Genomic DNA, 49413 nt, shown 5'->3' on the forward strand with positions numbered 1-49413 from the left:
TCAAGTTGATTTGTAAATCATTAGGGAAGCATGTGAACTGCTTCCCTTTCATTTTTGGACAGTGAATCCGTCAGTTTTAGGACAATCAACACCGTCAAGTTCTGGACATTGGAGAACGTCATTAACAATCGAACAAAAAAGGTTGCTGTAGACCCACGGCATTTTGTTTTGGTAATATAAATTGGCTTGGTAAGGGAGGTATTTTTGTTAGAGAAAGAAAAATATAAAGACCTCAAACGTGGGGAATTTGGAGCAATTATTACTATTATTACTTATATTTTCTTATCAATAGTTAAAGTAGTAGTTGGCCTATGGTCTGGATCAGAAGCTTTAAGGGCAGATGGTCTTAATAATGGTACTGATATTGTCGCTTCTATAGCCGTTTTAATTGGGCTAAAATTTGCACAGAAGCCAGCAGATAAGAATCATCCGTACGGACATTGGAAAGCAGAAACAGTTGCTTCTATGGTAGCATCATTTATTATGGCTGCGGTGGGATTGAATGTTGTTTTTGAGGCTATTAATAAGTTTGTTATAGGTAGTCATGAGTCCCTCAATTTAGTCTCTGCATGGGTTGGTTTATTCTCTGCGATTGTTATGTATTTTGTTTATCGATACAACATTAATTTAGCAAGAGAAATAAAAAGTCAGTCTGTTAGGGCAGCTGCAAAAGATAACTTATCAGATGCTTTAGTAAGTATAGGAACTGTAATAGGAATTCTGGGAGCACAATTAAATCTTCCATGGTTAGATCCTTTAACTGCTGTTCTAGTAGGTTTAATAATATGTAAAACAGCATGGGAGATCTTTAGAGAGTCTTCTCATCACTTAACTGATGGATTTGATGACGAGGATATAATGATCTACAAAGAAACTATCCTTAAGACTGATGGAGTGAAAGAAGTTAAAGACATAAAGGCAAGAAATTACGGAAATAATCAAGTAGTTGATGCTGTAATACTAGTACACTCAGAACTAAGTTTACAGGAAGCCCATCATATCTCCACTAAGGTCGAAAGTGAGCTTAAGATAAAACATGAAGTATATAATGTGCATGTCCATGTTGAACCACTAGAATTAGAAACAGTAGTCTAATATATAAGTGGGAAGTGTTATTTTTAAAGGATAATCTACTTTTTTCATTTGTATGTTACTGTATAAAGTGGTCTTAAATATTATTAGCCTAATAAAAGTAGTGTTTAGTGATCCCTTTTTATTAAGGGATTTTTTGGTTGCATTTTCTATCCACGAGGAATACATTCCTGGATACTGATTTGTTAATACTTAATGAAAAAAGGATCACCCCAAAATATAACTTTCTTCCCTTTTAGTACGGATTATGCTTTTAGAAAAACTTTCTGGCTCTCATGAGAATAATAGGCATATGTCTTTAACGCTTATAGAGTATTTACATAATCTAAGATTGTCACTAATACTGGAAGGAGAAGATATAATGAATGAAAATAAACGTCTATATGGTGGATTTACGGCTACAATATGGACAGTATGAAATTAAGGATCCTGGATCAATTAGCTGTATTCTAGTTCATGAAACAGATGTTCAAAAGGTAACCCAATAATAAAGTCCACTTTCTTAGGAGGTGGCGCTTCTTAACTTAGTTTCTAATAGATTCTACTGATTCTTTAGGATTGAATAACGGAGTCTCGTACCACGTTCAGTTTGTATTATTAGGCAACCAGAAAATATTTCTGGATGACCATTTTTATTTATATATCTTTTTTAACAGTAACCAGGGTAGCGGGTACTTGTTAAAGAAAAGTACTATTTAGTAGAATTGCTACTATTTTCTTTTTCCCATTTCTGGCCCCAATCACGTATTTCTTCAAGGATGCTTTGGAAATCTTGACCTTTGTCAGTTAGGGAATATTCTACGGTAACAGGTACAGTTGGGAGTGCATGTCGGTAAATCATACCACTTTTCTCCAAATGTTTTAAAGTTTTAGTTAAAGACTGGGCGCTAATGGTGTTAATATTGCGTTGAAGTTGATTGAATCGTAATGCACCTTTATTCAAATGACCAATCACCAAAAATGCCCATTTTCCTCCTATGATAGTTAAAAATTCATCAATAACAGAACAGCAATCCTCATCTGAGATTTTGTTCATATCACCCCTCCTTTATATACTCTTGAAAATTGAGTAATCCAATTATTAATAATATCGTCATAACAGTTCGGCTATTTAAAATAGTAGATTTGGTTATTTATGTTGTCAATAAGCTAGAGCTTTATTCCACCTAAACTATTCGTACATCAGTTGTCCTCATGTACTCTTTTAACACTATTTGGTGATTTAAAAGAAAACGCCTCAACCTAATGCAAAGTGACCCCACCAGTGCGATCATATTTTAACTCACCCACCAATTTTTGTAATTGAGTGGCTAATGAGCTATCAGTCTTTTTGCTTCAAAAGCCCAAATTTATCCTTACAAGATATATCCAACCATAGTACCGAGCATTAACTCTATAATAACGTTCTATAAATTACTGAGAATACTGGAGAAAACGTGAGTTTTCACTTTGTTTATTGAGGGAGTTTAGCATTCCTGTAGATAGTTATTTTTGGGCTTTGATAAAAAGAGAGTCCCTCAGTAAGATATTAGTATAGACACCACTCTAACTCAAACCTTAAGGAGGAAGCTCAAATAGAAGTTTAAAATGCAAGACAAACAAAATCAACTAATAGAAAGAATTTCTGATAAACATCTGGTTGTTGGGGTGGATATTGCCCAACAATTCCATGTAGCTAGAGCTGTTAATTACCGAGGTATCGTAGTAGGAGATCCTCTTACTTTTGAAAACAGTGAAGTTGGCTTTTCATTCTTTATGGAGTGGATACAAAGGCTCCAAAAATTAAACCAACTAGATTCAATTATAGTAGGTATGGAACCTACGGGACACTACTGGATAAACCTCTCAAAGTGGCTAATTAAACAGAGTGTGGAGGTTGTAACGGTTAATCCCCACTTAGTAAAAAAGAATAAAGAAAACCGTGATAACACTCAATCAAAAAGCGGTAAAAAGGATGCTTTAGTTATTGCTGATATGGTGAAAAATGGTTATTACTCTTTTGTGCGTCACACATCAGAGTCATTTGAAAAACTAAGGGTTCTAATGTCTAATCGAGATATTGTGGTTAAACGACTAGTAATGTCAATTAATCAATTAAATCGTTGGGTGGATATGGTTTTTCCTGAACTAAGGCAAGTATTTAAGGATATATCGAAAAAAGGTGCTATTGCTACACTTCGTCTATTTCCTTCACCAACTGAACTGCGTTCTTTAAAACCCGAGGACGTTGTTACAGGGTGGAAATCTATTATGAAAAGGCAGCCTGGCCTAAAGAAAGCTCAATTAATAATTAATCTTGCCAAAAAGTCCATCGGGACTGGACAAGCTCTTGATGCTCATAAGTTTCATCTGGAACAATTATTAGAGGAATATGATCTTGCAGTTTGTCAACTCGAAAGAGTTGAACTAGCTGTTAAGGAAGTGTTAAAACAAATACCGTTTGCCAAGAAGTTGCTTACGATAAAGGGTATCAGTGAAATATCATTAGCTGGAATTCTTGGAGAATCAGGGGATTTAAGTGGCTTTTCTCACGGAAACTCACTACTTCGACATGCAGTCTTACACCTATCTGAAGCAAGTTCAGGTAAGTGGAGAGGGCAAATTATCATATCTAAACGGGGAAGGTCTAGATTACGAAGGTTTCTTTTCTTAGCTACAATGAGTTTAGTAGCGAATAACCCCGAATTTAAAGCAATTCATGCCAACAATGTGAATATGAAAAAAATGAAAAAGATGAAGTCCATTTTGAAATTAGTAGGTAAGCTTGCACGTATATTTGTCGGAATTGCACGTCGGAATGAGACATATTGTCCTGGTAAAGTTCACATTTTACTCGATCAAGCTGCTTAAAAATATTATGAAGTAGACGGATTTGTTCTCGAAGAGAACTTTATAGAATTACTATTATATACGAATGTTGGCTTATTTGCAGGATGAAAATATGTACGGAGTACCAGGTTTATTCAACAAAAGGGCACTGACCCATTAGTTTAGCACAACTGGCCTCCACCCCTTGGATAGGCGTAACGAAGGAATGATAGGGCATATGACCCGTTGAGACATGGGAGGGAAAGCCGCCAGGGGCCGCGTGGAGATGTACATTATATGGTAGAATATGGAGTTGAATGGAACTCCTCTATTTAAACATGTCTTCATGAAGCCTAAGCGTCTTATTTCACTCCATCTTTTTGCATATACAATCTTAAGGGTTATGAAATCCTGCGAATAAGCGAGCATTCGTGAGAAAATCGTATTAAACTGAGGGAGTTCAATAGGGGAAGTCAAAGAAAGTATTTCCCCTTTATTTATTAAATACTTGCAAAATGCAAGTTAAATGGTTTATATTTAATTTAGTAATAACTTGGTAAATGTTAGGGGGGTAAAATAGTGTTAATTAGGGAAGCAAACATAAAGGATTTAGAACCCATTATGAATATATACAACCAAGGAATTGAAGACAGAATAGCAACTCTAGAATCTGAGACAAAAGATCTTTCTTATATGAAGAACTGGTTTGACCAACACAAGGGCCGTTATAAAATAATTGTCGCCGAACAAGAAGGGCACGTATTAGGTTGGTCATCGATAAATCAGTATAGTGGCCGTTGCGCATATGCAGGTGTTGGTGACTTATCGATCTATATTGCTCGGGATTACAGGGGCAAGGGAGTAGGAAGCCTCTTACTAAAAGAAATTGAGAAAGTGGCAATTGAAAATGGGTTTTATAGGATCGTCCTTTTTACATTTCCTTATAATAAGATCGGGCAGGCTTTGTATAATAAGAATGGATTTCGAGAGGTTGGTACTTTTAAAAATCAGGGAATTCTGGATGGGAAGTTTGTTGATGTTATGGCAATGGAAAAGATGATTGTCCCAACTAATTAAAGGGGGAGAGAATATGACAGTGAATCATTCTAGCGTTCTCTCAATTGATTACTTCGTGTCCTATTTTAAACTAGTCATGTCATCCAGGAATTATGAAATTGAAGAGGCAAAAGAATTTATGATTCAACACTTTTTTAAAGGTAATGTAAAGTTATATGGGGAACAAACATTTCGAAGTTTTAACTCGGCATATTCGGGATTATGTTCAGAAAAGATTAAAGATTTATAGTTGCAATTTGCAATCTATTTTATATAATAGGGATGAGGTGGTAAAATTGGAAAATCTTCGAGAATTGTTTCAAGTGATGACAAGACGTTTTGGACTTTTAAATAAAAATTGTTGTAGTACTGGCGGATATGATATATCCCTCATTCAAAGTCATATCCTTTATGAGATCGACCACCATCATAAACCTTCTATCCAACAAATTGCCGATATACTCGGAACTGATATTACGACATTTAGTCGTCAAATACAATCATTAGTAAAAATGAACTTAGTAAAAAAAACACCTGACCCTGATGATAGAAGGATTAGTATTCTTTCCCTAACAACTGAAGGGAAATTTATTGCAACCACTATTGATCATGAGATGAATTCATATTTAAATGAAGTTTTTTCTCATATGAATGAGTTTGAAAAAGAAACGGTTATACGTTCAATTAAACTTTTAAATGATGCTATGGCTAAATCTAGTGTATGTTGTAGAAATATTTTGGGGTAACTCCCATTTTGTTATAAATTTGCAATTTAAAAGTAAAGTGGAGGCGTATATGGATAAAATTTGGGATGCTATTGTAATTGGTGGAGGTCAGGCAGGTTTAGCATCTGGGTATTATTTAAGAAAAAGTGGTCTTCAATTTTTAATTCTTGAATTGAGTAACTCTGCAGCAGGTTCTTGGCCTAATTATTATGACAGTCTTAGATTGTTTTCACCAGCATACTCGTCATCATTGCCAGGAATGAAATTTCCAGGACAGCGCGATTATTATCCTACCAAATCTGAAGTAATAAGTTACTTGAATGACTATATTCAACATTTCCAACTTCCAGTAGAAGTAAATAAGCAAGTAATATCTGTTGAGAAAAATAATGATATTTTTACGGTTGTTATTAAGACTAGTGAGAGGTATCATTCTAAAACAGTTATTAATGCTACAGGTTCGTTTCGAAATCCGTTTATACCTGTGGTAAAGGGAAGGGAATTATTTAAAGGTCGTATTTTTCATTCCTCTGAGTACCGTAATCCAGACACTTTTATTAACCAAAGAATAATTGTTGTTGGAAGTGGCAATTCTGTTGTCCAAATTGCCATTGAGCTTTCAAAGGTTAGTAAGGTAACTTTAGCAGTAAGAAATCAGGTTCATCTACTAAAACAAAAAGTATTAGGTCAAGACCTTCACTTTTGGCTAAAGATAACTGGATTTGATCATTTCCCTTTTTGGAGATTTGGTAAAACTGCACCCAAATCAAATTCAGTAATTGATCTTGGACAATATAAAGAACATCTTGAAATAGGTAAACCAGACCAACTTCAAATGTTTACTTCATTCTATAGTGACGGAGTCATTTGGCCAGATGGAAGTAAGGAGCCAGTGGATACTGTAATTTTTGCAACTGGATATAGAAATCATCTACCTCACTTAATAGGAATTGGAGCAATTGATTTAAATGGTGACCCCCTTCATGTAGCTGGTGTCAGTACCGCAGTCGAGGGATTGTATTATGTAGGGATAGAAGGTCAACGCTCCTTTGCTTCTGCTACTTTAAGAGGGGTCGGGCCTGATTCGAAGTTTGTCATTCGAAAGTTATTACGTTATTTAAAAACATAGATTCATTAAACAGAGATGTTAGTTGTAAATTGCAATTTTTTGATAACAATTTGAAGATTAGAAACTTATATAAAGGAAAGGGAGTAAATATATGAAAACGAATGTTGAAAAACTACCAATTGCAATCATTGGAACAGGTCCAGTAGGGCTAGCTGCGGCAGCCCACCTTATTTCAAAAGGAGAGCTCACTCTGTTGGTGCAAGTGTACTCGAATGGGGACATGTTAAGATGTTTTCCCCATGGCAATATAACCTTGATAAGGTAGCGAAATCCTTGCTCGAACAAACAGGATGGATTGCGCCTAATCTAAACGCTATTCCTACAGGTTCTGAACTTGTTCAAGACTATTTACTCCCTTTGAGTAATCTTCCTGAAATAAGTAATAATCTACATTTGAATACACAGGTTGTCGGAGTTGTAAGGAAGAGTATTGATAAATTAAAAACTTCGAAGAGACAAGAAGCTTCTATTGAAATTTATGTGGAAAAAGAAGAACAAACCAGTATTTATGAAGTTAGGGCAGTTATTGATGCCTCAGGGACATGGAGAACACCTAATCCAGTTCTATCAAATGGGTTATGGACCAAGGCCGAGAAAAACTTAAAAGGTAAAATAGAATATGGAATCCCTAATGTCCTTGGAGACCATAAAGAGAAATACGCTAACAAGACAGTAATGGTTGTTGGTAGTGGTCATTCAGCTATCAATGCATTACTTGACTTGTCACGTCTCAAAGAAGAATTTACGGAAACAAATATTATCTGGGTATTAAGAAAATCAAATATCTCTCAAGTTTATGGGGGACAAGAGAAGGATGGCTTGCCAGCACGTGGAGAGCTTGGTATCAGAATTCGAAAAATGGTTGAGTCTGGTGCTGTGAAAGTCTTTACTCCATTTCATATTAATACTGTTAAACAAGAAGAGAACCATGTAACAGTAAAAGGTATCTACAATAGTGAAGAAACTATTATAAATAGCATAGATCAATTGATTGTAAGTACTGGTTTTAGACCAGATACTTCGTTCCTAAATGAAGTTCGTATAAATCTAGATCCAGCAGTTGAGAGTGTAGAAGCCTTGGCACCACTCATTGATCCCAACGTTCACAGCTGTGGGACAGTGCGGCCACACGGTGAAGCAGAGCTTAGACAACCAGAAGCAGGGTTATACATTGTTGGTATGAAAAGTTACGGAAGAGCACCGACTTTCCTATTAGCGACAGGATACGAGCAAGTAAGATCGGTTGTAGCTTATCTTACAGGTGACCTTGAGGGGGCAAAGGAAGTTCATCTTGAATTACCTGAAACAGGCGTATGTAGTGTAGGAGTCTCAAGTTGTTGCGATGAACCTGCGATTTCAAACGTAAACACGTGTGATACAGAGAAGAAAGGTCAAGTGCTTGCTACAAGTTCATGTTGTGGACCCATAAAAATTGAAATAGAAAAAACATCTTGTTGTAAGTGAACTAAAGACCAGCCATTAAAAGGGCTGGTCTTTTGGCTAAATAGAACCTATAGAAAAGGATAGTAATAATGGGGAAAAAGAATAGACAGTCGATTGTTGCTTTGGCATTAATTACAGCCATTTGCCTAGCTGGTGATGCTATGCTTTACATTGTCTTACCTATTCATTGGAGTGGGGTTGGTTTAAACTCCTTGATTGAAGTAGGGGTTCTACTATCTATAAATCGGTTTGTGAGGCTTCCTTTGAATCCTGTAAGTAATAGGTTTTTTATACAAGAAGTTGTCTTTCCGAACTGGAATTACCCTGGCTGTTTTTCTATCGGGAATCACGACAATTGGTTACGGATTAGCAAGTGATTTTTCTATATGGATCATCCTTCGATGCTTATGGGGGCGTGGCATGGTCACTTTTCAAGTTGGGTGCTTTCCTTATTATCATGCATTTATCTACCGATGATAATCTTGGTGTAAACATGGGTACTTATAATGGTTTATATAGGCTAGCAAGTTTAGTAGGAATGTTAATTGGAGGTCTTTTAGTTGACCTAATAGGTTTAGAAGTAATCAGTTTCTTCCTAGGATTGGCTGTTTTTACAACGACTCCATTTATCTATGGATATATACCGAAAACATTAGGTGGAACAGAAGACAACCTGCAAATGGTGTATCTGTACTTAACGTACTAAGTTATGTGAATAACACACCATTAATATGGATGCTAGTTACAGCGTTTTTTTCAGTCATGATCCTCGAGGGAATGATGAATGCAACACTTAGTCATTTGATTGGTGTTAGATTTCAAAAAGAGGATTTTTCACGTGTACTTATAAGTCCAACGGCAGTCGCAGGAGGTTTACAGGCGATAAGATGGGGGATGCTACCTCTCATCTCACGAAAAGTTGGTCAGGTACTCGATAGAAGTGATAGGAAACATCTTGTATTAGTTCTTTTCATGGCCTTTAATTCGGTCATGCTTCTCATTATCCCATCTAATATTTCCTACATCATTTGGTTTACGGTGTTGTTGTTACACCTTGTAATTTCATCATGTACGACCAATATCATTGATACCCTTTACTCAAACTTATCATCTAGAGGCGAAAACAGAGTTCTCCTAAATAACTTTGTACACCATTGTCGTCGATTTAGGTGCCACACTTGGGCCATTTCTTGGATATGGGTTCGTGGATGTATTAGGTTTTATAAGTGTGTTTTTGATATGTTCTTTTATATGTCTATTACTTACTCTAAAATGGTTGGTTAATAACAATTCATATCTAGAAAATACTCAAGAATCTCTTAAATAAGTAGAAGTAAAGATATGTCCTTTAAGCACACAAGCTAACGAGCTTTCCTTTAAAAAACAGTCTACCAATCCTGAACAGCTTTTTTTAACCAAAGGGGAAGGTTAATTTAATAAGAAAATATAAAAAAATTCACACTTGACCCTGTACCATGGTACAGGGTTTATTCTATATTAGACGTAAAATTACTACAATTTCAATTGCAGATCATTAGAGGAGGCAAGGATATGAATCAAGATAATTTTAATCCATCGTTAAAGGACAAGGTGTTACAGTCACTCAACCTATCTGTAGGAGGATTTGAGAAAAAAATCGGTTTATTGTCTACTTCAGAGAATAATAGACGCATACAGATTCTTCTTTCCATGTCTGAGGGAAAAATCATCAACATCAATGATTTAACTGCAACAGAGGAACAAATTGATGACCAATCTGCACTTAGGCGTTTAAGGGAATTGGATTTAATTAACTGGGACCAAAACTCTGGGGATGTGACGGTGGCGTATCCTTTTTCCGGGGTTCCGACACCGCACCGGGTCACTGTGGCTGGAAAGTCGCCTGCTTATTCCATGTGTGTGATTGATGCTCTAGGCATTCCGTCGATGTATACAGATGCAGTGATTGAATCGGAATGTGCATTTTGCGGTGAAGAGATTACTATTGATGTTAAAAACAACTTACCTGTTGCACAACCTAATACCGTTATCGTAGGTTTGGGAACAACGGGTGCTGCCAATAGTAACTCTTGCTGTGATTCTTCTTGCGGACCGAATGAGCCAACATCTGTTGCAACTAGTTGTTGCCCAGCCATTCAATTTTATTGCTCCGAGGAACATTGGCAAAAAGCGAATGAAAAGAATGCAATGACCGCGAAGGACAAGTTGACTCTTGCGGAAGCCTTTGAGGTTGGAGCTGCTGTTTTTGGTAGCACGTTATCTAGCTCTAAGGGTGAGTAAAACCTCATGAATGAAGTAAACTATATATTTACCCTGTACTAAGGTACAAGGTATATGCAGTTAGTGAGGTGAGGTGAGACATATGCAGTTTCGTATCGGAGAACTGGCTGACAAGTGCGGTGTTAATAAAGAAACCATTCGGTATTATGAGCGTTTAGGCTTAATTCCAGAACCTGAACGTACCGAAAAAGGATACCGAATGTATTCCCAACAAACGGTCGATCGATTACATTTCATAAAACGGATGCAGGAATTGGGATTTACTTTAAATGAAATCGATAAATTGCTAGGGGTCGTTGATCGTGATGAAGTAAAGTGCCGTGATATGTATGATTTCACTGTTCTTAAGATAGAGGACATTCAGCGTAAAATTGAAGATTTGAAAAGAATTGAACAAATGTTGATAGATCTTAAAGAAAGATGTCCTGAAAACAAAGATATTTATGAATGCCCTATTATTGAAACACTGTTGAAAAAATAAGAGGTGAAACAGAATGAAAAACACAATAAAAAGTTCAGGTTGGTTTCTTGTCGCGCTCATTACATGCCCGTGTCATCTGTTTATACTACTTCCGTTGATTGCAGGAACAGCACTTGGGTCATACTTCACGGAATATAAAGATTTAATTTTCATCTTGATGGGTCTTTTGTTTGTCTTTGCTCTTTTAAAGGGTTGGAGGAAACTTGAACCTGAAATACAAAAGGAAACAAAGAAAGATACAACCACACATGATTGTTGCAGTATGGAAAGGTTCAAGTCATGAAGGGAAAAGTCTCGCAAGTAGCCACTATGTTTTCAGCTTTTGTTATGGCTGGTTGTTGTTTGGGTCCTTTAATCTTGATTCCCCTTGGACTTACCGGGTTTGCAGGCGCGTTCGCATTCTACTCTTTAAAATACCGGTTATTGTTTAGCATCGTTACCATTGTATTGCTTGCATACTCCTTTTATATGGTTTATGGGAGCAAGGGAAAAAGAAAAAGTTCTGTTATTGGATTATGGATCACGACGTTTTTTGTTTTTGGCATGTTTCTTTTTTTATTCATCGTTGAAGGGGGAATATAAAAAAATGGGGTGCTTTATATGAAAGTACAGATAATCACGTCCATGGTGGTATTATCCCTTTTGTTGGTAGTTATTGCGTGTAGTAACAAACAAGAAAAAGTATCGGTAACAAAGAGTGACTTGAATACAGTTGCTATGAATTTAGAGAAGGATGTAAAAACTATTACTGAAAACGATAAGACTGGGACTTTCTTGGTTATGGCAGGAATGGATTGCTGCCCTCCATCTGTTGTGGAAGATGCCGTTGCACAAGTAGATGGTGCTGGCACAACAGCTGTTAAAGTCAACGGAAGCACAGCAGAAGTAACGGTTTCTTTTGATGAAACTAAAACAAATTTAGATGCAATTAAGACGGCAGTTTTAGACTTAGGTCTTCCCGTCGAGTAAAAGGAGGTTTACCATGAAAAAATATCGATTAAATGTGCAAGGAATGACATGTACTGGTTGTGAACAGCATTTATCTGTTGCTCTTGAAAACTTGGGTGCAAAAGCGATTGAAGTTGATTTTCGCCGTGAAGAAGCTGTATTTCAACTTCCAGATCACGTGGAGGTTAAAGCTGCCAAAAAGGCGATTGCTGAAGCAAACTATCATCCAGGAGAAGCAGAAGAATTACAATCGGAACAAAAGACGAATTTATTGAAAAAATATCGGTTAAAAGTTGAAGGAATGACATGCACAGGATGTGAAGAACACGTTGCTGTTGCCCTTGAAAATATTGGTGCAAAGGGGATTAATGCCGATTTTCGACGTGGTGAAGCTGTATTTGAGCTTCCGAATGATATAGGGGTTGGATCAGCGAAACAAGCCATTGTTGATGCAAAATATCAACCGGGCGAAGCAGAAGAAATACAAGTGCAATCGGACAAAAGGATAGATATAAGTTTAAATGATGCAGGTAACTATGATTATGATTACATCATCATCGGTTCTGGTGGAGCTGCCTTTTCATCTGCCATTGAAGCCGTTGCTTTGAACGCAAAAGTGGCTATGATTGAGCGTGGAACGGTGGGTGGAACTTGCGTTAATGTCGGATGCGTTCCATCCAAGACCTTATTAAGAGCAGGGGAAATCAATCATCTAGCAAAAAATAATCCATTTGTGGGATTACACACTTCGGCTTCAAATGTTGATTTAGCGCCATTAATAAAACAAAAGAATGATTTAGTAACCGAGATGCGAAATGAAAAATATGTGAATTTAATTGATGATTATGGTTTTGAATTAATAAAAGGTGAAGCAAAATTCGTAAATGAAAATACAGTTGAAGTAAATGGCACTCAATTAACAGCCAAAAGATTTTTAATAGCTACAGGTGCTTCTCCAACTGTACCTGATATTCCTGGATTAGACGAAGTAGACTATTTAACAAACACTAACTTATTGGAATTAAAGAAGGTTCCAAATCGTCTTACCGTGATTGGTTCAGGATATATTGGTTTAGAATTAGGACAACTATTTCATAATCTCGGCTCAGAAGTTACCTTAATACTAAGAAGTGAGCGTTTATTAAAAGAATATGATCCAGAGATTTCTGAAGCTATTACGAAGGCCTTAATAGAACAGGGAATTAATTTAGTAACAGGTGCAACCTATGAACGAGTTGAGCAAGATGGAGATATTAAAAAAGTGTATGTTGAGATAAATGGTAAAAAGCGAATTATTGAAGCGGAACAATTACTAATTGCCACTGGAAGAAAACCGAATACAGAATCATTAAATTTACATGCTGCAGGCGTTGAGGTTGGCTCCCGTGGTGAAATTGTCATTAATGATTATCTTAAAACGACCAATTCACAGATTTATTCAGCTGGAGATGTCACTTTCGGTCCCCAATTTGTTTATGTAGCTGCTTATGAAGGTGGACTTGCTGCCCGTAATGCAATTGGCGAACTAAATCAAAAGGTGAATTTAGATGTAGTTCCGGGTGTTACGTTTACTTCACCATCGATTGCAACTGTTGGTTTAACAGAGCAACAGGCAAAAGAAAATGGATATGAAGTGAAAACATCAGTCTTGCCATTGGAGGCTGTTCCAAGAGCGCTCGTCAACCGGGAAACAACAGGTGTTTTCAAATTAGTGGCAGACGCGAAAACATTGAAAGTGTTAGGGGCGCATGTAGTGGCAGAAAACGCAGGAGACGTAATTTATGCAGCAACATTAGCTGTTAAATTCGGTTTAACTGTTGGAGATCTGAAAGAAACGATGGCTCCATATCTAACAATGGCAGAAGGATTGAAGCTGGCTGCCCTAACTTTTGATAAAGATGTTTCGAAATTATCTTGTTGTGCAGGTTAAAGCTCCTTTTCGGAGCTTTTATTTATTCATCGGGTGCATTAGTGGAACACACGGTATTTTTCTTCTTCAAGTAACGTAGGTTAAAAAGTGGTAATATGAGGATATAAAGCGACTAACTAATTACGGCTAAAAAGTAGTAGGTTACTCTATTAATATATCTGCAAATTGTTTCTTTAAAAAAATCACCAGAAGGAGTGGTATTTATGGGTTATTGTGAAGACTTAAGAGAAATGATCGGAAATTCTCCATTAATAATTATACGACCAAGTGTAGTTATCGTTAATAATTATGGAGAAGTTTTATTGAGTAGATATTCAGGTGCAACTTGGGGAGTTCCGGGTGGAATATTGCAGTTAAATGAGTCAGTGGAAGAATGTATTACACGAAATGTCTTAGAAGAAATAGGCATAAGGATAAAGTCGATAAAATTATTTGGTGTCTATTCAGGTAAGGCATTAATAAATCGTGTCGAGGAAAGTGGAGATGAGTATCAAACGGTTGTCATTGGTTATTTATGTACCGAGTACGAAGGAGAAATAAAACCTGATAGCAATCAAGAAATAGAAGCGAAATTTTATAAATTAAATCAGTTACCTGAAGAAATCGATCCTTTTATTAAAAACAAGATAGTCGATTTAGCTTTTCCAAAGGTTAATTCAAATGGCACTTGTTGTGGGAAAAAGTGAAGGAAGGGCGATAATATTTTGTTTAGTGTAGCATTGATTTTTTTATTAGCTGGTTTAGCTTAAATTGATGGCGAGGAATGTAATATCAATGAGGGGAGTTTGAACATAATTATTACTAGGGAAAAATTAGAAAATCAACAAATTTGGATATATGGTATTTCTCTTATATTTGGAGGAGTTCTAGGTATCACAAACGAGAATTTAGCTAATAGCTTAGACTGGACTATTTCGCCACTCATAGCTATTCTCATGTTTGGAATGTTTGCCCAAATTCCATTCTTGAAACTGCGTGAGGCAATTTCAAATCTCAGATTCATGGTGGCATTACTAACTGGAAATTTTATAGCTGTCCCCATAATTGTATGGATATTAACAACAATATTTCCTCAATCACCTCCAATTTTATTAGGTGTTTGTTTGGTTTTACTTACTCCTTGTATTGACTACGTAATAGTCTTTACTCAACTTGGGAAGGGGAATGAGAAATTGATGTTAGCTTCAACGCCTATTTTGTTTGTAGTACAAATGCTATTACTTCCTGTGTATTTATGGCTAATTATAGGTGAAGAGATGGTAGAAGTTGTTCATTTAGAACCATTCCTAGAAGCTTTTTTATTACTAATAGTTGCGCCTCTAATACTTGCCGTAATCACTCAATTATGGGCTAAAAAGAATACCATTGGTGAGAAGGCAATAGATCTTACAACATGGTTGCCCGTCCCATTTATGGCTTTGGTATTAATTGTGGTAGTAGCTTCGCAAATTGGCAAGGTATATAGTGATTTCGAGATAATTGTACGCGTAATTCCTATATATATTTTATTTTTAATTATTACACCAATTGTATCTCGTCTTATCGCATATGCGTTCAAATTAGATAACGGTTCAGGAAGAACATTAATCTTTAGTACTGGGACAAGGAACTCTCTTGTAGTTCTTCCATTAGCTTTAGCTTTACCTCAGTCATGGGCAACGTTAGCTTCAGCTGTGATTGTTACACAGACTATCGTGGAGTTAATAGGAGAATTATTCTATATCAAGGCTATACCAAATCTTATACTGAAAGATCATACTAATTCAAAAGCGGAAAATTAAGCATAGTAACTAACTTTTTTATGAGGAATATATCTTTTCCATCCTTCGGAAGTGTTTATGAACTTAAAAATGGGGAATTTGTGTTCTTTTTATAAATTATAAATCCAAGTGCCAAGGAATCCCTTAATATAGGGATTTTTTTGTTTCACCGAATCTCGTTCTTTACAAAACCTTTACAAAGTTACTATTGAAATTAATAAATAAGCATACTATTATATAAGCAAATGATTATATAGTGATTAGCATATTTGATAGTTTGAATTATGGAACAGAACATAACAAATACTACCCATTAAGGGATCAAATAAGTTGATTATTATATAAACACTAATTGATATAGGAGGTGTTTCTCATGCAAGTATCCACAACAGTGGAAATAGAAAAGGCAGCAACCATCTTAAAGCTTTTAGGTGATAAGACAAGATTAACTATGGTTAAGATACTTGACTCCAATGATTGCTGTGTATGTGAGTTTGTAGAAATTTTTAAAACTAGCCAACCTGCTATTAGTCAACATGTACGCAAGTTGAAGGATGCAGGGATTGTCCGAGAAACAAGAAGAGGTCAATGGATCATCTATTCCCTAAATAAAGACAGTGAGTTCTATGCCTTTGTTCAAAACTTGCTACAGCATCTTCCGAATCAAGATTTTAAGTTACAGGAATTAGAAGAGCAGGGATTACGTATCTCATGTGATTCGTAATAGGGGGTTATGTGGTGACAGAGGTAGTATTAGCATCATTGATTTTTTTAGTTACATTAGTATTAGTAATCTGGCAACCAAAAGGTCTTTCCATTGGATGGTCAGCCTGCGGAGGAGCGATACTGGCGCTTCTAGTCGGAGTAGTTGATTTTAATGATGTTGTAGATGTGACATCCATTGTCTGGAATGCGACTTTAGCTTTTATTGCAATTATTATTATTTCACTCATTTTAGATGAAATTGGTTTCTTTGAGTGGTCAGCTCTTCATATGGCTAGAGCAGCTAAAGGTAATGGAATAAGGATGTTTATTTACGTTTCCATCCTTGGAGCACTAGTCGCAGCATTTTTCGCAAATGATGGGGCGGCACTAATCTTAACACCAATCGTCTTAGCCATGGTACGCAATCTGAAATTTGATGAAAAAATGGTGTTCCCTTTCATTATTGCTAGTGGATTTATCGCTGATACAACGAGTTTACCATTAGTCGTTAGTAACCTAGTGAACATCGTTTCTGCAGACTTCTTTGGTATTGGATTTGCTGAATATGCATCGAGAATGATCATTCCAAACTTCTTCTCGCTAGGTGCTAGCATCTTAGTGTTGTACCTTTATTTCAGAAAAAATCTTCCGAAGGACTATAACTTATCAGATCTCAAAAAGCCTGTTGATGCCATTCGTGATCAAAAGATGTTCAGACTTTCTTGGATAGTGCTAGGAATCCTGCTAGTTGGTTACTTTATTAGTGAATTTATTGGAGTACCAGTATCAATCATTGCTGGAATTGTGGCTATTTTCTTCTTAATAATGGCTAGAAGAAGCCCAGCTGTTAATACAGGAACAGTAGTAAAAGGTGCTCCTTGGGCCATTGTATTCTTTTCAATTGGAATGTATGTAGTTGTCTATGGATTAAGAAATGTTGGTTTAACTAACGTGTTAGCTGATTTAATTCAAGTAACAGCAGACCAAGGTTTATTCGCAGCAACCATTGGAATGGGCTTTATTGCAGCCATATTATCTTCGATTATGAACAACATGCCGACGGTTATGATTGATGCCCTTGCCATTGCAGATACCAATACAAGTGGCGTTATTAGAGAAGCACTTGTTTATGCAAATGTCATTGGTTCCGACCTGGGACCAAAAATCACACCAATTGGTTCTCTAGCCACTCTATTGTGGTTACATGTTTTATCCCTAAAAGGAGTTAAAATTTCTTGGGGTTCGTACTTTAAAGTTGGAATTATCTTAACCATCCCAACATTGTTCATCACACTTGTTGGCTTATATATTTGGTTATTATTTATACACTAAACAACAAAGGAGAAACTTATCATGTCTAAAAAAACAATTTACTTCTTATGTACAGGAAATTCTTGCAGAAGCCAAATGGCAGAAGGATGGGCAAAGAAACACTTAGGTGAAGAGTGGGATGTGAAGAGTGCTGGTTTAGAGGCACACGGATTAAATCCTAACGCAGTAAAAGCAATGAAAGAAGCAGGAATTGATATTTCAAATCAAACTTCAGATACAATTGATCCTGAAATCTTAAACAATGCAGACCTAGTTGTTACACTTTGCGGACACGCTGCTGACCATTGCCCAGTTACACCACCACACGTAAAGCGTGAGCACTGGGGCTTTGATGACCCAGCTAAAGCTGAGGGAACAGACGAAGAAAAATGGGCATTCTTCCAACGCGTTCGTGATGAAATAGGTGAAAGAATTAAGCAATTCGCAGATACAGGAAAATAATCAAACATCCCAGAGAGACTCACTCTCTGGGGAATTCTTTACCTAATATATAAGGATATGCTTATTTAATTTTAAAAGGGGTGTTCTTATGCCGAAAGTAGAAATTTTTGACCCAGCTCTTTGCTGTCCTACTGGAGTCTGCGGACCAAGCGTAGATCCAGAATTAACAAGAGTGGCAACGGCTTTATTCATTTTAGAAAAAAAGGGTTATGACATTTCTAGATTTAACCTTGCAAGCGAACCTGCTAAATTTGCAGAAAATAAGAAAGTGATTCAATACCTAAACGAAAAAGGACCTGATTCACTCCCACTTACATTAGTGGATGGAGAAATTGTTCAATCGGAAACGTATCCTTCTACCCAGAAATTAGCTGAATGGTTTGGTATCGCTGTTGAAGATTTAGAAAAAAAGAAGGTAACGAATAAAATTGATTTAGTTTAGGAGAGAAGAGATATGTATCAATCGTTTGATCCTAAAAATGCCGTCTATACTCCCTATCTTTTTTTCACTGGTAAAGGTGGAGTTGGTAAAACATCAACTGCCTGTGCAACTGCCGTTTCTTTGGCTGATGAAGGGAAAAAAGTGTTATTAGTTAGCACTGACCCTGCTTCTAATTTACAAGATGTTTTAGAGGTGGAACTAACAAATATACCATCAGAAATTCCAACGGTGCCTAATCTGTTTGCTTGTAACTTAGATCCCGAGGAGGCAGCTAGAGCTTATCGTGAAAGGGTAGTAGGGCCTTATAAGGGTGTTCTTCCTGATAGCGTAGTTGCAACCATGGAGGAGCAAATGTCAGGTGCTTGTACCGTAGAGATTGCAGCATTTGATGAATTCACTAGCTTACTTGGAAATCCTGAAATAACAGAGAGTTACGACCATATTATTTTTGATACAGCACCAACGGGACACACCCTAAGGTTGCTCCAACTTCCAACAGCCTGGACTGGTTTTTTAGAAGAAAGTACTCACGGTGCTTCATGCTTAGGACCATTATTTGGCCTTGGTGAAAAGAAGGACCTCTATAGTAAAACAATGAAAGCTTTATCCGATTCAAAGCAAACGATGCTAGTCCTTGTAGCAAGACCAGATGAATCCTCTTTATTAGAGGCAAATCGAGCCTCTAATGAGCTAAGGGAGATTGGAATTCGAAACCAATCATTAATTGTTAATGGTCTGATGGAAACGTATTTGCCTGAGGACGAGGTTTCAACTTTCTTCTACAAGAAGCAAAGGAGTGCTCTAAGTGAGGTGCCAGAGCAACTTAAAAAAGTTGTCATATATTCGTTACCTTATGTCTCCTATTCTTTAACGGGTATAGAGAGCTTAAGACATTTATTGAAGAATTTCATATTGCCATCCGTTCAAACTAAAAGTACGGGGAATGAGCAGATTAGCCTTCCTGAGCTGAAAGACTTAGTTGAAGACCTCTCTCAACAAAACAAACGTGTTATATTCACGATGGGTAAGGGTGGGGTTGGAAAAACAACGATTGCATCAGCTATAGCAGTAGGTCTAGTGGAACAAGGGCATAAAGTTCATTTAACCACAACAGACCCAGCTGCACATGTAGGTAATATTTTTAAGGGTGAAGAACTCAATAACCTGATAACTATCAGTCAAATTGATCCGAAGGTTGAAGTGGATAAGTACAAGGAGGTAGTCCTTGCCACTGCTGGTAAAGATCTTGATGAGGAAGGTCTTGCTTACTTAGAAGAAGACTTAAACTCGCCATGTACAGAAGAGATTGCCGTTTTTCGAGCATTTGCAGAAGTAGTTGAGCGAGCAGAAGACGAGATTGTGGTCATTGACACGGCTCCAACTGGACATACCTTGTTACTTTTAGATGCAGCACAGTCTTATCATAAGGAACTATCACGGTCTACGGGAGAAGTACCTGAAAGTGTGCAGAAGCTTCTACCTCGTTTAAGGAATCCTAAGGAAACGAGTGTAGTGATAGTCACGTTAGCTGAGGCAACTCCTGTATTAGAAGCTAGCCGTCTACAGGATGACTTAAAACGAGCAGATATAAATCCCGAGTGGTGGGTTATCAATCAAAGTCTGTATACAACTAAGACAATGGACCTTGTCTTAAATGGTAGAGCAACATCTGAAGAACAATGGATATTAAGAGTAAAAGAACTCTCCAATAAATGTGCAATTATACCAGTTGTTAAAGAGGAAAGCATTGGGTACGACCAACTTAAAAATTATTTGAAATAAATTGAGAGGATGATACAAATGCAAATTACAAATGAAGCACGAGACATGTTGAAACAAGTGTTTGCAGATAAGAGTGTTAATAGCATTCGAGTTTATTTTGCGGGCTATGGCTGAGGACGCCCACAGGTAGGACTGGCTCTGGATGAGCCAGAAAAAGATGATAAAGTTGTAACAATTAACGACATTCAGGTAGCGATTGATGAAATGATTGAGGACCATATTGAAGGTCTAATTCTAGGACTAAATGAAGAGCGTACGGCTTTTGTTCTAGTTGGAAATGAAAGTGATTGCTGCTAAGGAGGATACAAAAATGAGCGAGAAAAACTATCAAGCTTTAATTAAGGACCGAATCTTTATTGGTGGTGCTGATCATGTAGATGAGGTAATGGAAAACGAAAAGGTAGATGTTATCTATGATTTACGTGCAGAAGCTCCAACACAAGAGTCAAAGTATAACCGAATTCACCGTCCAATCGTAGATGATGCAGAACACCAAGAAGAGTCTGTGAAACAGGCGATTGATGAAGTATTTAAGTCTTACAATGAAGGTAAGAAAGTGTATTTCCACTGTGGTGGAGGTAGCAACCGTACTGGAACAGTTGCGATTGGAACACTTCTGGGACTTGGTGAGGCGAAAGACATTAATCAAGCAGAGGAAATGGCAACAGCTATTCGCTCAAAAATTAAAGTAAAGCCAGAAATGAAAGAAGCCCTGAAAAAAATCTATCCTAACGCATAAAGGTGATTAATACCATTAGGGAGTGGGGAACAATGTCAGTAGAAAAAATATATGACGTGATTATTATTGGTGCAGGACCAGCAGGTATGACAGCTGCTGTTTATACTTCGCGTGCCAATTTATCTACATTGATGATTGAGCGTGGGGTACCAGGCGGTCAGATGGTTAATACGGAGGAAGTTGAGAACTACCCTGGCTTTGAGCATATTCTTGGTCCAGAACTATCCACAAAGATGTTTGACCATGCAAAGAAATTCGGTGCGGAATATGCATATGGAGACGTAAAAGAAGTCAATGATGGCAAAGAATATAAAACAGTTGTTGCAGGTTCAAAGCAATATAAGACACGTAGTATCATCATTTCGGCAGGAGCTGAGTATAAAAAACTGGGTGTACAAGGCGAAAAAGAGCTCGGTGGACGAGGAGTTTCTTACTGTGCAGTATGTGATGGAGCATTCTTTAAAGGTAGGGAACTAGTAGTGATAGGTGGAGGAGACTCTGCCGTCGAAGAAGCGGTTTATTTAACACGCTTTGCTTCTAAAGTAACTGTTGTTCATAGAAGAGACCAGTTACGCGCGCAACCAATCCTACAAGATCGAGCTTTTGCTAATGAAAAAATTGATTTCATTTGGAATCATACTGTTAAACAAATCAATGAGAAAGACGGTAAGGTTGGTAGTGTCACATTAGAGTCTACGATTACTGGAGAAACAAAAGAATTCCAAACTGACGGAGCATTCATCTATATTGGAATGGTTCCTTTAACAAAGCCGTTTGAAACTCTGGGCATTACTAATCAAAGTGGATATATTGAAACTAATCAATTAATGGAAACTAAGGTAGCTGGAATATTTGCTGCGGGAGATAATCGAGAAAAAGCATTAAGGCAAATTGTTACAGCTACAGGAGATGGTAGTATCGCAGCTCAACAAGCCCAATATTATGTAGAAAGTCTGTTAGAAGAATTAAAAATAAAGAATTAATACTTAGCCGCAAAGGTAAACTTTGCGGATTCTTTTTTGTTAATATACTTTGTGAAAAAATGCACTTAAAGTTCTTTATTGTCAATGTATCTTTATATTAGGAAGATATTCAGACACTTTTAGAGCTAACGTCACGTTTGTTGTTTTCCCCCCAATGTTCTATTAATTAAAAAACCACTCCTACGAGTGGCTTCACTGGTTAAATTGAAATTCTAATTCCTGACCTTTTTGGATTAAATTCTCTTTTTGATCAAACACATCGCTTGTAAGTAGTTTAAACGACTGGATGTTTGAGTTTTCTAAGATAAAGCCAACATTCCCCTGCTTCTTTTCACCAGGAGCATATACACCGTGTAATTCGTCTAGGTAAATATCTTTTTCCCATGTGACCTTTTCACCCTCACTTGTTTCAACAAGTGCAACAGGACCAAAGTTTACTTTTTCGTTTGATGTGTTAGTTACTTCAAAGAATACCTTTACGAAATCAAATTCTTCATCATGAGTTAACACGTGGAAATAATCAATCATTCCATAGTCAGGACGCAGGTGAATCGTCTTGACTTCTTTTACTACCAACTGAATGGGTCCAAGATTAACGGTTTCATTTGGTGTAAGCTGATTTAGAAGGGTGATTTCCCCTTTACGGTCTGAAAGTACCTCGCCAATTTCATCAAGTTCACGATCATCTGGTACCTGAGGGTTTGGAGCATATTCAGTTGTCCCTTTAGCTGATTGCTTGGCTGTTGCAGTTTCTGTAGCTGTAACTTTGGCTTCGCTTAACTTCGTTTCGTTATTACAAGCTGTCATCACAATTAAAAGTAAGAGAATGAATGCTATAGTAATTTTTTTCATAGTAGTCTCCTTTGAAGAAAAAGAACCCGTTGCCTTCCAACGGGATTCTTTTCTATTCTTTATTTATCGTTAATAACTGTCTTGTTTTTTCCTTTTTCTAATAAGTCAAAGATGATTTTCGCATGATCGGTGTTGTCGATTTGACCTGCAAATCGATCACTAGCTGGGCCATATGCATAAACAGGAACGTCTTCCCCTGTATGTCCACCAGTTGTCCAACCAGTGTGAGAACGTTTGTTAAAGATGTTTTCGATTGCATTATCAATTTCTACAGTACCTTTTGAAACAGCAGCCTCTACCGAAGTAATTTCAGCATTTGTTAAAGCAAGAATGTTTTGGTCAATATACTTTGTCAATGTTTCTCTTACACCAGCCCCTGATGAAATTTCAGCTGCCATAACGTCAGGAGTGCGCTTAGCTGCTTTAATTGGCTCACCGAACCAGTTGTAGATTCCGTCAGCACCAATTGAGTATCCACCAGTTGAGTGGTCAGCTGTAGCTACTACTAATGTATGCTTATCCTTTTTTGCAAACTCAATAGCTGCTTTAAATGCTTTTTCAAAGTCTTCCATTTCACTCATCGCACCAACGATGTCGTTATCATGGCCAGCCCAGTCGATTTGGCTTCCTTCAATCATTAGGAAGAAACCATCTTTATCTTTTGATAAACGATCAATTGCTGTATTTGTCATCTCTTCTAATGAAGGTACGTCTTCTGTACGGTCAATCATCTTCGGAAGTCCACCTTCCGCAAACAATCCTAGGATTCTATCATTTGTATCTTTTAATAGGTCTTCCTTGTTCGTTACATAGCTATATCCAGCTTCTTGGAATTCTGCTGTTAAATCACGATCTGGACGATCAAATAGGCTTGTACCACCACCAAGTAAAACGTCTACCTTTTGCTTCCCATTAATTAAATCATCAAAATAATCATCTGCAATAGCATTCATATTTTTTCTACTCTCATCATGAGAACCGAATGATGCTGGTGTAGCGTGGGTAATTTCAGAAGTTGCCACTAAACCAGTAGCTTTGCCGCTTTCTTTTGCTGATTCTAATACAGTTTTTACTTCTGAACCATCATTGTCCACTGCAATTGCATTATTGTACGTTTTAATACCTGCAGACATAGCAGTTGCTGCAGATGCTGAATCTGTTACGTTTTGTTTAGGGTCCTCGGGATATGTCATTTGTTGCCCAACGAGATAATTATCGAATGCTGATTTTCCTACAAGTTTAGAATTGTCGCTGTCAGTCATATATCGATAAGCAGACGTATAGGAAACTCCCATTCCATCTCCAATTAAGAAAATAACATTTTTGATTTCAGCATTGTTGTTTGTAGATTTTGCCTCTACCTCAGTTGTGGAAAATGATCCTACTAAACTTGTTAGCGCCAACGTTGTGACGGCTGCAAACGGAATGAACTTCTTCTTAAATGATTTATTAAACATCAAATTTCCTCCTCTTATTTATAATTACATGGTATATGTTATGTAATGAATATGAAGCTACTATTAAGCTTGCTTGCTAGTTTTGTAAATTTACAACTTTAGTAAAAAGGAACTGTTTTTCATAAAAAAAGCTCTTTTTTAATATATAGACTAAAATATTAGGTGATTTATCCTAGTGTTTTATATTTTCTAGTTTTTCTCTTTACAATTTCTTAATAAACTTCTATAAAAACACCTAAAACCACTCGGCAATATAAAATTCGAGAACTTATTACCACACGAGGTCATTACTTCCGAGGAATTCTATTGGAATCAACAGAGGGGCCAGTACAGCTTATTGATTAAATTAAGGTGAAGTATATGATACGCGTCTTGAGGGAAAAGTAGAAGGATGGAATAATATTGGATTTGACGACTCTCGCTGGAAATGGGTAATTAAATTTGTTTATGAAGGGGACCTTGTAGCAAGTAGTTAGGCAGCCGCCTAAATGCTGGAGGAAGATAGAGTTTACCCAAAACCAGGTAAAGAAACGTTTATCTTTGATGCGAATGATATTTACTCTTTCACTTGATGAAAAATCCAAGTCTTTGACGCGTAGATTAGATAGCTCATTAACATGGATTCCGCTTCTAAAAATAGGGAAAGGATACTAATAAAATATTTTAATTCAGCAGGTGTGAGGGAGACTTCATAATCTGTCTTTATTAATCTAAAAACTCCGGTTCTTTATCCCCAATAAATATTTTTAAGTAAGGTTTTTGCAAACTCATTAAAGGCTTCAGTAACTACTTCTAAAGAGATCGAAGGGAAGACTTTTGACTATTAACTGTTTTAGGATGGATTCTTTTGTTTCATTTTCATTTATAAATACTCTGTAATTTTTCTTGAAACGAATTTGAATTAGTTTCTTGCTTCTTCCAGAGTAATATTCTCAAGTGTAGTAGGGGGAATATCCTTAATGGATTCACACTTAGCAATGCCTTCAGCTTTTAACCAATTAAAGAAATCTCTAAATCCCTTACCTAGTTAAATAGAGTTAGGGGGGAGCGGATATCTTGTTAAGCGTCGAACATAGTTAACTACATAGTATGGCATTTCTTTTAAAAGGAGTTCCAAACGACTTTCGTAATTTTCATATTGCTCTGATATTGCCATAAATAAATCACCATTTTATTTTTCGTTACAGAACAAACGTTCTTTACAATGCTATTACTATGAATTATTGTTTTATAATAATTCTTGTCGTAAACTGGATGTAGCTTGTTAAATATAATTAACGTCGAGAGGCAGTATGTTAAGAATTCATTTTTCTAGTTTTTATGAAAGTAAGGAGTTCATTGTAGTTTGGAGGAAGATAATGTGCGGAAAATCAATATCTTCTACATATTCATCTATAAGTGCTTCCAAGTCGGTGATTAATCACGCAGGCTTCAATTTTTATGAGTAGTCACATAGTAACTTCGCGTTAAATCGTAATTTAATGCACAGTTGGAAATAGACATATAGAACATCTGTTTGATATAATAAAAGAGACTAGAAATCATTAATTCTAGTCTCTTAGTACATTTATAAGTATGTCGATTAGTTCAGCCCTGCAATAAACGGTAGCGGGGAAAAACTAATACAAGGTTGTAGTGCAGCCCTGCAGTAATCGGTAGCGGGGAAACAGATACAACTTACTTAAATATATTACCTATTAATATTCTTTTAGTCAACCAAAACAACCTAATGCCATATTGGAGACGCCTATGAACTATTTAATTTATTTCGACGAATCTAATAAAATTGATCAATTCAATAAGCAGTATTCATATTATGGAGATTATGGTGAGTTAGACACTTCATTAGCGGTCATCGTTGAAAAGATACGCAAAATATTTAAAAGCAGTGGATCTAAAAGCGAGCTACACTTTACTGAATACACTAAAGACCGTCATATAAAAAAGTATTTCCAAGCCTTACATACAGCCATTAATGAGAATATGAGAATTAACATTCTAATTGTAAATAACCAGGATGCTCTTGCCTCGGCCGCCAAAATAGGATTAAGTACACAAGAATTGCGTAATTTATTCTACATAAAGATCCCAGAAAGGCTATTTTATGGCCTGACCTGAGATTTATCCCACTTAGACCATGCAAATCAATTAGTACAGGTAAAAATAAAAATCGATAAAAACGATGAATACGATCGAATTAAATTAAATGAAAAGCTAGTCGAACAAATGAATGCCCATTCTGCCTACAGAAATAAGAATTATCGAATCCTTAAAGCCATCTCTCAAGACTCGAAGAAGTCCATCCCTCTTCAAATAATAGACACATTTATGGGAATTGTAGTTTTCTTACTTGAGAAAAGTTATATGGAGGATACAGATATAGCTGCTATAAAAAGTGACGTTATTTATAGGTTTTTGATTGAACAAGATAACCTATTAAAGTTTCAAAAACAGATTAGATTATTCGAGTGGACAGGTAGTGAGGAGTTAGCTCCTATTAATATTGGAGAGCATCTCTCCCCTTTTATGGTTCATAAAACACATTACGATATTAATGAGTTAAGCAAGGTTCAAAAGATTCTATTAGAAAACCCTTTAATCACAACTAAGGAATTAAGGGAAAACATGGGCTACACTAATGCAAAACTACGCTTACTACAAGGTTATAGAGATCAATTAACTGGGTATGGAAGAAATACTTTTATAAGTAACTAATACTTTATTTTCGAAATTTTTTCTTTCACTATTGAATTTGTTATTAGACTTCCTCTTAGTAATGGATAACTTTCATTTAGTTGATAATAAATAAATTATGGTTAACTATGCGTAAAGATTGGATTTCACGCATACTTTCGACAAAATCCGACAAATAAGGTGATGATGTATAATGGCTGGTCCTTCTCGTGAAAAATTAATGCACGAAAAACGCTTAGAAAGTAAATTGGTTGATATGCCGGAATATGTTATTGAGTACATCCGTGCAAAAAAACGAGCGAAATTTTCTGTTTCTACTCTCCTTGGCTATGTTCACGACTTTCAAAAGTTCTTTGAATGGCTGAAGTCGGAAGGTTTAACTCAAGTAAATCACATTAAGGACACACCACTCTCTATTTTAGAGATACTTAGCAAAGAGAACGTGGAATATTATAAGGAATTCTTGGAAGAAGAAAACATCAGTGAACGCGAAAATGTAATTAAAAAGCGTTCAGAGCAGTCAGTTCATCGGAATATAAGCGCTCTTAAATCTTTATTTAACTATTTAACAACGGAAACTGAAGATGAAAATGGTGAATGTTATTTTTATAGAAACGTATTTAAGAAAATAGTTGTAGGGAAAGAAAAAGCAACCGCTAGCAACCGTGCAAGGAAAATAAGTTCAGTAATATTAGGAGACGACGAGATTACGGAATTCCTAAATTATTTGAAGAACGGATATGAGAAGAATCTGGAACCAAAGAAGAAGTCTCTCTTTCTAAGAGACAAGGAACGTGACATAGCTCTTATTAGTATGATGTTAGGCAGCGGTGTTCGGGTAAGTGAAATTGCTAGCCTCACCCTTCACTCTATTGATTTTCAAAAAGAGCAGATTGATATTGTCCGCAAAGGAAACAAGGCGGATACAGTATTAGTCCTCCCTTCTGCCATGAATGATTTAAAGGAATACTTACGTGTTAGACAAGAGCGATATAAACCTCAAAACAATGAACCTTACGTATTTTTGGCTAAATATAAAGGGGCTGCTCAACCTATATCTGTCCGAGCTATTCAGAGTCTTGTGGAGAAATACACCCGGGCCTTTAATTCAAATGAAGAATTTGAAATTGGAAAAGCTTTAAGTCCGCATAAATTTCGTCACTCCTTTGCAAGCGAATGGGTTCGTAAAGGTGGTGGAGCAGTTTTATTGAGAGACCAACTGGGCCACAGTTCATTTGAAACAACTACCAAGTATACAAACTTATCTATTGAGGAAAGTAAAAAAGTCATAGATCACATTGAATCTACTAGAAAATAACTCCAAAATACAATTATAAATCTAAATGGATAAAAAATGACCCACCTTGGTCCGCATTGTTAAGAGGCGTGGTGGGTTCTGTTAAAAATATAGTATAAACTTTAGATGCTCTTGTCAAAGCAAATCAAAGTAAACAATGGAATCAAGGTTTCGAAAATCTATCTTTCTTCGATAATTCGTAATGTAAGTATTATCAAATAGTTGAATTCAAAGAGAACTCTGTCGAAGTATAAACTAAAGCATATATGTGAAAAAAAACGGACCACTTTCAGGGTCCTTTTCTACCTAACTTACTTCATTTATATTCTTCGCTACTGAAATCCTTCTTTATGACTCTTTTATTTTATAGTAAGAAAATAAGGCATGCTTTACTTTACGCCCTAAATAAGCTGAGCATTCCGGAGAGAACAATTTTTTTACTAAACGATGGAATTCTCCCTCACTGATAAGTCCGTGCTCGAATGCACAACAAAGTATTCCCACCGTCCCTGTACATTCGATTTCATATTCTTGGCAAATACTCATGACTCTTTTTTCATTTGATGTACAGTAAATCATTTTTTTCCTTGCAATAGCAATACATTCGGCATCATATTCAGAAAGAGCCGGCTTTTCATCCAATATTCTCGATAAAAACTCAAAGGATTCGAATTGTTCTAAGGCGGTTGGTTGGTACTCCAACCACTCCATATTAGATTGAATGGTTTCAAGTATTGCTTCACGATCCAGTATACTTTGGGGAATATAGACTTTTACAAAAACTTTATTAATTAAAGATATACATTGAAGTTCTGTGAAATCATTTAGGATATTATTATCTAATACTCCTACTCTGCCTAAAAGGCTTCTAATCTTCTGTATATTGATCTCCATAGTCCTCTTCTTCAGCCCATGCTTTAACAAGCAGGCGTGCCTCCTTGTCGTTTAATAATAACAATTCGGCAACCTTATTTGTAGTCACCTTATCTTCTAAGTATAATCTACGAAGAATGGATTTCATTTTTTTATTTTTTTCAATATATTCAATAGGTTGTGGCTCTTTAAAATCAAACCCCATTCTTTTTAAGTTGTTAAATAATGCTCCAAAAGTCTTTTGTTCTATATATCCTTCTTCTTTTAAAGCCATCAGCAGAGCCTTTGCGCTAACCCCAAATTCCTTTTTAACTTCATAAACATTGCTGAAATTTGAAATAAATCCTCGGAATAGCTTTTTATATCCTTTAAGTTGATTTCTTGGAATTAAGAAATAACTTGAAAAATTATCAACTACTTTTTCGTTTATATTATTACGTGATTTACTATATGCTAATTCTCCCGGCTCCCTGTCATAATCCTCTCTGTGGAAGATAAGGTGCCCTAGTTCATGAACAGCACTAAATATCTTTCTCTCCTCAGGGATATCAGGATGATCATTAATGATGATAAAAGCACCCTTATCCTCTGAATAAGCCGATAATCCAAATATCTTACTATTGTACAATCTTAATGCCAACACATTAATATTATTTTTTTCAAGTATGGAATAGATGTCATAATCAATAACCTCATCCACACCAAATGCTTTTCTTTGTTTTTCGGCAATTTCTTTTATCAATTCATGGTCATCATCAGTCAGTTTATTTTCTTTTAGATGTAATTTATATGCTTGAGGCAAAAAAGCTAAGTTATTTTCTCCAGCCAATTCCAAGATTCGGATGTATTCATTAAGAAATTTGTTTAGATAATGGGCTAAATCATCGTCAAAGTTTTCCTGAGGATTATCAGCTCTAAACATAAATGACATGGATTCTTCATCTGAAACTAAGAACCATTTTAATGGCAGGTTATATTTATTAGCTAACCTAAATAATCTGGCACTATCAATGACCTGATCACCCGATAGGTATTTAGCTACTGTAACTCTGGTCACCCCAATTATGTTACCGATGTCTTCATTGGTTAATCCTTTAGATTGCTTCAACCTTTCGATGTTCTGTCCAATCACCTTCGCTATGTCTTCCATCTTAAACACACCTCCTCTTAGTTGAATCTTATGTTAAAAATTCTTTCCTTATTTTCATTATATTATACTTATAATGTAAAGAATAGTTTCTTGTTCGCTTGACCACATAAAAAAAAACAACTATACTAATAATCAGATAGTTGTTTTTACCATAGACCAACCAATCATACTGATACGGCAATATCAGTTAAAGGGATGTCTACGTTCCATTATTAAACATATAAGCATTATATAAAATTTTTTTAAAAAAGGCAATGTAAATTGTCCTATAAAGGAATGGAAAATACGGAACAAGGCTTATCCATGTGATTGTGTAAAGAAAGGGGAATCAATGGTAGTAGGTCTTTTGCGGAAAAACCTCCATCTATAACAAACTCTATGGAGGTAAGAAAAATGAACATTATTTTTTTGCAGGAAATGACCGCAACTATTCAAAGGCTTTCCCGTTACAATGAAGGGCGTTCTGACCGGGTTAAAGTTCAAACTCTCCTTCAAACTGTTGAGGCAATTCCAGAAGGGCAATTTTGGTACATTCCATCTGGGACTAGTGTTCCACCGCATGTATTGGAATTTCTACGAAAGGATGCTGAATCAAGAGGGGAACAGTTTCAGCTGCCAATGATTCCACTAAAAGCTGACATTCTTGAAAGCACAGAAGATATCCAGGAATACGCAGTGTTAGGAAATCTAAGAGAGGTCTTGGATGATGTAAACAAGGCCATTCTAGTTTCTGTAATGAAAAAAACCGAATTGACGAAACTTCCAGGACGTTCAAAGGAAGGTCATTTCGTTTATGAAATCACCTATGAGCACAACATTTATGAAGTACCAGGACAACCAAATCATTATGAATTTGTTACTCAACTTCCTTTCTCCGGGTTACAACTGTACCCAAGTGGAGGTAGAGTCGAATTAGTGGTGTTGTTGCCAACTAGCGCGATTGTTGATCAAAACTTAACAAAAGGAATCGATGAAAATGGAGCGGAACTTCAGAAATACTTTACCCCAATTCCTGCTACCAACAAAACTGTTGTTTCTTTTGATTATCGTTTAGACCCAATATTCACTGTACATTATTCTTATAACGAATAGAAGTACAATAAAAGACAGGTGACCGAAATGTCATCTGTCTTATTATATTTCCCCCCTACTACTATGAATAAAAACAAAAAGTAAAACCAGAGACGACTTCCTCTCTGGTTTTGAAATGAAATAGCATTGTTTTTGTGTATCCAAGATAATCAATTAAATTATCTAAAAATTTCTTTTCTTAAATTATCTATACTTTTTTGTTAATAATCATGAATAGTAATATTAAATTCAACCATTTTTGGGGTAAGCGAAGCCTTTTTCGCTGCTACAACAGCATAGAATGCTCTACACTTTCTCCACTAAAGATACCATCTGAAGGAAACTATTTGTTTTCGTCTCGCCTATATGTGTCTAGATAACCACTATGTTTTTTAACATTGTTCCGCAAACCCTTAATGCAGAATTGAACATATTTTTCTATTCTATATACAATAGGACAAAATACGGAGTCTATAACACCTTTTTAAATAATTCACAAAATTGGTGTTATACGAATTGTTGAAGTACCTTTTCTATTACTATACTGTTCCCTTTGTTCTGACTCGAGCGACACAAAAATACTTACAAGAGTGACACAAACATACTGAACTGATGTTTTTTTCAGTGTCTTTAGATTAATTTAGAGCATCTACTTTAATTATTTGCACCTGGAATCCATTTTATTAAAGATTGCGACATGAATTAATAAAATGACACAAAGATACTTAATATAAAATGACACAATAATACTGAAAGGCTTTTTGGTTTTAGTATTATGATGTCACTCGTCATTTTTTCTAACTGGTGTTACTTCTTATAGGTCCCCTTTACCGTTACCAGCTTACGCGATATCTCTAAAAGTCTGTATTAGTACTCTCAAAAGTAAACCTTTTTGATATAAAAAGAGTTTTAACCCTTCTAAGATTATTACTCACTTGCAGCAACATTGAAGTTCCTTTTGAAACATGTTATTAATACAGATAGGTAAGGGTTTGAGATTATCGCTCCCTTTTCCCCCTGTTCACACCGTACGTGCGACTTTCACCGCATACGGCGTTCCAACTAATCCAATTCATTCAATTCTATGTACTCAAGTGAAATTAGTTTAATTCCAATCAAATCGTATAGTTTTTACATAAGCTTCTGAGTTCATTTACTTTTCCCTTTAGTTTGCTGTTCAGTTGTAAATCATCAAGAATAGAATTAATTTTATTAATATCTTTCAGATGTACGAGCCTGTGAAGAGTTTCATGTAGAACTATCAAGTTTGAATAACGGTCATCCTTTGAGATATGGTAAGGAATCTTATGATGACAATGCCAATCACTCTTACCAAGTTCTGCTCCTGTAACTGCACATTTTCCATATTGAGCAATGAACTTGCTAATGCGGTTATCGTTATATTCAATCGTTCGATTTGGAATAAAGATTTTCATGACATGACTTAAAACGCTCTTGTTAATCGCTTTTAAATTGTTGTGTATTTTCTTTCTACCTTCGGCAGTATAATTACTTATATCTTGCGAGAAGCAAAGATTCGTTTTATGCCGTTGGGCATAGATAGGGACAAACACCATGTTTTGAATTTTAAAGAATTGTGGTGAATATCCTTTATAGCGTTTTTGGAGCGTGGTAGTCATTTCATCAAACTTAGCTTTTGTTCTGAAATGCTTTAGTCGATTATATAAAGTCTTGTTTAGGTGGGAGGACAACTCACTTAAATTATTAGAAATGTTAGTTGCTGGTGCGTAATAGTTTTGAATTCCCATTACTACTGTATTGTAGTGCCAAACTGTTTCGGCACACGGTTTTTTCTGTATTGTTTTTATAGAATCTTTAATTTTAATGAGGGCATTGGACTTAGCTTTCTTCGTCATATTGGATTGTGCTACAAATCCAAACCTAGTTTTCCCTTTTTGTATCGCTCGAAATGAGAACCCAAGGAATTCGGAAGAATTCTTCTTTAAATTGATAACCTTCGATTTTTCATCACTTGTCTCTAGATGTAATCTGTTTTTTAGAAAATCCGTAATCGCATAATTCATTTTTATCGCTTGCGAGCGAGTGACAGAGTACCTTAAAATCATCAGCGTACCTGACAATGTAACATTCCTTTAGGTTTGACTTCTTGAGTTGCTTAACTCTACTTCCATTCTGTTTATATTCATGGTTACTCTTAAACGTTTCCCATTGATTACTGACCCACCAATCCAGTTCATTTAGAACAATATTTGATAAGAGTGGTGAAAGTATTCCCCCTTGCGGGGTTCCTTTGGTTGGCAAACCCTCTCCTTCAATCTCTGCTTTCAATAGCTTTGAAATAATAGAGAGTAAGGATTTATCTTTAATGCCCATAGACCATATTTGTTTGAGTAACTTACTATGGTTGACGTTATCAAAAAATCCTTTTATGTCCACATCTACACAATGATAAAGACCCGCCATATTGATAAGCGATTCTAATCTCGCTTTTGCATGGTGGGTACTTCTATTTGGTCTAAAGCCGTAACTATGTTTATGAAATTTTGCTTCACAGATGGGTTCTAAGACTTGTAAGATACATTGTTGGATAATTCTGTCCCAGATTGTCGGTATTCCTAGTGGTCTTACTTTTCCATTTGCTTTAGGAATAAAAACTCGTCGTACACATTCTGGTTTGTATGATTGAAGCGAATTTTGAACGTGTTCAATTACTCCTTCTACCGACAAATGCTTAATGTCATCAATGGTTAATTTATTTGTCCCTGCTGTTTTACTCCCTGTGTTTCTTTTAATGTTTCGATAAGCAAGACGTATATTTTCATCGGATCTGATCAGTTTCATTAAGTCATAGAAATTTTGACCATCGACACTTTGAGAATATAAATTATCGAAGCAATGTTGCATATCGTAATATTCATTGTGTCTCAGTTTCTTCCGTTTCAACAAGTTGGTGACTCCCTTGGGAGTTGAACCTCTCTTAGTCTCACAAGAACCTTATTAACCGATAAAGAACTGTGTTACATGGTTGAATGATTCTTTTTAGTCTAGTGGCTATCCCTCCAGGTTGATTAGACCTTTCCTTGGTACTGTGCCACCACTTTCACTGATACAAAGACAAGTTATACAGTAACTATTTTCATTACTGCTTTCCTTATCAACGCTTCTTAGAGAGTAAGCTCTCCACGATATCAGCTTACAATGTTGAATTATATCTATTATAGAATGAACTTAGGTGCTTCCTGTAAGCCTGTTAACCGTTCATATGCCTGTAACATATCATGGACTTTTATATTTGTTAGTCTTACTCATCCACTGTTAACCTCACATTAAGTGATATACACATTTCTATGTATTGGGCGTGTAGACCCGTACATTCAGAAGTTCGTCAGCTTAACCTTTTATTATAGGTTTATTTGCATTCTCACCATATTCAATCAACTCAAGCACCATGAATTACACCACTCCATCGAGGAGGCTTTCGGCAGCCAAAACTGCTACGGTAATTTCTCACGCCTTTTCGCCGAGCTTATAACACTATCATTCTTACTAACTCAAATGCTATTCGACTAAGAGAGAACCCTTCAGGGCGTTACCCCATCATTTGATTCTTCGATATAACCCTTCAGTTCCGACAGGAACTGTCTGACCTTTACCTGAGTATTGTAGCCAATCTCAATTTGAGCCAGAAACATTTCGCACAATAAAAGCCCCCTATTATTTAAGTGTATGGGTTCACAATCATAGCTTTAAATTTCATTCTCATTATCTCATTAAAGGATGCTGCCCTTAACTGCAATAAAAGATTCCATAAGAAAAAGCATTAATCTTTCTAAATTAATGCCCCCTATCACAAACTTGAAATATCTTTAATAAAGCCACCTTAAAGGTGGCCAAATGAATCATACATACTTATCCTGTTAAAACATCCTCTTGAGGATAACGTATTTTAGATTTTTCCTGCCGTGCAAGAGAAAATGCGAGTGTTAATGGCCCTAATTTACCAGTGAACATGACTATGATAATAACTATCTTACCAATAATTGAAAGGGAAGCAGTAATCCCCATAGATAAGCCTACGGTACCAAAAGCAGAAACAACCTCAAACAAAATTGGTAAGAAAGTTGAATCCTCCGTAATGGTTAATACAAAGACAGCTAAAAATACTAATGTTAGAGCAATCATAGTAATAGCAAGTGACCGAAAAATGATGGTATCGCTTATAGATCTTCTAGCAACAACGATTTCTTTTTTTCCTTTTAAATAAGTAACAACCGTCAACACAATAATTAAGAATGTGGTTAGTTTAATTCCCCCACCTGTAGAAGCACTTCCAGCACCTACAAACATTAAGAGAATCATTAGATGAATAGTGGGGTCGGTTAAACTCCCAATATCTAAAGTGTTAAATCCTGCTGTCCTAGGCGTAACAGCTTGAAAATACGATGCCCACCATTTTTCCACTACAGATAAGGACCCTAATGAATTGGGGTTTCCATATTCCAAGAAGAATATAAAGAACATGGCTAATAGGTTTATAACAAACGTACCAATGATCATAATTTTCGAATGTAGGCTAAGCTTTTGAAACGTTCGTTTATTCTTTAGGTCGGCTAAAACGGTAAAGCCAATTCCCCCTATGATAAAGAGTAAAGTTATAACAATATTAACAACTGGATCTCCAACATAACGGCTTAAACCGTCAGACCATAAGGCAAATCCAGCATTATTAAAGGCTGAAATAGAATGAAAAAAGCTATAATAGATTCCTTTAGCAAACCCCATTTCAGGAACCCAACGCAGAGATAGTAAAATCATGGCTATTAGCTCGATACCTAATGAAAAGATGAATAGATTTCTTACTAATTGAACAATCCCTCCTAGAGAAGTTTGATTTAAAGCCTGTTGGACGAGAACTCTTTCTTTAAAACCAATCTTCCTTCCAAGAACCAAGTAGATAAGGACAGCAAAGGACATGATCCCTAATCCCCCTAACTGAATTAAAGAAGCAATGACGATCTCACCAAAAAGAGTATAGGCTGTTTCTGTATCAACAACTACAAGGCCTGTAACTGTCATGGCTGATGTAGCTGTAAAAAGTGCATCCAGCCAACTAACAGTAGTTGTCGTTGCAAAAGGAAGTTTAAGAAGAATTGTACCCAATAGTATAGAAATAGCAAAAACCAAAACCAATAATTGCGACGGATTTACGTTTATAAATTTATTTTTCATGTTACACACCTTTTTCTTCAAAACGGTTTAAATCGGAATTATGTCCTATCACAATCAAAACATCTCCTTTTTGTAATACCTCTTCCGCTACTGGTGCAACAATTACGTCCTCCCCGCGCTGAACAGCAACCACACTGCACCCATATTTTGCTCTAACATCGAGTTCAAGTAAAGTTTGATTATGTAATTTATCGGATGCTACTATTTCAACGATACTATGGTCCTTAGAAAGTTCAATATAATCAATAATTTTTTCGGATGCGATATAATGGGCTACCCGTTTGGCCATGTCCCTTTCTGGGTGAATAATTCGATCCGCACCAATTTTATCTAAAACTTTATGATGATAGTCATTTTGAGCCTTTGCCCACACTTGCTTAACTCCCAGCTCTTTTAAATGGAGGGTAGTTAAGATACTTGCTTCAATATCGTCTCCGAATGAGACAACCACTAAATCAAAATTTCTAATACCTAAATGCTTCAGAGTAGGTTCATCAAGAGTATTTGCTTGGATAGCATGAGTGGCATAAGAAGCAAATTCATTTACTTTGTCTATGCTTTTGTCTACTGCCATTGTATCAATTCCTAATTCATTAAATTCTTTAACTAAACTCCCTCCAAATCTACCCAATCCTAGTACGGCTATTTGCTTCATTTGTCTCCGTCCTTTCCAGAAAATAAAAAAGACCATTCTAAAAAATAGAATGGCCCGTATCATTAAATACATTCCACCCTCAATTCGCCTACGAGGTTAGCTGACGGATTAGGAGTTGAGAGTCTCCTTCTACTAAACGTAGATTCACCCCAAAAGATTGGTTCCCCCGCTCAATTTAGATTAGGCATTTCATTTAATTTTTTCTTAGACAAATATATATCCACTTTTTCTCGTTGTCAATAAGTGGTTTAAATGTTGAATCTAGAAGAAAATATCTACAAAGCGTAACTTTGTTTTATGTCTTTATTTTTTTGCTATTCCTCTTGAGTAAAACTGCTTCTTTTATACAACAAAGAAATTCAACAGAAATAGGCATTAATCCACCTCTGGATCAACACCCTTTTAACAGTAGCTAGCGTAAGCGATATATTTTATAACTATAATTTTAGTCTACTCTCATTTACAATCGTTTTTTCGATGACATATTGATATCCGTAGATAATAATTGATAGCAATATACAAATAAAGTACCAGCTAGTATGAGTGATTTTTTTAAATTTAAATGCACCCACCTTTTCCCACACAGTAGCCATAGGAAAAGCATTAAAGATATTTAGCATTACATTAACAATCAAATATTTCGGGAAATTACCATAAGTAAATTTAAATATCCATAATGTTGCTACAAAGTATGGCCCTAATATGTATGAGAAATCTACATTCCCTGGGGAGAATGGGTTTTTATTTTTCCACCATCTTTTCTTATTGCTGATGACACTAAAGACACTTATAAATAGATTAACAAAACTTGCAACAGGTAAATACCTTAAGAATGATTTCTTGTCCATAAACAAAACAGAAAGCCAAGGAATGACTATCATAGTTAGAGAAAACATTTGCTTTTTCTTCAATAACATCGACCTTTCAATTTGTTTGTGTATATCATTCCCGAAGAAATCCTTCTCTATTTATACCTAATGCAATTACCAACGATTTTACTAATAAGAATAGTTCCTATTCCATAAACCTCCCTCAATAAACAAAGTGAAAACTCACGTTTTCTCCAGTATTCTCAGTATTTTATAAATTGTAATTTTAGAGTTTAAGCTCGATACTATGGTTGGATTTATCTCGTAAGGATAAATTTGGAGCTTTGGAGTAAAAAGACTGATAGCTCATCAGCCACGCACTTACAAAAAAATGGTGGATGAGTAAAAATATGATCGCACTGGTGGATATCCACATATCTTATGGAGGTCAACCCTCCCATGCCTCACAGAGTCTTCGCTCTCAAATTCCTTCGTCCAACCTTTCCATGAGGTGGATGTCAGTCATGCTGCCCCACAGGGTCCTTGCCCGAAGTTTTATTGCTTTGCTGACTAATCCGTGCTTCAAATGTACGAGACTTCTAACACCTAAAACTCTTTTCTACTATACTGGTCCTACTGATTTAAGCTGTTTTTTCAACTTCTACGTTTACTCTCATATGAGGGATATCCTTTAACATTCGCTCTTCACTAAACTCAAATTGTTTTTTACCAATGGCAAATAATATACGTATTAACTTATTGCACAAGGCTATCAAAGACTGCATTTTCTTTAGAGGATTATCCGGACGCTGCGTGTAATAGGCATGCAACGCTTTAAAAGCCGAATTCTTCGCAACCATAATCATACAAACCCTGAAAAGGAGAGCCCTTAGCTTCTTCCTACCTCGTTTGGTGATTTTTGTTTGTCCTTTATGTTTGCCAGAGGTGTTCTCCTTCAAGCTCAGTCCAGCTAGCTTTATGATTTGTCTAGGGTGAGAATAATCTTGAAGATTTCCTACTTCCGCAAAGAAGCCGGCAACCGTATCTCTGCCTACTCCCTTAATAGCTAACATTTGTTGAACACCAGGAATATGTTCAATTAGGTTATCTATCTTATCATCTAGTTCTACGAACTTCTTTTGTATCTAGTCATACTTATCAAGCAGAGTTGCTAGTTCTAATTTAGCCATACCAGCACCTTGGCGAAGTCCGATGGACTCTTTTGCTGCTTGTTTTAACTCTAGTATTTTGTTTAGTCCCACACTCCGACTAACTGCCTTTCGTAAATGTTCCAATAAGAACTGATTAGTGAAATCAGTCAGTTCATGTGGTAAGGCTCCTAGCCTTAAAAACTGTAAGGCTGCTTTCCCTTCCCAACTCTTAAAGACGGTTAAAAACTCAGGAAAATACCGATCTAGCCAGTTGTGAATCTGGCCTTGCACCGTTTGAAGGTCATCAGTTAGGAGATCACGTATTTTTTTCGCCACGCGGAGTTCTGCATAAACACCTTGTGGAATCGTTGGTTCAGCATATCTCCCGTCCTTGACCAACTGAGCGATGACTTAGCGTCTTTCACATCGTTTTTAGTCGGTGAATTATCGTCAAGTTCCTTACTCCTCTTAACATGTATCGGGTTCACAGCGACAAACTTTATATCATTCTCTTTTTGTATATGTGCTAGGTTTAGCCAATAGTGGCCAGTAGGTTCCATTCCTACTATCACTTTTTGCATCTGTTGTTCTAGCTTTAATTGATTGATCCAATTGAGAAACAGTTCAAATCCTGGCTTGGTATTATCAAAATAACACGGGGAACCAAACTCCATTCCTCTATAGTCCTGTGCACGTGCGACATGCTTGTACTTGGCAATATCAACACCTATAATAAGAGTTTGAGAAGTGATTTGAGCAATCTTTTCATTTTGGTTATAATTCATTTTAAGACCTCCTGGTGTTAATTGAGTTCGTCCTTTTTGCTAGCCGGCTTTAGGACTCTCTCATTCTACCAAGAGGTTATTTTTTTGTTCAAACCTCATTTTCATTCATTACAGGAATGCTGCCCCATATCTTGAATAAGGATGTTTGGTAAGTTCGATTAGTGTTAATAGAAATTTTGCGAACAACCTAAGCACATAAAAAAACGCCCAAAACCCATTGATATCAATAGGTTAAGGCGGTTTAGACTAAATCGGTAATTAGTGTTAATTGGTGTTATACGAATAGTTGAATTATTAATTTATATCTAAAAGCACTCTTCATTTTGACGTCCTCTGTTACCTTTAAAGAAAAAATTCTTCAAAACATAGTGGTGGCTAATAAATAACTATTTTAGTCATATTCATAAAGTTTGCATTAAAAAATGATTACTTATCTCTCTATATAGACAAATAAGTAATCATTAATCAAGGTCATCTTGGTAATAATAAATCTCAGAATGTTTTTCCAACCAAATTTCAACATCTTCTAGTAAAGGTCTAGAGTTTTTGTCAGCAATCTCTATACATCTATTAAATAACTCTTCATTTGAAACGGTAATTTTATAACCATTCAAATTCAAAAAAGTACTAGCTGCTAAATAACCAGTTCTTTTGTTTCCATCTTTAAAACAATGATTAATAGTAATGAAATACATATAAACTGCAGCTTTTAGAAACAATCTAGGATAATATTCGAAATCGCCGAACCCTTCTTGTGGCATTGCAGCCTTTGCTTCTACACAACCCTTTTCATAACCTGCCAAACCACCGTATCGTTCTAGTGCAAGATCATGTATTGCTAATAAATCTTCATATGTTAAATATTCAAAGTTCAATTCTTACTCAACTTTCTAAGAGCTTCATCGTTACGATCACATGCTTTATTTACAAGAGCTAAAATTTTCTTTTTTCGTGCGTTTTTTTGCATTTCTTTCAGCTCCTTTTCAGTATATGTTAAATCTATAGCCATTTCGTTGTCTTCCTCCTTATTGCACATACAATCACCTCTAATACCATGTTAAACAGGTTTATTGTGTGATGTATATATAAACTTTATACTAAATTCAAACAATTTTCAAGGAATATGAGAATAAAATAGCGGAAGGTGTCATATAATGTATAATTTAGGCTAATTAGTGAGTATTCGCGGATTAGACTAAAATCTATTGTAGTTTAATTCTTATTCTTATTATAGATTTAGGGTTATTTCAAAATATAGAAAACCCACTATGGTCCCCTTTTTCTAGAGGAGTAGTGAGTTCAATAATGATCAAAATGTTGTAGATGTGATGTTATCAATGACTTAAAGATTATCTGCCACATCAATATTACAAATAATATAAAGCATATTTTAATTACTTCTAGTAAACAAATTCATAACTTCTAATATGTATTATAGATTTTAGCTATTAGGAATAATATAGTATTTAAATTTAAGCAACTATTTATTAGTTAATTTGAGCTATTTGCCTTTGTAAATTGTTATATTTTTCTGCGATTTTGTCGCGGTTTCGCTCAAGCAATTTTAATCCTTGTGTCATCTGCAAGAGCCTTAAATATTTGTGCAACAGCGATAGTGTTTTGGTTGGAGACTGATTCCTTCACTTTTTGTACTTTTTCTCCATCCACACAGGATATTTCACAAACATCATCGTGTTTCATCACTACACCCCTTATTCAAACGTTTATTTGTATATTAGTATATGTAAAACTTTTCTTTTGGTCAATTAGATGTTTGAATGTTAAATAATTTATTTCTATGTGAACTGCTTATTAAATAACTATTTGGTATTCGTGGGTGTCAATATTGTATAGGAAGAGGAAGTTGCCGATGCTGTCATGGTAAGCCAAGATGGGGGTATAGAGGTACAGAGGACTAACTTTGCCAAAACTAATACAAAAGACTAATTAATTACTACTTAAACTATAGAAACAATTGGTTTCACTAGAGGATGTACCTTTACTTATGTGTTTCTTCACATTTTCAACAAATTTATATGATAGTATTACTTTGTAAAAAAATTTAACGAAGAGAGGTTTTCCTATGACCTTCATGAAAGGAATCATAATTTTAATCGTATTTTTCATCTCATATCTTCCGAGAGGTGTATATGCTTCAGGTATAGAAGACCAGCACCTTGAACTTTCTAGTTATACTTTTTTTGAACTTTGGAACCCCTTACTTTTTATTTCAATCCTATTAATCCTTAGAATCTATCTTTTTAAAATACGAAAAAGCAAAGAAATTTTTGTTAATGGTTTAGGGAAAGTAACGTTCTTTTGCGGATTAATGATTATATTTCTCGCATTAGGAAGTCCTCTACATATTTTAGGTGACAAATATCAATTTAGTGCTCACATGCTTGAACAATCACTCATTTATATTGTTATGCCCCCTTTGGTTTTACTAGGCTTGTCAGAACAAATGGTTACACCGATTATCAACTTTGTTAAAAAATATAAGATATTTATAATCCTAAGGAAGCCCCTCATTTCTCTATTATTATTTAATGTTTTATTTTCGTTCTATCATATTCCGGTGATATTTGATGTATTAGTTTCAAATACTATACTGCATAATATTACTCACATAATTTTGACCATTACAGCATTTTTCATGTGGCTACCAGTTGTACCTCCAACAAAAAGCTTAGAATCTTTATCAGCTCTCAAGAAAATTGCTTATCTATTTGGGGCTGGAGTTTTACTCACGCCAGCATGTGCTCTAATTATCTTTGCGGATAGTCCTATGTATACGACATATGCTAATGCACCACAGCTTTTTGAAGCGTTACCTCCATTAGATGATCAACAGTTAGGTGGGGTAATTATGAAAGTTATTCAGGAGATTATGTTTGGCTCAATTATTGGTTATGTCTTTTTTAAGTGGGCAAAGATAGAAAGCTTAAAGGATTACGTTCCTGATAAAGTTTTTTATAAGTAATACTCTTATTGGAGTACTAAACTCGTAAAGAGCAAGAGTAATAGATGCTATTTCTTGTTTCTTTTTTGTTATTGAAAGGAGTTCTATATAGTGAGTTTTTTTATTAAGGAAATAGGAAAAGTTAGTCTCCTATTCATTTTCATATTCTCTATATTTCCAGAAAGTTTTGCTCAAGCTCACTCATCGCTAGTTAAAACGCTACCGGAAGGTGAAGAGGTATTAAAAGAAAGTCCTCAAACCATTGAAGTTTGGTTTCTTGACCCTGTTGTATTACATTCAAACACAATAACATTGATGGGGTCTTCGGGTAACCGAGTAGCGTTTGAAAATGCTTATATCGATCCCAAAGATCCAACCCATATTATCGGGAATGTTCCAGATACTTTACCTGCTGACAGATACACAGCAAACATTAATGTTATTGCTTTAGATGGCGATATCTTAACAGAAACGTTTAGTTTCAAAGTTTTAAGAGAAGAGCCCAAGAAGCCAGAGTCTTTAAAATTAGTGAAACATTCTCCGGTTGATGGCCAGATATTGAACGGTAAACCTAATAAGATTGATTTATGGTTTACCCACAGTGCAGAATTAACAGCAATCGGTGTTTTTGATAGGACTCAGCAATCAATAAAACTAAAGGAGCCTTATAAAGACCCTGAAGATCCAGCTCACATAATTGTTGAATTTGATGAACCACTTGAAGACGGAACATATCAAGTCACCTGGTATGCAAGCTCAAGTGAAGAGGAACTAAGCAATCAATTAGAAATTGTAGATGTCTTCTATTTTGCAGTCAATGAATTTACATCTATTGAAGATGGCAGCATTGGGACAATGATACAAACATCTTGGTTTCCTGATTTGGACTTAAAACAGTTTGGCTATTGGTTTATCTTTCTAGGATTATCCATCCTGTTTGGTTCCAATTTTTTTATTCATCTGGTTTCAAAGGAAGTAAAAGAGTATAAACGATGGAAACGAATTTCATTGGGATTAATCTTCATGACCACTATGGGAGCTAGTTTTTTAATTCGTCAGCAAAGAATAGAAATGGCAGACCTCCCTTTGCTAGAGTTTTTCTCTTTACAGTATATTTGGATTCCGGTTGTTCAAATCGTTCTTCTTTTGTTAGGCTTTATGGTTAAGAAGCTAGAATTTCTCGCTTTTGGAATTGCTTTACTTATGGGTCCATTTGTAATGGGACATGCCTCTTATCCCCGATACGGTGGATTTTTAACTATAATGGTAAATATCTTGCATCTGGTTGCCGCTTCTATATGGCTAGGAGGTTTATTTGCTTTACTCACCATGGCCAAAAGAAATGAATTTGGAGAACTACTAAAAAAGGTTGGAACAAGTTTCTCAAAATGGGCATTCTGGAGTTTGCTTGTTATCATCTTGACCGGCTTTATCATGACTATCCAGTATGTTCCATCTTTTTCCTTCGAAAGTTTTATAAAAAGTCAATGGGGAAAAGCTGTAATCATTAAAATTGGATTAACCCTACTTATTGTATTTATAGGATTTTTACAGAGAAATACACTTCAAAAGTTAGCCGCCGCTCTCGTAAATAAATTTTATAGACGGGGGATTATCGAAATTTTGTACGGCGTATTTCTTCTACTATTTGCTTCTATTTTAGTTGTTTCAACTCCTAGTGCGGCGGAACGGGGGATATATCCACTAAAAAGCTCGTACGAACAGGAATTAAAAGTTGATATATCTCCTTTAAAGGAAGGACTGAATGTGTTAACACTAGATTTTAAGAAAGAAATCGATATGGAGAATGTGAAAATAAATATTTCTATGCCTCCAGAAAATGATATAGAATATGATGCATTTAAAATAAAGGAAGGAACGTTTAAAATAACAGGAAATATTCTACATGGAGCGGGCTCTTTATTGATGAAAGTTGAAGCAAAGGAGCCAAATGGAGACATTCGTAAGTATGAATATACCATTGTTGTTCCTGGTGAAAGAATGGGCAAGGAGTAATAAGTAGAATCCTTAAGCCAAGTAAATAAATTACTAACCCAACCATTTCTTAACCTCCGCAGTAGAGAAAGCATACCTATTCTTTTTGCCGTTTATATGCTTAGAAATGAATTCCAATTCTAATATCATTTTTTAGGACTTTATTGTCCATGTCCTTATCTGTTTCTTCCGGTTCCATGTTCCCAGTATCTTTGCAATTAGAAACTCTATAGCTGTACTCTTGCCTTTTCTATTATGATATTTGAATTAATCGGACAGGAACAAATGGGAAATAAAGCAGGCTTTATTGTACGAAAAATTGAGGAGTATGAAAATTTATTTTAAAGAATAGTAGTTTTAGAAGAATACTCACCTGTACTCACCTCTTAATTTATGAAAATTAAGAGGTGAGTTCTTTATGAAAAGAATAGCGGTTCATTTCCCTTTAACGGTTTTTTATTATTATTTGAGAGAATTAATACATATGACATATAAAAATCCCCTTCACTAAACACACCTTTTAACCAAAAACCATAGTTATAGGACATGCGAGTAAAAGTAAATACTCTTTATAATAAATCCTTATTTCTTTGGTGTAAGTACAAGTTTCCTCATGATTGTTCCCATAAGGTATTTTTCAGATATAACTGATAACCCGGCTGCCTCAATATTATTCATGGTGTCACGGTTAATGTTTGCACCCCAAAGTTTTACAGGAAGGGGATTTAATAGATCCATTATTGCACCAATAATTTTGTTCTCACTCCTCATATGTTCAAGCATTAGAATTTGCCCGTCTGGTTTGCATACCCTTCTAATCTCTTTAAGCCCTTTTATAGGATCGGGGACAGAACAAAATACACACGTCGAAACAACAGTATCAAATGTATGGTCTTCAAAAGGAAGGTCTTGGATGTCAGCCTCGAGAAACATGGTAGGGTGAGATTGATTGATACTCCCTGCCTTTTGTTTGGCAATATTTAGCATCTCACTGCTAAAATCCACCCCAGTTAATGATGATATTCCTTTTGGATATAGTGGAAGGTTAATACCTGTCCCTACCCCAACTTCTAATACCTCTTTTGAAGCTAAGTCCAAAAGGTCCCGCCTCCACTCTATTCTAATCATTTTATCCATGTAATCATATATTTTTGCCACTCTATTATATCGTTTAATTATTACTTCATTGATATTTGCTGACATAGTTAAACTCACCTTCCTCATCTGAAGAGTAATGATACTTATACTGAATCAAATAAGTGTTATTTAAAAATAGTGTAACTTAAAATTATGCATAAAGTATGGAGAAGGGAAAAATTTATAGTCGTTCCCAAAATGGTGAATCTACAATATAATAATAAGGAGGTGATAAAGATGTGTTTTTCCTATGATCAAATTGAACTTCAATCGCATAGACTGGCCAAACAGATAATTCAACAATCAAAACATAATCCAGTACGTCTAAATTTAGTTGGTAATAGCAGTATAGAATTAAAAAATCGAAATTTAGAATTTGATAAAATGCAAACTCAAGATGGATCATTACCCCTTATTAAAAATGTTATCCTTCAGGATCAAGTTGGTAAGCTTTACAGCATTGAACCTTGTGAAAATGGATTGAAATTTGCCCAAGGAGAAATCACCTATAAAGAATATTTACAAAACCAAAAAGGAGAAAACAAGAAACTGATTGGTTTTTCATTAGCATTTATAACATTATTTCTGGCTAGTGGTTGGGGACTTGTTACATTTTTATAATTAATATAGATTTTACTAAAAAGCTGCCATTTCTTGGCGGCTTTCCTCATTTTTGGAGATTAAACCTAAACACATTGCTACATATTTACTGGTTATCTATAGTTGTTACTATATAGATATATAAATAGCCAAAGTATATATTAAGGTCAAAATTTTTAAACATAAGAAAATCTGCATAACTTCTTCACATTTTAGTGGTATTTTATAATTTATTTATATAAAAAAGAATAAGATTTAGAAGTTTTCAATACTGTATAGTGACTTCTTAAACAATCTGTTCTTTACAGGTTCCAGATTAGAGATCCTTACTAACAACTACTATAGAAATCAAAAAAGAATGGAGTTAATAATGCAAAAAAAAGTATATTTTAATTTATTCGTATTCAGTTTTGTTATTATGGGACTAGAAATGACCGCTTCAAGATTTGTTGCACCTACATTTGGTAATACAGTTTATACTTGGGGAATTGTAATTTCAATCTTTTTAATAGGATCTTCAGTGGGGTATACAATAGGTGGATTTGTAGCAGACAGAAATTCTAATAAAACAATATTACTTAGCCTTAATTTAATAGGAATACTGTTAGTAACTCTTATACCTACCATTAAGGATATAACATTTCCCTACCTTAGTCCTTTACCCAATGAGGTAGGTACAACGTTGGGGGTAACGGTTTTATATCTTTTCCCTAATTTAATCTTCAGCATCATTGTTACTGTCCTAATGAAGGTTGGGCTCAGTGATAATACTACTGGAAGAGTTATTGGAAATCTCCATACATTCTCTGCAGTAGGTAGTGTATTAGGAACTATTGTGACTACATTCTGGTTAATTCCCGTTGGAAATATTAATACTGTAATTGGTATATTAGCTTTAATGGTATTTATAAGTTCATTATTTTTTTATGAGACAAAAACACGCTTGGAAATTATATTAGTTGTAATACCAGCTCTCTTTATACTCCTGCTTTTTTTGGACTCTAAAAATGAGCCGGTTGGTGAAATATTATACCAGGACACTAGTTTATATCATGAAATTGTTGTCTATCAGACTGAATACTTTGATGGGAAAAAGGGACCTTTCCGATACATGAACTTCGGAGATGATGACACAATTCAAGGATTGATGGAGATAAATTACCCTGACCGACTTAGCTTGGACTATTCAAAAAGTATATGGGAAATATCAGAGACATTCAGACCAGATAGCCAAAACGTCTTTATGATTGGTCATGGTATAGGCACGCTGACACAAAAGTTTGAGAAGAATGGAAAAAAGGTAAAGGTTGCAGAAATAGATAAGCAGGTATTAGAGGTAAGTAGAGAATACTTTGGTTATGAAGGAGACAGCGTAGAAATCGGTGATGGTAGAAGAATTTTAAGTAAGCAACTAAATAAATTTGATGTTATGGTGTTAGATGCTTACAATAATACAGAGCAAATTCCATTTCACTTAATTTCAAAAGAATTTTTTACTTTAACAAGCGATAAACTAGATGAAAATGGGCTCCTACTTGTGAATGCTATTGGAAAAACAAAGGGAGACGAACTCATCAAGTCGATGAATTCTACATTAAAGTCGGTCTACCCATATGTATCCGTATATTCTTTTGAAGATAAAAAAGGTATTCAAAATCTGACATTTGTTGCTAGTAAGAGTAAGTTTGACAAGAATAAAATCAAGCAACAAAAGTTATTCCAAATTGGCGAGGGTGAAATAATCTTAGATGAGAATACCAAGTTAAGAAACGTAAACTAATTAGCCCTATATTATAGGTAACAAAACCTTATTCGTAAGATAAAAAAAGGTCTTCCGAAGTTGACTTCAGAAGACTTTTTTATGTAGCTAACACACTATGATAACTATTTTGCAAAACGATGATTACCAATAGTTACAGTGACTTCACGAGAAAGGATCCATTTGCTCGTAGCCGTTTTTGGATTATAAAAATATAATGATCCTTTTCCTTGTGCTCTATTTGCTATAGCTTCTTCTACAGCTTTAATAGATAATTTATCGGCCGGTTGTTTAATGGTTCCATTCTTAACTGGAGTAAAAGCATAATTTCCATTTACCCTTTGATATATAACCTCTTTTATTGTATTTGGGAAGCTTTTGCTATCCACTCTGTTAAGAATAACGGTTGCTACAGTAACTTTTCCTGCGTATGGTTCTCCTTTAGCTTCAGCAGATACAAGACGATCCATAAGTTGTTTATCTTCAATAGAAACGGTTTTATTTGGAATTAGTAATTTTTCTCCAGCTTTTATGGAATCATTAGACTTATTGTTTATATTTTTTAGTTCAGCCACAGATATACCATACATATTAGCTATTCTCCATAGTGTTTCCCCTCTCTTAACAAGGTGGTTATAGTCGATGCATTAGATTGAGAACTGAATCCAAATAGGGATAATGTAAGAGTTGTGACAATTAATAGTTTTGTTAGATTCTTCATAATTACCTCCTATATGTGCGTCTGTTTGTAAATTGTTTTTGACACTCTTAAATTACCGAAAGTTGACGGTATTGCCTGTCCGGAAGTGGTCGAGTATAATGTCCATGAATATATTCCGGAGAAAGGAAAAGACGACTCCCATAATGTATAACTGCGCC

45 protein-coding genes, 4 pseudogenes and 1 riboswitch are annotated in these 49413 nt (G+C 35.5%); of the genes and pseudogenes, 34 read left to right on the plus strand and 15 right to left on the minus strand.

What is annotated here, in order from left to right; genetic code table 11:
- Positions 1-204 precede the first annotated feature (204 nt).
- Both ACFFHF_RS15765 and ACFFHF_RS15770 read left to right on the plus strand, forming a co-directional pair.
- A complete protein-coding gene (locus tag ACFFHF_RS15765; protein ID WP_160547528.1) occupies positions 205-1095 on the plus strand; it encodes a cation diffusion facilitator family transporter in 891 nt (296 codons plus the stop codon).
- Positions 1096-1457: 362 nt separating this feature from the next.
- Entirely contained in the window at positions 1458-1580 is a 123-nt protein-coding gene (locus ACFFHF_RS15770; protein WP_340906716.1) for a hypothetical protein, read from the plus strand.
- A 203-nt stretch (positions 1581-1783) separates the two neighbouring features.
- Here the strand turns inward: ACFFHF_RS15770 and ACFFHF_RS15775 are convergent, their stop codons facing one another.
- The gene (locus ACFFHF_RS15775) at positions 1784-2128 is read right to left on the minus strand and encodes a winged helix-turn-helix transcriptional regulator (RefSeq protein WP_160547529.1); all 345 of its coding nucleotides are present in this window, start codon (positions 2126-2128) and stop codon (positions 1784-1786) included.
- Positions 2129-2679: 551 nt separating this feature from the next.
- Here ACFFHF_RS15775 and ACFFHF_RS15780 point away from each other — a divergent pair.
- The 24 genes from ACFFHF_RS15780 to trxB all read left to right on the plus strand — a co-directional run bounded on the left by ACFFHF_RS15780 (position 2680) and on the right by trxB (position 22076).
- A complete protein-coding gene (locus tag ACFFHF_RS15780) occupies positions 2680-3942 on the plus strand; it encodes an IS110 family RNA-guided transposase (RefSeq protein ID WP_160547530.1) in 1263 nt (420 codons plus the stop codon).
- Positions 3943-4479: 537 nt separating this feature from the next.
- Positions 4480-4977: an arsinothricin resistance N-acetyltransferase ArsN1 family A gene (locus tag ACFFHF_RS15785; RefSeq protein ID WP_340906713.1), complete on the plus strand. Its 498-nt coding sequence runs from the start codon at positions 4480-4482 to the stop codon at positions 4975-4977.
- Between the two features lie 13 nt (positions 4978-4990).
- Positions 4991-5206 carry a hypothetical protein gene (locus tag ACFFHF_RS15790; protein WP_160547531.1) on the plus strand — a complete coding sequence of 72 codons (216 nt, stop codon included), beginning with the start codon at positions 4991-4993 and terminating at the stop codon, positions 5204-5206.
- Between the two features lie 46 nt (positions 5207-5252).
- On the plus strand, positions 5253-5702 hold the full coding sequence (locus ACFFHF_RS15795; protein ID WP_160547532.1) for a MarR family transcriptional regulator: 450 nt from the start codon (positions 5253-5255) through the stop codon (positions 5700-5702).
- Positions 5703-5751: 49 nt separating this feature from the next.
- Entirely contained in the window at positions 5752-6810 is a 1059-nt protein-coding gene (locus tag ACFFHF_RS15800) for an NAD(P)-binding domain-containing protein (RefSeq protein ID WP_160547533.1), read from the plus strand.
- 91 nt (positions 6811-6901) lie between these two features.
- Positions 6902-7075 (plus strand): hypothetical protein, encoded by a 174-nt coding sequence (locus tag ACFFHF_RS15805; RefSeq protein WP_340906710.1) that lies wholly within the window; start codon positions 6902-6904, stop codon positions 7073-7075.
- On the plus strand, positions 7039-8274 hold the full coding sequence (locus ACFFHF_RS15810) for an NAD(P)-binding domain-containing protein (protein WP_340906707.1): 1236 nt from the start codon (positions 7039-7041) through the stop codon (positions 8272-8274). Before ACFFHF_RS15805 ends, ACFFHF_RS15810 begins: the two co-directional genes overlap by 37 nt.
- Before the next feature lie 68 nt (positions 8275-8342).
- Positions 8343-8630, plus strand: a complete 288-nt coding sequence (locus tag ACFFHF_RS15815; RefSeq protein ID WP_160547534.1) for a hypothetical protein — start codon at positions 8343-8345, stop codon at positions 8628-8630.
- A gap of 38 nt (positions 8631-8668) precedes the next feature.
- On the plus strand, positions 8669-8959 hold the full coding sequence (locus ACFFHF_RS15820) for an MFS transporter (protein ID WP_160547535.1): 291 nt from the start codon (positions 8669-8671) through the stop codon (positions 8957-8959).
- Between the two features lie 845 nt (positions 8960-9804).
- The gene (locus ACFFHF_RS15825; RefSeq protein ID WP_160547537.1) at positions 9805-10533 is read left to right on the plus strand and encodes an organomercurial lyase; all 729 of its coding nucleotides are present in this window, start codon (positions 9805-9807) and stop codon (positions 10531-10533) included.
- An 82-nt stretch (positions 10534-10615) separates the two neighbouring features.
- Positions 10616-11014 carry a mercury resistance transcriptional regulator MerR1 gene (merR1, locus tag ACFFHF_RS15830; protein WP_160547538.1) on the plus strand — a complete coding sequence of 133 codons (399 nt, stop codon included), beginning with the start codon at positions 10616-10618 and terminating at the stop codon, positions 11012-11014.
- Positions 11015-11027: 13 nt separating this feature from the next.
- Positions 11028-11297, plus strand: coding sequence for a transporter (locus ACFFHF_RS15835; protein WP_160547539.1), 270 nt, complete (start codon positions 11028-11030; stop codon positions 11295-11297).
- Complete coding sequence (merT, locus tag ACFFHF_RS15840; protein ID WP_160547540.1) at positions 11294-11596, plus strand: mercuric transport protein MerT; 303 nt, start codon at positions 11294-11296, stop codon at positions 11594-11596. Before ACFFHF_RS15835 ends, merT begins: the two co-directional genes overlap by 4 nt.
- Positions 11597-11614: 18 nt before the next feature.
- A complete protein-coding gene (gene merP, locus ACFFHF_RS15845) occupies positions 11615-11983 on the plus strand; it encodes a mercury resistance system substrate-binding protein MerP (RefSeq protein ID WP_160547541.1) in 369 nt (122 codons plus the stop codon).
- Between the two features lie 280 nt (positions 11984-12263).
- Positions 12264-13892, plus strand: a complete 1629-nt coding sequence (gene merA, locus ACFFHF_RS15850; RefSeq protein ID WP_445677971.1) for a mercury(II) reductase — start codon at positions 12264-12266, stop codon at positions 13890-13892.
- Between the two features lie 203 nt (positions 13893-14095).
- Positions 14096-14578: an NUDIX domain-containing protein gene (locus ACFFHF_RS15855; RefSeq protein ID WP_160547542.1), complete on the plus strand. Its 483-nt coding sequence runs from the start codon at positions 14096-14098 to the stop codon at positions 14576-14578.
- A 105-nt stretch (positions 14579-14683) separates the two neighbouring features.
- Complete coding sequence (locus tag ACFFHF_RS15860; protein WP_340906949.1) at positions 14684-15673, plus strand: arsenic resistance protein; 990 nt, start codon at positions 14684-14686, stop codon at positions 15671-15673.
- Positions 15674-16025: 352 nt separating this feature from the next.
- Positions 16026-16376: a metalloregulator ArsR/SmtB family transcription factor gene (locus ACFFHF_RS15865; protein ID WP_160548514.1), complete on the plus strand. Its 351-nt coding sequence runs from the start codon at positions 16026-16028 to the stop codon at positions 16374-16376.
- Between the two features lie 14 nt (positions 16377-16390).
- A complete protein-coding gene (locus ACFFHF_RS15870; RefSeq protein ID WP_340906698.1) occupies positions 16391-17689 on the plus strand; it encodes an arsenic transporter in 1299 nt (432 codons plus the stop codon).
- A 21-nt stretch (positions 17690-17710) separates the two neighbouring features.
- Entirely contained in the window at positions 17711-18130 is a 420-nt protein-coding gene (arsC, locus tag ACFFHF_RS15875) for an arsenate reductase (thioredoxin) (RefSeq protein ID WP_160548513.1), read from the plus strand.
- Positions 18131-18218: 88 nt separating this feature from the next.
- Positions 18219-18572, plus strand: a complete 354-nt coding sequence (gene arsD / locus ACFFHF_RS15880; protein WP_160548512.1) for an arsenite efflux transporter metallochaperone ArsD — start codon at positions 18219-18221, stop codon at positions 18570-18572.
- A 12-nt stretch (positions 18573-18584) separates the two neighbouring features.
- On the plus strand, positions 18585-20354 hold the full coding sequence (arsA, locus tag ACFFHF_RS15885) for an arsenical pump-driving ATPase (protein ID WP_160548511.1): 1770 nt from the start codon (positions 18585-18587) through the stop codon (positions 20352-20354).
- Positions 20355-20664: 310 nt separating this feature from the next.
- On the plus strand, positions 20665-21093 hold the full coding sequence (locus ACFFHF_RS15890; protein ID WP_160548510.1) for a dual specificity protein phosphatase family protein: 429 nt from the start codon (positions 20665-20667) through the stop codon (positions 21091-21093).
- 32 nt (positions 21094-21125) lie between these two features.
- The gene (gene trxB, locus ACFFHF_RS15895; RefSeq protein ID WP_160548509.1) at positions 21126-22076 is read left to right on the plus strand and encodes a thioredoxin-disulfide reductase; all 951 of its coding nucleotides are present in this window, start codon (positions 21126-21128) and stop codon (positions 22074-22076) included.
- A 192-nt stretch (positions 22077-22268) separates the two neighbouring features.
- Here the strand turns inward: trxB and ACFFHF_RS15900 are convergent, their stop codons facing one another.
- Positions 22269-22928, minus strand: coding sequence for a DUF4352 domain-containing protein (locus tag ACFFHF_RS15900; protein WP_160548508.1), 660 nt, complete (start codon positions 22926-22928; stop codon positions 22269-22271).
- Positions 22929-22987: 59 nt separating this feature from the next.
- Positions 22988-24385 (minus strand): alkaline phosphatase, encoded by a 1398-nt coding sequence (locus ACFFHF_RS15905; protein WP_160548507.1) that lies wholly within the window; start codon positions 24383-24385, stop codon positions 22988-22990.
- A 1749-nt stretch (positions 24386-26134) separates the two neighbouring features.
- On the opposite strand from ACFFHF_RS15905, the gene ACFFHF_RS15910 reads away from it, so the two are divergent.
- From ACFFHF_RS15910 to xerS, 3 genes are all read left to right on the plus strand, one after another.
- Positions 26135-26503, plus strand: a complete 369-nt coding sequence (locus ACFFHF_RS15910) for a hypothetical protein (RefSeq protein WP_377058562.1) — start codon at positions 26135-26137, stop codon at positions 26501-26503.
- 108 nt (positions 26504-26611) lie between these two features.
- Positions 26612-27100, plus strand: a complete 489-nt coding sequence (locus ACFFHF_RS15915; RefSeq protein ID WP_377058563.1) for a hypothetical protein — start codon at positions 26612-26614, stop codon at positions 27098-27100.
- 172 nt (positions 27101-27272) lie between these two features.
- Entirely contained in the window at positions 27273-28397 is a 1125-nt protein-coding gene (gene xerS / locus ACFFHF_RS15920; RefSeq protein ID WP_377058564.1) for a tyrosine recombinase XerS, read from the plus strand.
- A gap of 327 nt (positions 28398-28724) precedes the next feature.
- Here the strand turns inward: xerS and ACFFHF_RS15925 are convergent, their stop codons facing one another.
- Both ACFFHF_RS15925 and ACFFHF_RS15930 read right to left on the minus strand, forming a co-directional pair.
- On the minus strand, positions 28725-29270 hold the full coding sequence (locus tag ACFFHF_RS15925; protein ID WP_377058565.1) for a PIN domain-containing protein: 546 nt from the start codon (positions 29268-29270) through the stop codon (positions 28725-28727).
- Positions 29245-30399, minus strand: a complete 1155-nt coding sequence (locus tag ACFFHF_RS15930) for a helix-turn-helix domain-containing protein (RefSeq protein WP_377058566.1) — start codon at positions 30397-30399, stop codon at positions 29245-29247. The genes ACFFHF_RS15925 and ACFFHF_RS15930 overlap by 26 nt, the downstream gene beginning before the upstream one ends.
- Before the next feature lie 393 nt (positions 30400-30792).
- Here ACFFHF_RS15930 and ACFFHF_RS15935 point away from each other — a divergent pair, with 393 nt between their 5' ends.
- A complete protein-coding gene (locus ACFFHF_RS15935) occupies positions 30793-31491 on the plus strand; it encodes a hypothetical protein (RefSeq protein WP_377058567.1) in 699 nt (232 codons plus the stop codon).
- Positions 31492-32585: 1094 nt separating this feature from the next.
- On the opposite strand, the pseudogene ltrA reads toward ACFFHF_RS15935, so the two are convergent.
- The 8 genes and pseudogenes from ltrA to ACFFHF_RS15975 form a co-directional block, all read right to left on the minus strand.
- Positions 32586-34395: pseudogene (gene ltrA, locus ACFFHF_RS15940) on the minus strand (group II intron reverse transcriptase/maturase).
- A gap of 966 nt (positions 34396-35361) precedes the next feature.
- The gene (locus ACFFHF_RS15945; protein WP_160548502.1) at positions 35362-36681 is read right to left on the minus strand and encodes a TrkH family potassium uptake protein; all 1320 of its coding nucleotides are present in this window, start codon (positions 36679-36681) and stop codon (positions 35362-35364) included.
- Position 36682: 1 nt separating this feature from the next.
- The gene (locus ACFFHF_RS15950) at positions 36683-37336 is read right to left on the minus strand and encodes an NAD-binding protein (protein ID WP_160548501.1); all 654 of its coding nucleotides are present in this window, start codon (positions 37334-37336) and stop codon (positions 36683-36685) included.
- A 69-nt stretch (positions 37337-37405) separates the two neighbouring features.
- A riboswitch (cyclic di-AMP (ydaO/yuaA leader) is annotated at positions 37406-37533 on the minus strand.
- A gap of 240 nt (positions 37534-37773) precedes the next feature.
- Positions 37774-38247, minus strand: coding sequence for a hypothetical protein (locus ACFFHF_RS15955; RefSeq protein ID WP_340906682.1), 474 nt, complete (start codon positions 38245-38247; stop codon positions 37774-37776).
- 539 nt (positions 38248-38786) lie between these two features.
- Positions 38787-40081: pseudogene (locus ACFFHF_RS15960) on the minus strand (IS110 family RNA-guided transposase).
- A gap of 461 nt (positions 40082-40542) precedes the next feature.
- The gene (locus ACFFHF_RS15965) at positions 40543-40956 is read right to left on the minus strand and encodes a type II toxin-antitoxin system death-on-curing family toxin (RefSeq protein WP_160548499.1); all 414 of its coding nucleotides are present in this window, start codon (positions 40954-40956) and stop codon (positions 40543-40545) included.
- Entirely contained in the window at positions 40953-41090 is a 138-nt protein-coding gene (locus ACFFHF_RS15970) for a hypothetical protein (protein WP_160548498.1), read from the minus strand. The genes ACFFHF_RS15965 and ACFFHF_RS15970 overlap by 4 nt, the downstream gene beginning before the upstream one ends.
- 548 nt (positions 41091-41638) lie before the next feature.
- Positions 41639-41782, minus strand: a pseudogene (locus ACFFHF_RS15975) (transcriptional regulator); the annotation flags it as partial.
- A gap of 391 nt (positions 41783-42173) precedes the next feature.
- Here ACFFHF_RS15975 and ACFFHF_RS15980 point away from each other — a divergent pair.
- Positions 42174-43064 (plus strand): cytochrome c oxidase assembly protein, encoded by an 891-nt coding sequence (locus ACFFHF_RS15980; protein ID WP_340906676.1) that lies wholly within the window; start codon positions 42174-42176, stop codon positions 43062-43064.
- Positions 43065-43154: 90 nt separating this feature from the next.
- Positions 43155-45059: a copper resistance protein CopC gene (locus ACFFHF_RS15985; RefSeq protein WP_160548496.1), complete on the plus strand. Its 1905-nt coding sequence runs from the start codon at positions 43155-43157 to the stop codon at positions 45057-45059.
- Between the two features lie 561 nt (positions 45060-45620).
- Here ACFFHF_RS15985 and ACFFHF_RS15990 read toward each other — a convergent pair.
- Positions 45621-46241: a methyltransferase domain-containing protein gene (locus tag ACFFHF_RS15990; protein WP_160548495.1), complete on the minus strand. Its 621-nt coding sequence runs from the start codon at positions 46239-46241 to the stop codon at positions 45621-45623.
- 171 nt (positions 46242-46412) lie between these two features.
- Between ACFFHF_RS15990 and ACFFHF_RS15995 the strand changes: the two genes are divergently transcribed.
- On the plus strand, positions 46413-46796 hold the full coding sequence (locus ACFFHF_RS15995) for a hypothetical protein (RefSeq protein ID WP_160548494.1): 384 nt from the start codon (positions 46413-46415) through the stop codon (positions 46794-46796).
- Between the two features lie 349 nt (positions 46797-47145).
- Positions 47146-48555 (plus strand): fused MFS/spermidine synthase, encoded by a 1410-nt coding sequence (locus tag ACFFHF_RS16000; protein WP_160548493.1) that lies wholly within the window; start codon positions 47146-47148, stop codon positions 48553-48555.
- 104 nt (positions 48556-48659) lie between these two features.
- On the opposite strand, the pseudogene ACFFHF_RS16005 reads toward ACFFHF_RS16000, so the two are convergent.
- Positions 48660-49255: pseudogene (locus tag ACFFHF_RS16005) on the minus strand (cell wall hydrolase).
- Between the last annotated feature and the right edge of the window lie 158 nt (positions 49256-49413).

The organism is Robertmurraya beringensis, from assembly GCF_042433785.1.
In the GTDB taxonomy this organism is placed as follows: Bacteria; Bacillota; Bacilli; order Bacillales; family Cytobacillaceae; genus Robertmurraya_A; species Robertmurraya_A beringensis.

What these genes read in the sequence shown, in the direction of transcription:
- ACFFHF_RS15770 (WP_340906716.1), top strand. Translation starts at nt 1,458, where the DNA reads ATGAAAATAAACGTCTATATGGTGGATTTACGGCTACAATATGGACAG.
- ACFFHF_RS15775 (WP_160547529.1), bottom strand. Translation starts at nt 2,128, where the DNA reads ATGAACAAAATCTCAGATGAGGATTGCTGTTCTGTTATTGATGAATTT.
- ACFFHF_RS15780 (WP_160547530.1), top strand. Translation starts at nt 2,680, where the DNA reads ATGCAAGACAAACAAAATCAACTAATAGAAAGAATTTCTGATAAACAT.
- ACFFHF_RS15790 (WP_160547531.1), top strand. Translation starts at nt 4,991, where the DNA reads ATGACAGTGAATCATTCTAGCGTTCTCTCAATTGATTACTTCGTGTCC.
- ACFFHF_RS15800 (WP_160547533.1), top strand. Translation starts at nt 5,752, where the DNA reads ATGGATAAAATTTGGGATGCTATTGTAATTGGTGGAGGTCAGGCAGGT.
- ACFFHF_RS15805 (WP_340906710.1), top strand. Translation starts at nt 6,902, where the DNA reads ATGAAAACGAATGTTGAAAAACTACCAATTGCAATCATTGGAACAGGT.
- ACFFHF_RS15810 (WP_340906707.1), top strand. Translation starts at nt 7,039, where the DNA reads ATGTTTTCCCCATGGCAATATAACCTTGATAAGGTAGCGAAATCCTTG.
- ACFFHF_RS15815 (WP_160547534.1), top strand. Translation starts at nt 8,343, where the DNA reads ATGGGGAAAAAGAATAGACAGTCGATTGTTGCTTTGGCATTAATTACA.
- ACFFHF_RS15825 (WP_160547537.1), top strand. Translation starts at nt 9,805, where the DNA reads ATGAATCAAGATAATTTTAATCCATCGTTAAAGGACAAGGTGTTACAG.
- merR1 (WP_160547538.1), top strand. Translation starts at nt 10,616, where the DNA reads ATGCAGTTTCGTATCGGAGAACTGGCTGACAAGTGCGGTGTTAATAAA.
- ACFFHF_RS15835 (WP_160547539.1), top strand. Translation starts at nt 11,028, where the DNA reads ATGAAAAACACAATAAAAAGTTCAGGTTGGTTTCTTGTCGCGCTCATT.
- merT (WP_160547540.1), top strand. Translation starts at nt 11,294, where the DNA reads ATGAAGGGAAAAGTCTCGCAAGTAGCCACTATGTTTTCAGCTTTTGTT.
- merP (WP_160547541.1), top strand. Translation starts at nt 11,615, where the DNA reads ATGAAAGTACAGATAATCACGTCCATGGTGGTATTATCCCTTTTGTTG.
- merA (WP_445677971.1), top strand. Translation starts at nt 12,264, where the DNA reads ATGACATGCACAGGATGTGAAGAACACGTTGCTGTTGCCCTTGAAAAT.
- ACFFHF_RS15855 (WP_160547542.1), top strand. Translation starts at nt 14,096, where the DNA reads ATGGGTTATTGTGAAGACTTAAGAGAAATGATCGGAAATTCTCCATTA.
- ACFFHF_RS15865 (WP_160548514.1), top strand. Translation starts at nt 16,026, where the DNA reads ATGCAAGTATCCACAACAGTGGAAATAGAAAAGGCAGCAACCATCTTA.
- arsC (WP_160548513.1), top strand. Translation starts at nt 17,711, where the DNA reads ATGTCTAAAAAAACAATTTACTTCTTATGTACAGGAAATTCTTGCAGA.
- arsD (WP_160548512.1), top strand. Translation starts at nt 18,219, where the DNA reads ATGCCGAAAGTAGAAATTTTTGACCCAGCTCTTTGCTGTCCTACTGGA.
- arsA (WP_160548511.1), top strand. Translation starts at nt 18,585, where the DNA reads ATGTATCAATCGTTTGATCCTAAAAATGCCGTCTATACTCCCTATCTT.
- ACFFHF_RS15890 (WP_160548510.1), top strand. Translation starts at nt 20,665, where the DNA reads ATGAGCGAGAAAAACTATCAAGCTTTAATTAAGGACCGAATCTTTATT.
- trxB (WP_160548509.1), top strand. Translation starts at nt 21,126, where the DNA reads ATGTCAGTAGAAAAAATATATGACGTGATTATTATTGGTGCAGGACCA.
- ACFFHF_RS15900 (WP_160548508.1), bottom strand. Translation starts at nt 22,928, where the DNA reads ATGAAAAAAATTACTATAGCATTCATTCTCTTACTTTTAATTGTGATG.
- ACFFHF_RS15905 (WP_160548507.1), bottom strand. Translation starts at nt 24,385, where the DNA reads ATGTTTAATAAATCATTTAAGAAGAAGTTCATTCCGTTTGCAGCCGTC.
- ACFFHF_RS15910 (WP_377058562.1), top strand. Translation starts at nt 26,135, where the DNA reads ATGAACTATTTAATTTATTTCGACGAATCTAATAAAATTGATCAATTC.
- ACFFHF_RS15915 (WP_377058563.1), top strand. Translation starts at nt 26,612, where the DNA reads ATGAATGCCCATTCTGCCTACAGAAATAAGAATTATCGAATCCTTAAA.
- xerS (WP_377058564.1), top strand. Translation starts at nt 27,273, where the DNA reads ATGGCTGGTCCTTCTCGTGAAAAATTAATGCACGAAAAACGCTTAGAA.
- ACFFHF_RS15925 (WP_377058565.1), bottom strand. Translation starts at nt 29,270, where the DNA reads ATGGAGATCAATATACAGAAGATTAGAAGCCTTTTAGGCAGAGTAGGA.
- ACFFHF_RS15930 (WP_377058566.1), bottom strand. Translation starts at nt 30,399, where the DNA reads ATGGAAGACATAGCGAAGGTGATTGGACAGAACATCGAAAGGTTGAAG.
- ACFFHF_RS15935 (WP_377058567.1), top strand. Translation starts at nt 30,793, where the DNA reads ATGAACATTATTTTTTTGCAGGAAATGACCGCAACTATTCAAAGGCTT.
- ACFFHF_RS15945 (WP_160548502.1), bottom strand. Translation starts at nt 36,681, where the DNA reads ATGAAAAATAAATTTATAAACGTAAATCCGTCGCAATTATTGGTTTTG.
- ACFFHF_RS15950 (WP_160548501.1), bottom strand. Translation starts at nt 37,336, where the DNA reads ATGAAGCAAATAGCCGTACTAGGATTGGGTAGATTTGGAGGGAGTTTA.
- ACFFHF_RS15970 (WP_160548498.1), bottom strand. Translation starts at nt 41,090, where the DNA reads ATGGCTATAGATTTAACATATACTGAAAAGGAGCTGAAAGAAATGCAA.
- ACFFHF_RS15980 (WP_340906676.1), top strand. Translation starts at nt 42,174, where the DNA reads ATGAAAGGAATCATAATTTTAATCGTATTTTTCATCTCATATCTTCCG.
- ACFFHF_RS15990 (WP_160548495.1), bottom strand. Translation starts at nt 46,241, where the DNA reads ATGTCAGCAAATATCAATGAAGTAATAATTAAACGATATAATAGAGTG.
- ACFFHF_RS15995 (WP_160548494.1), top strand. Translation starts at nt 46,413, where the DNA reads ATGTGTTTTTCCTATGATCAAATTGAACTTCAATCGCATAGACTGGCC.
- ACFFHF_RS16000 (WP_160548493.1), top strand. Translation starts at nt 47,146, where the DNA reads ATGCAAAAAAAAGTATATTTTAATTTATTCGTATTCAGTTTTGTTATT.